This window comes from Brevibacillus borstelensis (assembly GCF_037834415.1).
Lineage (GTDB): Bacteria > Bacillota > Bacilli > Brevibacillales > Brevibacillaceae > Brevibacillus > Brevibacillus borstelensis_A.
This window is the reverse complement of sequence record NZ_JAUMSJ010000016.1, coordinates 1-57,671: the sequence shown is the minus strand read 5'-3', so window position 1 is coordinate 57,671 and position 57,671 is coordinate 1. Positions and strand designations below refer to the sequence as shown.

Here is a 57,671-nt window from a genome sequence, read left to right as displayed (position 1 = left end):
AAATCAAGGGCAACCAGATTGCGACGGGAGAAATCTTGCTCGATCATTATCTCGCCATGAGCCCCGGCTTTGACGATGATGCCGTTGTCGGGATCGAAACCGTTGAACCTGCGTTTGGTCTTCCCGCTTTGTGGGTAACAGAAGAAAATAAGGAGATTGCTGAGCTTTCCGGATACACGGTTGTGGATCCGCCGTCTGTTGTGGCGACTCACTTGACGGAGGTAATCAAACGTCACGCGCACGAATTGCTGGGCCGTCAAGAAACGCGTGCCCTGATTGACAATGTCAGAGAAGTGGCGCCCGTTCTGGTCGATGAGCTGATTCCAGGCTTTCTGTCGATCGGGGAAGTGCAGAAGGTATTGCAGAAGCTGCTGCGTGAAAAAGTCTCGATTCGCAACCTGACAGTCATTTTGGAAGCATTGGCCGATCATGCGATGTACACGAAAGACCCGGAAGTGCTGACCGAATACGTACGTCAAGCCATGTCTCGCCAGATTACCTTGCAATACACGGAGCCGGGGCAGCCGCTCCGCGTTATCACGGCCGGACCTGGACTTGAAAAGACGATTTCCGAACATGTCGAGCAGACTGAGCAGGGAAGCTACCTGGCTATCGATCCGGAAACATCACAGCTCATTTACCAGAATTTATCAACGGAGGTTAGCAGAATGGTAAATTCGGGACAGCAGCCCATCATTCTATCCTCGCCTGCCGTTCGCATGTACCTGCGCCAACTGATGGAGCGAATGATGCCGGATGTTCCCGTTCTGTCATACAGTGAGCTGGAGCCTCATGTTGAAGTGCAAAGCGTAGGGATGGTGAACATTTCGTGAGAGTAAAACGATACATAGTCGACTCCATGCCGGAAGCACTTGACAAAATTCGCATTGATCTAGGATCCGATGCCATCATTCTCAATTCCAAAGCAATCAAGACAGGGGGCTTTCTCGGATTTTTTGGCAAGCAGCAAATCGAAGTCGTTGCCGCTGTCGATGACAAGGACTCCGAAAAGCAAAAAGGCCCAGCTGCAACAAGGCAGCGCGCTGTCCCCGCCAAACCGGCAACAACAGGCGCATACACTGCGCAGAGAGCCTATCAATCTGCGGCAGCAAGCTCTTCCAATAAAAGCGTCAGCAGCGAGTCTCAGCCAATGCAGGATGAGACTTCCGCAGTGCCTTTTGAACTGCAGCTTACTCGTGAGCAGAGTCAGGAAGCGAAGCATCACCAGTCAGCCAATCTCCTGAAAGAAGAGCATCCAGAAGAAAAACGCCCTGAAGAAAAACCGGTTCAAACGGCTACATCTCGTTCCTCAACAACCGATGCGCTTCCGCCGCTCAAAGAGAAGGGCGATCAAATCGCCCTTGAGGTGCGGAGCATGCGCCAAATGTTCGAAAAGCTGTTGACCAACGATTTGAAACAGCAGCTGCCACAACCGGTTCAAGCGGTGAGCAGCAGGTTGCGGCAGCAAGAGGTGTCGGAGGAAGCGGCTGCGCAGATTATCCAGCAGGTCATCTTGGAGTGCGACTCGGACTGGGATGAAGCCAAGGCCATTTTGAAGGCGGAGGAATTCATCGCCCAATGTCTCGAAAAGGCTGTGAAACAGCCGACCAGTATCGAGAAAGACGTGCGGTACGCGTTCTTTTTTGGGCCGACCGGGGTAGGGAAGACGACCACCATCGCAAAATTGGCCGCAGCCTGCATGTTAAAGGAAAAGCGAAAGGTCGGCTTCATTACTGCAGACACCTATCGGATTGCGGCTGTCGAACAATTGAAAACGTACGCAAACATTTTGAATGTGCCGTTTGAGGTGGTTTTTTCTCCGAAAGAAATTCCCCAGGCGATGGAGCGATTAAGCGGATGCGATTTGGTCTTCGTCGATACTGCGGGAAGAAACTATCGCAATGACGAGTATGTGCAAGGGATTCGCGACCTGGTCGTGGCAGATCGAAACAGCCTTAACTTTTTGGTGCTCAGCCTCACATCCAAATACAGCGACATGAGAACGATCATCCGGAATTTTGACGATGTACCGGTTTCCCGGGTCATTTTTACAAAAGCAGACGAAACGGATGCTTATGGCGCCATGTTGAACGTAGCGTTTGAAACGGAGCTTTCGATCTCTTATGTGACGACTGGCCAAAATGTCCCGGACGATATTATCGTGGCGACCCCCAGGCTGATAGCTAAGATGATTATGGGAGAATGATTCGTATGCATGACCAAGCAAAGCGACTTCGTGAGCGAATGCAGCAGAATTCCCCCTCCCGTCAGACACGGTTGGTTACGGTGACAAGCGGCAAAGGGGGAGTCGGGAAATCGAATTTCAGTCTGAACTTCGCTCTCGGCTTGCGCGAGAAAGGGCACAAGGCCATTCTGTTTGATGTCGATTTGGGTCTGGCGAATCTGGATGTACTGATGGGGATAACGCCCAAACGTCACCTGCTGCATGTAATTGAGCAAGAGACATCCGTGTGGGACATCATGGAAACAGGGCCCGGTGATTTGGAGTTCATTGCCGGAGGCTCCGGTTTTACCCAAATCCTTCAATTGGACAACAGCAAGCTGGACATCCTGTTTCAAAAGCTGGAACCGCTGCAAGGCTACGCGGACACGATCATTTTTGATACGGGTGCGGGTATCTCTCAGGAGTCCTTGCGATTTATGCTGTCTTCGGATGAAGTCATTCTCGTCACGACGCCAGAGCCGCCAGCTATTACGGATGCGTATGCAGTAATTAAAATGATCCATTCCCGGAATCCACAGACAAAGGTTCGCCTTGTCATCAACCGGGCAACGTCTGAACGTGAAGGACAAGCTACAGCTGACAAGTTGAGCATGGTAGCCAAACGGTTTCTCGATATGGAGATAAGCAAGCTCGGTTATGTCATGGATGACGATCACGTCACAAGAGCGGTGAAGCAACAGCGTCCTTATTTTCTTGCCTTTCCTCAGTCTCAGGCTTCGAAGAGCATTCGAAACCTGGTGGCCGAATACCTGGGGAGCCCTGCGGCAGCCGCCCCCGGTTCACCAGGAGGATTTAAAGGGTTCTTCATGAAACTGAAAGGCTTCATGCCGTAATACAACTAGACTTCGGAAGGGAGCGATGGCGGATGAGTACTATTCGGGTTCTCGTCACAGATGATTCGGCATTCATGCGTAAGGTTATTTCAGACATCCTGCAAAGCGACCCTGAAATCGAAGTGATTGACCGAGCAAAAAACGGGCTTGAATGCGTGGAGAAAGCAAAGAAGCTGGAGCCTGATGTGATCACCCTTGATATCGAAATGCCGATCATGAATGGTTTGGAAGCGCTAGAACAGTTGATGAAGCAAAATCCTGTTCCTGTAGTGATGTTGAGCAGCTTGACCAAAGAGGGTGCTGAAGCGACCATACGTGCTCTGGAATTGGGAGCCATCGATTTTGTCGCCAAACCGTCCGGTCCGATTTCGCTCGATATTCACAAGGTTGGCGATCGTTTGATCGAGAGAGTAAAGGCTGCGGCTCAGGCTAAAAAAAGGACGAAAAAGTTTACGCTCCATCCGGAGAGCACCTCTTCCTCGCCTTTGATTCCAACCAAAGCGACGGATGAGAAGTCGGCTGGTCAGGCGAAGGCGGTGCCTGACTCACCTCTGAAAAGAGTCCCTTCGGGTGCGGCAAGGCTTGTGGTGCTCGGCACTTCAACCGGAGGACCAAAAGCGCTGCAGACGGTTCTGACCGCACTGCCTGCTCAGCTTCCCGCCCCGATCGCGATCGTACAGCATATGCCGGCCGGCTTTACAAAATCGCTGGCACAGCGTCTGGATTCTCTCTGTGCAATCCGTGTAACGGAGGTGACCGACGGAGAATGGCTTGAGCCTGGAACCGCTTATATCGCTCCGGGCGGATATCATTTTGAAATTCAACAAACGAATGGAAGACTTCAGGCCAAACTGCACCAAGAAGAGCCTCGAGGTGGTCACCGCCCTTCTGTCGACATTCTTTTTGAGTCTGTTAGCCGATTGACAAAAGTAGACAAATGGTCAATCATCATGACAGGCATGGGAAATGATGGGACGAAGGGCCTGATTAAAATGAAAGAGACAGGTCCTGTGACGAGTATTATCGAGGACGAATCGACATGTGTTGTGTTCGGAATGCCGCGTGCGGCCATCCAGGCGGGCCTCGCTGATCATGTCGTACCGTTACACAAAATTGCAGAAACACTCTGCAAGCTGCTGCACTGATTTTGGGAGGTGGATCACCCATGGACATGAATCAATATCTGGACATGTTTATCGAAGAGTCAAAGGAACACCTGCAAGCGATCAATGCCAACCTGCTCGTTTTGGAGAATGATCCGGAAAGTATTCAGATCGTCAATGAAATTTTTCGCTCTGCTCACACGTTAAAGGGTATGTCCGCGACAATGGGCTTTGAAGACATGGCGAGCCTGACCCACGAAGCGGAAAATGTGCTCGATTTAATCCGGAATGACAAGCTGAAAATCAACAGCGATATTATGGATGTGATATTCGAGAGCGTTGACCTGATTGAAGGCATGGTCATGAATATTATGGAAGGCGGCGACGGCTCCGCGGACGTATCCAAGCCGGTGGCCAAGCTGCGGGCAATCGTGTCGGGGGACTTTGCTTCCGCTGCAACCGAGGCAGCTGAAGAAGCCGTCGCGGCAGGCGAAGAGTCCGCAGCTTCCCATTCGGAAGAGGGCAGCCGCGAATATGCACTGGATGAGTTCTCCTTGACAGTGCTGAAGCAGTCAAAGGAAGCGGGCAACAACCTGTTCTGGATCAAAGTGACCCTGCAGGAGAACTGCCTGTTGAAAGCAGCCCGGGCTTATATGGTTTTTGATCAGCTCGAGTCGATGGGCGAAGTGATCAAGTCGACGCCTCCCGCAGAGGATTTGGAAAACGAACGGTTTGACCTTTCCTTCGAAGTAGTTTTTGTGACGATGGAGCCTTTGGAGAAAGTGAAAAAGGCGATTGAAAATATTTCGGAAATCGCGGAAGTACTGGTAGAACCGGTAGAAATGAAGGAAGCCGGAAAAGAAGCCAAGGAAGCGGAAAAACAAGCGGCTGCGACCGCCGCTCCTGCAGCTGCCAAGAAGGAAGCGGGACCTGCACAGAACAACGCGGCTGTGAAAAAAGTGGCGGCAGGCGGAAAAACCATTCGCGTCGACATCGAGAGACTGGATGTTCTGATGAATCTGTTCAGCGAGTTGGTCATCGACAGGGGCCGCTTGGAGCAGCTGGCCCGCGAGCTTGGCAAGAGCGAGCTGCAGGAAACCGTAGAACATATGAGCCGCATTAGCGGAGATTTGCAAAACATCATCCTGACGATGCGCATGGTCCCGGTAGAACAGGTGTTCAATCGCTTCCCCCGGATGATTCGCGACTTGGCAAAAGATCTGAATAAAAAAGTGAACCTGGAAATCTACGGGGCGGAAACCGAGCTTGATCGGACTGTCATCGATGAAATTGGCGATCCGCTCGTGCACCTGCTGCGAAATTCGCTTGACCACGGTATCGAATCTCCAGCGCAGCGAAAGCAGGCTGGCAAGCCGGAGGAAGGAACGATTCAGCTTCGCGCCTTCCACAGCGGAAACCATGTATTTATTGAAGTAAAGGATGACGGGGCAGGCATTAACAAAGACAAGGTTCTGAAAAAAGCACTTGAGCGCGGCGTCGTAAATCCGGCCAATGCAGATACTCTGACCGACAGGCAAATCTTTGAACTGCTGTTCTCGTCCGGCTTTAGCACGGCTGAGGTCATTTCTGACATTTCGGGACGGGGCGTCGGCCTAGACGTCGTAAAAACAAAGATCGAGTCGCTCGGCGGAAACGTAAGTGTCGACTCTGTCCGCGGACAAGGAACGACCTTCCTGATCCAGCTTCCGCTCACGCTTTCCATCATCTCGGCCATGCTCGTTCAGGTCCGGAATGAAAAATATGCCGTTCCGCTCAGTTCGATTATTGAAACAGCGGTATTCCGCAAAGAGCAAATCATGATGGCGCACCGCCAGAAGGTCATTGACTTCCGTGGAAAAGTCGTTCCTCTCGTCTCGTTGCAGGAAATTTTCCAAATTCCGGATAACGGAGCGGAGAAGGACGACGAAGTAGCCGTAGTAATCGTTCGCAAGGGAGAAAAAATGGCGGGACTTGTCGTCGATTCGTTTATCGGCCAGCAAGAAATCGTGCTGAAGTCACTGGGTAAATACCTGGTAAACGTGTTCGCCATCTCCGGGGCGACGATCCTGGGAGACGGACAAGTAGCTTTGATTATCGACTGCAACGCACTGATTAAGTAAGGGGAGGGCAGCCGTATGCTCGAGCAAAAGGAAATCATCGGAGAAGTAAAAGTCATCGTTTTCCGCCTGAAAGACGAAGAATACGGGGTTGACGTAAATCAGGTCAAATCGATTGAAAAATTGGAGCATATTACCCGCGTTCCGAGAACTCCCGCGTTTGTCAAAGGGGTAATCAATTTGCGCGGTGTGGTAACGCCGATTATCGATTTGCGCAATCGCTTCAGCCTGGAAGAAGCCGACTATACCGAGTCGACCCGGATTATCATTGTAGCGGTTGGAGAACTGGAAGTTGGTTTGATCGTAGATGCAGCAAACGACGTGATCGATATCCCGGTGAATGCGATCGAACCGCCGCCTGAGGTTGTCGGAGGCGTAGAGGCAGCATACCTGCGCGGAGTGGCCAAGCTGGAAAAACGCCTGCTGATTTTATTGAATCTGGATAAAGTTCTGAGCAACGAGGAAATCAAGCAACTCGACGCCTTTGAGGGATAAGGGATGGAATACTTTACAAAGTTTGGCGATTTTCAATTTGATGTCCTTCGGGAAGTAGGGAATATCGGAGCCGGTCATGCTGCGACAGCCTTGTCTAAACTGATACAAAAGGAAATCGACATGAAAGTGCCGCAGGTAAACATTATCCCCTTTGACCAAGTGGCAGACTGTGTCGGTGGCCCAGAGGCCATTGTCGTCACAGTCTTTCTCCGGGTAGAGGGAGATTGCCCGGGAAACATGTTTTTCATTCTCGATATGGATTCCGCACGTCACGTGCTGCAACAGATCATCGGTGACGTGAAGGATGTAGAGGAGTGGACAGAGTTCGAAGTTTCCGCTCTTCATGAGATCGGCAATATTCTCACCGGTTCCTACTTGTCCTCACTGGCCGACTTTACGAACTTGAATTTGCAGCCATCTGTCCCGGCGCTGGCGATCGATATGGCAGGAGCAATCCTCAGCTACGGACTCTTGGAGCTGGGACAAGCAGGCGATTATGCGCTCACCATCGATACCGCTTTCTTTGAAGGCAACGAGCTGGTCCAAGGTCACTTTTTTCTGATCCCTGATCCCGAATCCTTAAAGACATTATTTCGTTCATTAGGAGTACCGTTCGATGGAGATTATTAAAATTGGCATGGCTGACTTTGGAGTTGCAAAATCTCCTGACCGGTTACGAACCACGGGATTAGGTTCATGTGTCGGCGTCGTCATTTATGATTCCGTACATAAAGTTGCCGGAATGGCTCACGTCATGCTACCGGAATCCTCTCTCGGAAAAGGCGGGGAGATCGCCATCGGCAAATACGCCGATACGGCCATTCCCCGTCTCATCCAGGACATGAAGCTGGCTGGCGCGTCGACGCACAACATGGTCGCGAAGCTGGCCGGAGGGGCTCAGATGTTTGCTTTTCTAGGCAAGAGCGATACGATGAGGATCGGACCGCGAAATGTAGAAGCGTGCAAGATGGCGCTGCAGCAGGCGCAAATCAGAGTAGTAGCCGAAGATACAGGGGGCAATTGCGGGAGGACCATCGAGTTTGACTCGAGTACCGGTCTGTTGCAAATTCGAACCGTCAATCAAGGTGTGAAGGAAGTATAGGTATGTTGGGGACTATGTGGGTGAATACAGGATTCGGGGCACTTGCCTCTGTCATTACGCTGTTTACGGCTTTGTCCGGAAACGTCTGGTTGGTTTCCCTGGAACGTGCCGGTTTTGCATTTATCCTATTTTTTCTTGCAGCTTTTCCGATCCGCTGGCTTGTCGCCAAGATTATGGGGTCTTCCTTGAATCCCGAGACCATGGCTCCGGCTGAAGCTTCCGGGGGGGACATCCCCTCGGCTTCGGGCGAGCCGGATCATCCCGAGGAAGACAGCGAGTTTATGCCGCTGTCTGTGGAGAAGATCGGGAGCGCTCCGCTGGTGCATGATCCCACCACCGTTGCAGATGTTGTGAGGCGATTAACTGATAAATAAAGGTTGGTGACGAAATCGTGGCACGGCTAACCAATCAAGAAAAGGCGAGGCAGTTTGACAAATGGGTAATGTGGAAGGAGGAAGGCAGCCGGGACGCGGAGGTGGACCTGGTTACGCAGTACCTTCCGCTAGTAGACAAGGTAGCCAATCGACTTGCGATTAACCTTCCGAATAATGTAGACAAGGATGATTTGATCAGCTATGGCCGTTTCGGCTTGCTTGATGCGTTGGCGAAGTTTGATCATACCCGTGGGCTGCAGTTTGAAACGTACGCGATGTGGCGGATTCGCGGAGCGATGATCGATGGATTGAGGGAAAACGATTGGATTCCCAGAACGGTCAGGGACAAGGCCAAAAAAATTGAGGAGGCGTATACGCTGTTGGAGCAAAAGCAGTTGCGGACGCCGACCGATTCAGAGGTTTCTTCCTATCTGGGCATCACCGAGAAAGATCTGCAGCAAGTATTTTATGAAACCTCACTTGCCACGATGATTTCCATTGACGAGGCTGTAGGGGAAGAAGAGGAGCAGAAGACCGCAAGACATTCCTACATCGTCGATGAAGTGACCCCGCGTCCCGACCAGGTTGCCGAAATGTCAGGCCTAAAAGAAGTGTTGACCGCCGTTATTGACAAGCTGCCGGAGAAAGAGCGTCTCGTCGTTTCCCTGTTTTATTTTGAGGAGCTGACCTTGTCAGAGATTGCAGAAGTAATGAGCTTGTCGCCGTCGCGTATTTCACAGCTTCATTCCAAGGCGATTTTTCGCTTGCGATCCGCACTTGCCAGATGGAAGTCTCAGCTTGTTTAAAAGAAAGGCAATAAAAAAGCAGATATAGAAAATGGGAGAAGAGGGCCCATGGTTTGAGAGGGGTAGAAAGATGGAAGCGATAGGAAACTACAAGCTCGAAGTCAAAATCTCTCAGGACAAACTGGAAGCCGGAATCATGTTGGTGATTGCCGACCAGGAGCTAGGATCTCAGTTTCAAATTACAGAGACGGAAGTACGCGTAGCATTGCGCCAGAAAAAAATCACGCACGGCATTCTCGATCAGGTCGTGCAAGAGCTGTGCAGGCACCCGGAGAAATTTGCGAATGCATACGTCACCATCGCGAGCGGCATCGCTCCCGTTCCGGGGAAAGACGGGCAGATCGAGTACACGTTTTTGGATCAGCATCAAGACGAAAAACGGCCCAAAGAACTGGAAGACGGTCGAGTTGACTACTACAGCATCACAAGCATTCCGAATGTCGCCAAAGGACAGCTGCTGGCGCGGAAAACCCCTCCTTTGCCCGGAAAACCGGGTACTGCTGTTACCGGAGAGCCCATCGTTCCTAAAGCCGGCAAAGACGCTGTTTTGAAACCTGGAAAAAACGTCGTGCTGAATGCGGAGAGAACGATGCTGTATTCAGCAATTGACGGGCAGGTTTCCTTTACGGACAATGATAAAGTGAACGTATTCCCCGTGTTTGAAGTAAATGGGGATGTTGACTTTAGTGTCGGGAATATTGATTTTGTGGGAACGGTGGTCATTCGCGGTAACATTCCGACTGGATTTCGAGTCAAAGCATCCGGGGATATCCGCGTTCTTGGCAGTGTTGAGGGGGCGGAGCTGGAGGCCGGGGGATCGGTCGAGATCAAGAGCGGGATCGTCGCTCAAGACAAGGGACAAGTCATCGCCGGCAACAATGTGAAAACCTCATTCATCCAGAATGCAAATGTAACTGCGGGCAATCAAGTGGTGGTTTCGCAGAGCATCATGTTCTCCCAGGTGCGGGCGGGAAAGCAAATTATTTGTAACGGCCCGAAAGGAATCATCATTGGCGGCACGCTTCAGGCAGGGGAAAAAATAACGGCCCGTGTCATTGGGAATACGAGCGCTACGCCGACCGTTTTGGAGGTCGGGGTCAAGCCTGAGCTTCGACTGGAATTGGCGTCCATCAATAAGGAACTGCAAATAGTGTATGAAAATTTGCGCAAAACCGATCAAGGGCTTGGCGTGCTGAATCAGCTCATGCAAGTAAACGGTGACCTTTCGCCGGAAAAAAAGGCGATGCAAATCAAGCTGACCAATACGAGACTGATTCTGGAAAAGGAAGGAAAACAACTCGAAGCTCGAAAAAAGGAAGTAGAGATGGAGCTGGAGGGAGACTCGCCAGCAGCGATTGATGTGTATTACACCATGTACCCCGGAATCAAAATGGTATTTGGCAAGCTGGTTCGATTCATTAAACAGGAGTTTGCCCGTACACGTTTTCTCGTCGTGAACGGGGAGATTACTACTTCTACTCTCGTCTAAGCATAGCGATTCGGTCAAAAGGAGTTAGCCCTGATGAGTCTTAAAACGGTTGAGTTGCAGGTGGCCTTGCCGCGAACTGCAGAAGTCGGACGCATTCAGGAACAGTATCAGCATCGGCTAAACAACGAGCAGCATCTCCTGCAACAGGAACAAAAAGTGACAGACCAACAGAAAAGTCAACGGCCGGCCGATGTCAACGAAACGGAAAAAAACCAGCTGCGGGAAAAACAAAGACAAAACCAACAGGGCAAAGGGGAGTCGTTCCGGGCTTCCTCCGAGAAGGCAGCGGATTCCGCTGAAGAAGGCGGCTCCGCAGCAAGGGAAGTAGCCATGCGAGATCCTCTTCGCGGACGGTACATCGACATCTCCATGTGACGAAACATCATGAAGACAATAGGAAGCATAGGTGACTGAAATGAATTGGTCTTATTATATCTTGATGGGGGCAGGGGTGGCCGTAATGGTGCTGGCCCTGCTGTTTTCTTCCAGAAATGCGAAAAGGGACCGAAACCCGGCCGCGCCGCAGCTGACCATGAAGGAAGTAGAGGAGACGCTGCATCGCTTTGTCGTACAAATCAAGCAAGAGCAGAAAGCTGCGGACGAAGCGGCGCACAGATCGTTGGCGCAACTCAAAAAACAGCTGGCTGAAACGAAAGGACGTCTGGACATAGTGGAGCGGGAACTGGCGGAACTGCGCTCCCTTGGTCTTCAGACACAGCCGGCAACAAGCGAGGAACTGGAGCCCTCTCAAGAAGCAGCGGATGTGCTGTCCATGCGAGAGCGGTATCGTCGCGTATTCGAGCTGGCGCAAGAAGGGCTGGGCCCGGACGAGATTGCGAAAAGGCTGGGCGCCGGCAGAGGAGAGATCGATTTGATTTTGTCATTGGCCAAGCCGCAGAGAGGGGGAGCGGCCAATGAACAAGCGTGAGCTCTTGTTTGGATTCGGCGCTGGCTTGCTGATAGCGGCATCGATTCTCGGAATCACAGCGCAAAAGGAGACGACTGCTGCTGAATTATTAACGAAGGAGCAGCTGGAAAATGCTGCCGAGCAGCTTCAGTTGGTCGTACTGTCGAAGGCAGAGCTGGAGCAGCTCAAGCAGGACAAAAAGGTTGAGCTGCAGCCGTTGCCTACCCCTCCAAAGCAGCCTGCCGCACCGGTTAGCCCTTCTCCTGAGCAGCCAAAGACAAAACAGCCGGATGACCCGCAGCCGGCTCAAGCGCAACCGCCTGTGAAGACCGAGGGACCGAAGGATGCTGCAGCGGAGGTCCCGGTCAAGCCTTCTGCGGAAAGCTTGGATCCAAGCAAGCCGCTGCAGCCTGTTCCTGCAGATACTCCTCAAGTTTCAGCGCCGACTGAGCCGCTGGTCAAAGAGATGAAGACGATCCAAATCCCGTATAAAGCGACGGCGGAAAGTGTAGAGCGTTCGCTGGTGGACTCCGGGATACTCACCCCTGACAACACGTTTGTCGAAACGTTGAAAAAGCAGAATAAACTCAATCGGATACGAGTCGGCACCTACCAGATTCCCGTCGGAGCGAGTGAAGCTGACATCGTGACAATCATCGCGACGCCTCCGAAAAAGTGAGGCGATTTTTTTTGAGTCAAATGGGATTCGTTTGTTGCAATCGTATAGGGCATATGATATATTCATTAACGGTGTTGAATTCGCACGTCCACCAATTCCGGCAATGGTGCTGCCAGATTGGCAGTTTTGTCTGGAAAATGCGGTGAGGCGGAGGTAAGCACAAAAAACCATTTTTTAAGGAGGTGTGAAAATATGGCAGTGATTTCGATGAAACAGCTTCTCGAGGCTGGTGTTCACTTCGGTCACCAAACTCGTCGCTGGAACCCGAAAATGGCACGCTATATCTTCACCGAACGTAACGGCATCTACATTATTGACCTGCAAAAAACCGTGAAAAAAGTTGAGGAAGCGTACAACTTTGTACGTGAACTCGCTCAAAACGGCGGAAAAGTGCTCTTCGTAGGAACGAAGAAACAAGCACAAGAATCCGTGAAAGAAGAAGCAATCCGTACAGGCCACTACTACATCAACCAACGCTGGTTGGGTGGTACGCTGACTAACTTCTCTACGATTAAAAAACGTACGGCTCGCCTTGCTGAGCTGAACCGCATGGAAGAAGACGGTACTTTCGCCGTTCTGCCGAAGAAAGAAGTTATCGTTCTTCGCAAAGAGAAAGAGCGTTTGGAAAAATTCCTGGGCGGTATCGCACACATGGAAGAACTGCCTGACGCGCTGTTCGTAATCGATCCGCGCAAAGAGCGCATCGCGGTAGCAGAAGCTCGCAAATTGGGTATCCCGATCGTTGCGATTGTAGATACTAACTGCGATCCGGATGAAATCGACTACGTTATCCCTGGAAACGACGATGCCATCCGCGCTGTCAAGCTGCTGACTTCCAAAATGGCTGACGCTCTGACCGAAGGCAACCAAGGCGGAGAGCAAGCTACAACAACTGCGTAAGCAAGTGTATGAGGGTGGACTGAGGGTTTCAGAACCCCGTCCACCCTTTTTAACACCTATACTTAGATTCGACTTTATCAAGGAGGTTCTACGATATGGCAATCAGTGCACAAACGGTGAAAGAACTGCGTGAGCGTACAGGCGCAGGGATGATGGACTGCAAACGCGCTCTTGAAGAAACGAACGGTGATATGGAAAAAGCGATTGACCTTCTCCGTGAACGCGGAATCGCGAAAGCTGCGAAAAAAGCGGGCCGCATCGCAGCAGAAGGCTTGACTTCCTACGCTGTAGCAGGCAATGTTGCGGCGATCGTGGAAGTAAACTGTGAAACAGACTTCGTAGCGAAAAACCCTGAGTTCCAAGAACTGGTTAAGGACATCGCTGAGCACGTTGTATCCCAACGTCCTGCGAGTGTAGAAGCTGCTCTGGAACAGCCGTTCAAAGGCCAAGGCGAGACTCTCGCTCATGTGATCAACGAAAAAATCTCCACTATCGGAGAAAACATCTCTTTCCGCCGCTTTTCCGTAATGGAAAAGTCCGATAACGGCGTTTTCGGCAGCTACCTGCACATGGGCGGCCGCATCGGCGTTCTGGTTGTACTCGAAGGATCTTCGGACGAAGTACTGGCAAAAGACCTGGGTATGCACGCTGCTGCTTCCAACCCGCGCTTTGCCAACCGTGAAGAGGTATCTCAAGACGAGATCGAGCGCGAGCGTGAAGTGTTGAAAAACCAAGCTCTGGCTGAGGGCAAACCGGCAAACATCGTAGAAAAAATGGTAGAAGGCCGCCTCTCCAAATACTTCGAAGAGTACGTAATGGTTGAGCAGCCATTCGTTAAGGATCCGGACAAAAAAGTTGCTGCTCTGCTGAAAGAAAAAGGCGCTACGCTGAAAGGCTTTGTCCGTTACCAAGTGGGCGAAGGCATCGAGAAAAAACAAGAAGACTTTGCGGCAGAAGTAATGGCGCAAGTGAATAAACAGTAATCATCGGAAAAATAGGGAACACCTGCGTGTTCCCTATTTTACAAGAGCAGGCTAAGTCGCCTGTACAGTGTGAATTGCCGGCGAATGCAAAAGTCGCCAGGCAAGCTGGGAGGATTCCGGTAAAGCACAGAGAATGTTTCATGAATGGAGGCCGTTTCACATGCCACTTCCTGCCTATAAACGGGTTGTGTTAAAGTTGAGTGGGGAAGCTCTGGCGGGGGATATCGGGTACGGGATTGACCCGAAGGTTATTTTCTCCATCGCCAACCAGATTAAGGAAATTGTAGAATTGGGAGTACAAGTTGCAGTTGTTGTCGGTGGTGGAAATATCTGGCGCGGACTCTCAGGCAGCTCCAAAGGCATGGATCGGGCTACAGCCGATTACATGGGGATGCTGGCAACCATTATGAACTCGCTCGCTCTGCAGGATGGATTAGAAAAAGTGAACGTCCCGACTCGTGTACAAACGTCCATCGAAATGAGGCAAGTAGCTGAACCATACATACGCCGCAGGGCAATACGTCATCTGGAGAAACAACGCGTGGTCATATTTGCCGCAGGTACGGGGAATCCCTATTTTTCCACGGATACGACGGCTGCATTGCGGGCCGCCGAAATCGAAGCCGAAGTGATTCTGATGGCCAAGAACAAGGTAGACGGTGTCTATTCCGCTGATCCGAGCATTGACCCAACAGCAGTGAAGTACGACAAGCTGACGTTCCTCGAAGTGTTAAGCAAGGGTCTGGGCGTAATGGATTCCACGGCATCGAGCCTCTGCATGGATAATGACATTACACTGATTGTCTTTAATATTTCCGAAGAAGGCAACATTCGTCGCGCCGTTATGGGTGAAAAGATCGGAACATTGGTTAAGGGGGAATAATACATGCCGCAAACCGTATTGAAAGATATGGAAGAACGTATGAGCAAAGCTATCAGCACACTGAAAAAAGATCTTGCCAGTCTGCGTGCCGGTCGCGCAAACCCGGCTATTCTGGATAAGGTTGTCGTCGATTACTACGGAACGCCGACACCAATCAGCCAATTGGCCAACATCAGTGTGCCGGAGCCTCGCATGCTGACGATCCAGCCTTGGGACAAATCCGCGCTGAAGGAAATTGACCGGGCTATCCAGCAATCGGATCTCGGGCTGACTCCTTCCAACGACGGGGTAATCATTCGTATCGTGATTCCACCGCTTACGGAAGAGCGCCGGAAGGAACTGGTCAAAGTAGCGAACAAAAGCGGAGAAGACGCCAAGGTAGCGATTCGGAACATTCGCCGTGATGCCAACGATGACATCAAAAAGCTCGAAAAGGGTGGAACCATATCTGAAGATGAGTCCCGTCGCCATCAGGAGACGATTCAAAAAGCGACTGACAAATACATCGCTGAAGTCGATAAGATTGTCAAAGAAAAGGAAAAGGACATTCTGGAAGTGTAATGCTTGATCCCCCTCCGACAGAGGGGGATGAATGTCTATATCTCTCATTTTGGGGGAACACTTTATGTTAGAACATCTCGCGCGCAAGTTGACTCGAAAAGAAAAACAGGATTCATCAGCAGATTTTGACAGCACCGGTCCAATCCCGAACCACGTGGCCGTCATTATGGACGGAAACGGGCGTTGGGCCAAAAGGCGGAATCTTCCCAGGATTGCCGGACACAGGTCGGGAATGAAGACGGTCAAAGAAATTGTGAAAGCATCCGATGAAATTGGTGTGAAGTATTTGACCCTGTATGCATTCTCTACCGAGAACTGGAAACGGCCGAGGGAAGAAGTAGACTTTTTGATGAAACTGCCGCAGGAATTTTTGTCGACAGAATTGGAAGAATTGATTGAACGAAACGTTCGGATTCGAATGGTCGGCAGTAAAGAGGAGTTGCCTGCACATACGCTGAGCGCGCTGGAAACGGCGGAAAAGCGTACAAAGGAAAACACGGGCCTGCAATTGAATTTCGCTTTGAATTACGGGGGACGAAAGGAAATTGCCTTAGCTGTAAAAGATATAGGTACCCGTTTGCAAGCGGGAGAGATCGACCTGGAACAATTGGACGAAGAGATGATTTCCCGACATTTGTACACGAGTGACATCCCAGATCCTGACTTGTTGATACGCACCAGTGGAGAACTTCGTTTGAGCAACTTTATGTTGTGGCAGCTGGCCTACACGGAATTGTGGTTTACCGATGTGCTTTGGCCCGATTTTACCAGGGAACATTTATATCAAGCGATTGCGGAATACCAGGGCAGAGCTCGTCGCTACGGAGCGGTATAAGCCGAGAGGTGGAATCAGTTGAAGCAGCGAATCATTACAGGCCTCATTGGCGGGGCAGGCTTTTTGTTATTGGTTTATGCAGGGGACCTGTGGTTCTCGTTACTTGTATGTTTCTTGGCCGTTATAGGCCTTTTTGAATTTTTGCGGATGGCAAAAGTCCAACCGTTGAGTGTGGCAGGGGTACTGGCGTATCTGCTCATGATCAGCCTGTTGTGGCCGGCTCTTTCCTTTACGAAAGAGTCTGGCGTCATCATGCCTGATCTGGTACTGCCCGTAACCCTTCTTTTGCTTTTGTACGCGGTCTTTCGAAAAAATCAGTTTCACATCGAACACGCCGCCCTTGCGTTGGTGGGGGCGTTATACATAGGCTATGGCTTTGCCTATATGGCTGCTTTGCGCAATTTGCCGGATACAGGGCTGATGCTTACTGTACTGGTTATCCTGGGAATATGGGCGACAGATTCAGGCGCGTATTTCACGGGAAAAGCAATCGGCAAGCACAAGCTTTGGCCTGCGATCAGTCCGAACAAGACGGTTGAGGGGGCTCTCGGAGGTTTGCTTGCGGCCATTCTCATCGTGATGGCTGTAAACGAATGGATTGGCCATATTCCTTTTGACAAGGTGCTGATCATCGCCCTGGTCAGCGGGATTGCCGGGCAGCTGGGCGACCTCGTCGAATCCGCGATGAAGCGTCATTTCGGAGTGAAGGATTCAGGGCAAATCATCCCGGGACACGGCGGGATTCTCGACCGTTTTGACAGCATGATCCTTGTCTTTCCGGTTTTGCATTTGCTGGGCATTGTCTAGCGGGATAGGCCATATAGAAAGTATATAGAGGGTGAAGCGTTTGAAACGAATATCGCTCTTGGGCTCAACGGGCTCCATCGGGAAAAGTACACTCGACGTGGTGTCGCAACATCCGGAGGAGTTTCGCGTAGTCGCTTTGGCGGCAGGGTCCAACGTAGACCTGCTGGTTGAGCAGATCAAACAGTTTCGGCCGGAGCTGGTCTCTGTCGGAAACGCTCTTGCCGCAAAAGAATTGCGAGGGCGCCTTGGGGACGGCCGGGTCGAGATTTTGTACGGAGAGGAAGGATTGCAGCAGACGGCAACACATCCAGACGCCGATTTTGTCATGACGGCAGTAGTCGGCAGTGTCGGGGTTGCTCCTACGCTGGCTGCCATCGAAGCGGGAAAGACAATCGGTTTGGCCAATAAGGAAACCCTGGTCAGCGCAGGTCATATTGTGATGAAAGCAGCAAAGGACCGGGGCGTGCAAATCATTCCGGTCGACAGCGAACACTCGGCGATTTTTCAATGTCTACAAGGAGAGCGCCGGGAGGACGTAGCCCGGATTATTCTGACAGCTTCCGGAGGCTCCTTCCGACATTTGAGCAGGGAAGAGCTGGCGGGCGTCTCCGTAGAGCAGGCATTGAATCATCCGAACTGGAGTATGGGATCGAAAATCACGATAGACTCGGCGACGATGATGAACAAAGGCTTTGAGGTCATTGAGGCGCATTGGCTTTTCGGACTTCCTTATGAAAAGATTGATTGTGTCCTCCATTGCGAAAGCATTATTCACTCCATGGTGGAATACAAGGACCGGGCTGTCATGGCACAGTTGGGAACTCCGGATATGCGCGTGCCGATCCAGTATGCGCTGAGCTACCCGAATAGAATGTCGCTTGGTACGGAAGCGCTAGACCTGGTGAAGAGCGGAACGCTTCATTTTGCACCGATGGATTTTGACCGCTATCCTCTGTTACAATTAGCTTATGAGTGCGGAAGAGTAGGCGGGACTCACCCCACTGTATTAAACGCTGCAAATGAAGTAGCTGTAGACAGCTTCTTAAAAGGAAAAATCGCTTTTCTGGAGATCGAACAGATCGTCCGCCAAACGTGCGAAGCCCATCAGGGGACGAGTCATCCATCTCTGGAAGAGATTTTGGCAGCCGATCAGTGGGCACGTAAACAGGCTGCGGGCTGTCTGGGTGTTAACAAGCGTTAAAAACGGAATGAAAGGTGGCTGTTCTCTTGCCTTTTCCCAACTTGGATTCAGTGGAATCTATTCTCGCGATTGTCATCGTGTTCGGTGTACTTGTCTTTGTGCACGAGCTTGGCCATTTTCTGCTGGCGAAACGAGCCGGTATCTTATGCCGGGAGTTTGCGCTCGGAATGGGGCCTAAGATTTTCAGCGTAAAGCGGGGAGAAACAGAATACACGCTGCGGTTGCTGCCGATTGGCGGGATGGTACGCATGGCGGGTGAGGACCCAGAGCTGGACATTCTCAAGCCGCACATGGAAGTGACCTTGGAGCGAGATGCGGTGGGGAAGGTTACCCGCATCCTGCTGGATGGCCCAAATGGAGAAGGCAAAGGTGCGGTTAGAGGTACAATTGTCGATTTTGACCTGGAGAAAGCATTGTCAATCGTTCTGGAAACAGACGGGGCGCAACGTACGTTTTCGGTGCATCCGCAGGCTCAACTCGTAAAAGACGGTCGTGAGGTGCAAATTGCCCCGCTCGACCGCCAGTTTAAAGGCAAGACGGTCATGCAGCGTTTTTGGGCTATCTTTGCCGGACCCGCTGCCAACTTTTTGCTCGCTTTTGTGCTGTTTATCGTCATCGGGCTCGTCTATGGGGTTCCTGTAAACGAGCCGGTGCTGGGCGAGGTGATTCATGGAGGCCCGGCAGCGCAGGCTGGATTGCAATCAGGAGACAGGATTGTTGCGATCCAGGGGCAGCCTGTGGCGACATGGAGAGAGATGGTCGAGATCGTCAGCAAGTCGCCGGACAAGCAACTGGAAATCGTTGTTGACCGGAGCGGGCAGACGATCAACGCGGTCGTCCATGTCAAAAACGAGGAAAATGTCGGGAAGATCTTGGTGGGCAACGCCGTCACCTACGCTCCGGGGGAAGTGCTGCAGTACGGCGGAAAATCGACATACGAATTTACTGCCATGATTTTGAAGAGCATCGGCATGCTCTTTACAGGCTCGGTAGGACTGAACGATCTGAGCGGACCGGTCGGAATCTTTAAGATGACGGGCGAGTTTGCCCAGCAGGGATTGGCGATTCTCATGAAATGGGCGGCTGTACTGAGCATCAACCTGGGACTGATCAACCTGATTCCTTTGCCTGCACTGGACGGGGGCAGACTTGCTTTCCTGCTGATTGAAGCCCTGCGGGGGAGACCTGTTGATCCAAATAAGGAAGGGATGGTACACTTCCTTGGGTTTGCCTTTTTAATGTTGTTGATTTTAGTTGTGACGTGGAACGATTTACATCGGTTGTTTACAGAATAAAGCAGTGTTCACAGTCTGTTTGACAAACATATAAGGATGGTGCCCTATGTACAAGCGCGAGGAGACCAAACCGGTATTTGTGGGAGGCGTGCAAATCGGCGGACAAAAAAGCGTTGTCATCCAATCGATGACAACAGCTGATACAAGAGACGTGGAAGCCACGCTGGCACAGATCCAGCGGCTCTATGACGCCGGTTGCCAAATTGTCCGTCTGGCGGTAATCAACGAGGATGCGGCGCGTTCCATTAAAGCGATCAAAGAACGTTCTCCACTCCCGCTCGTGGCAGATATTCACTTTGACTATAAGCTGGCTCTGATTGCCCTGGAGAGCGGAATTGACAAAATCCGCATCAATCCAGGGAATATCGGTTCAAAAGAAAAGACAAAAGCGGTCGTGGAAGCATGCCGCGAGCGGAATGTTCCGATCCGCATCGGGGTAAACTCCGGCTCTGTGGAAAAACGACTTCTGGAAAAATATGGATACCCTTCTCCGGAAGCCATCGTGGACAGCGCCATGGATCATGTGCACATCCTGGAAGAGCTTCATTACGACAACATCGTCATTTCGCTGAAGTCCTCCGATGTTCCAACCATGATTCAGACGTATTCCCTGATGGCCCAGAAGCGCAATTACCCGCTTCACGTAGGGGTGACCGAAGCTGGGACACAGTTCTCCGGCAGCATCAAATCCGCCGTCGGGATCGGCACAGTCCTGTCAATGGGAATCGGTGATACCATCCGGGTTTCGCTCACCGCTGATCCTGTCGAGGAAATCAAGGTGGCCAAGCAAATCTTGCGCAGCCTGGAAATTGTGAACAACGATCCTGTGGTCATCGCCTGCCCGTCGTGCGGACGTTGTGCCATCGATCTGATCGGACTGGCTACCAAGGTCGAGGATGCCGTTTCTACCCTGAAAACGCCTTTGAAAATCGCCGTTATGGGATGCGCGGTAAACGGCCCGGGAGAGGCCCGAGAAGCAGACGTAGGAGTTGCCGGCGGGAACGGCGAGGGCCTAATCTTCCGCAACGGTGAAATTGTCCGGAAGGTAAAAGAAACGGAATTGTTCGAGGAACTGATGAAGGAAATCAACGAAATCGTGGAAGAGAAAAAGACCACCCAGGTCGGATAGACCCTTTGCAACGTGAAGGAGGACACGTGTGTGTTAAAGCAAAGTCAGATGTTGATTCCAACTCTGCGGGAAGTGCCGTCAGACGCGGAAATTGACAGTCATAAACTGCTGCTGCGCGCAGGGATGGCGCGCCAGCTCGCTTCCGGGATTTACACGTATTTGCCGCTGGCGCTCAGAACCCTGCAAAAAATTCAGACGATCGTTCGCGAAGAGATGAATCGGGCAGGCGCTCAGGAACTGCTGATGCCAGCCATGCAGCCGGCAGAGCTGTGGCACCAAACCGGCCGTTGGGATGTGTACGGGCCAGAGCTGGTCCGTTTGAAGGATCGTCACGACCGGCCTTTTGCTTTGGGTCCCACTCACGAAGAAGTGATCACGAGCCTGGTGAGAGACGAGATCAACTCTTACAAAAAACTGCCGATCAATCTGTATCAAATCCAGACGAAGTTCCGCGACGAGGTGCGTCCCCGCTTTGGTCTGATCCGCAGCCGGGAGTTTATCATGAAGGATGCCTATTCGTTTGATACGACGCCGGAAGGTCTGGACAAGAATTTCCAGGCCATGTACGATGCCTACACACGCATTTTCACAAGAGTAGGTCTAAATTTCCGGGCTGTGGAAGCTGACGCTGGAGCGATTGGCGGAAAAGGCACCTATGAGTTTATGGCCCTTTGCGACATTGGCGAAGATACGATCGCCTATTCGGAAAATGGCGACTATGCGGCCAATCTGGAAAAAGCGGAAGTGGTATACAAGCCTTCCGACAAGCAGAAGGGAGATGCGCCAGCGGTTGAAAAGGTGCATACACCCGGCGTAAAAACGATTGAACAGCTGACACAGGCGCTGGGCCTTGAAGCCAGCCGCATGATCAAAAGCCTCGTCTATCGGCTGGACGAGAAGCTGGTCATGGTCCTCGTCCGCGGGGATCACGAGATCAATGAGGTAAAATTGAAAAACCTGTACGATGCCACCCATGTAGGATTAGCTTCGGAGCAGGACATTCTGGCCGCGATTGGAGCGCCGGTCGGTTTTGTCGGTCCAGTCGGGGTTGATCAGGAAAAGCTGGAGATCATTGCCGATAACTTTGTGCAGGATGTCACAGAGGGGGTAGCAGGTGCCAACGAGAAGGATTGCCATCTCGTTCACGTGCAGCCTGGCCGTGACTTTACCGTCTCCCGTTATGCAGACCTCCGCAACGTCATGGAGGGGGATGAATGTCCGCGCGGTGGCGGCGTAATCAAGTTTGCACGCGGTGTGGAAGTCGGACACGTGTTCAAGCTTGGCACGAAATACTCCACTGCCATCGGCGCGACCTTTCTGGATGAAAACGGACGGAGTCAACCGATGATCATGGGATGCTACGGTATCGGCGTTTCCCGTACGCTGGCAGCTGCGATCGAGCAAAACAACGATGAGCACGGGATTATTTGGCCTGTATCGATCGCGCCTTTCCACGTCCACGTCATTCCGGTAAACGCCAAAGTCGAAGCGCAGCGGCAGCTGAGTGAAGAGATCACGGAGGCACTCCAGGCTGCTGGAGTAGAGGTACTCTACGATGATCGCCCGGAACGCGCCGGGGTCAAATTCAAGGATGCTGATCTGATCGGCCTTCCGCTCCGCATTACCGTCTCCGACAAAGCGTCAGAGGAAGGGCTCGTGGAAGTGCGGGTGCGCCGGACGGGGGAAACACATCAAGTGCCCCGGACAGAGCTGGTGTCGTTTGTCAAAACGCTTCTGGCCCGTGTGGACAGCACAGGTGCGGAACTATTTTAAGTCCTAAAATCAAGCAGGAACTTGCACGGATTTTGTCGAAATAGTCGGGGTACACCCCCTTTTCCTAGGGGGGTATCCCTTTTTTATTTCTTTTGTTCGTTCCTCGCGCAAAAGGAAGACATTTTCGGGTTAGATCGGGAGATTGAGGTGGAAGAGACCGTGAATCGGTTACAAGAACAAAAACATCGCTTCTCACTGTTGGTTAAGCAGATGGAACTGCCAACTGATTGGGTGGAGCGATTTTTTCTTGAAGCACAGATCGACAAATTGGAGCTGTATCGTCAAAATAAGGAATGGGTCTTTCATTTTACACTTCCGCGCCTGCTTCCTGCTGATGTTTTCAAGGCGTTTACGGAGCGGCTCAAGCAAACGTTTGCGCATTTGGCTGCAGTGGACGCCCGTTTTCGCTATCACGAGCAGCCAGCTGTTGATTTTGCCGTCCAGGAATATTGGGACGTACTGCTTGCGAATTTGGAGCAAAGCCTCAATTCACTGGCGGTCACTCTGCGTACAGCCCGTAAGCAAGTAGAGCAGCAGGAAGTGAAAATTTATTTGCCGACTGAAATGGCCGTAGAGATGGCCAAACGAAAACGGGCTGACAGCGAATTGGCGGCGTCGTTTGAAAAAGCCACAAGCTGTGTCCCCCGTTTTGCCTTTATCGCAGAAGAAAGCGACGAGGCGTACAAGGCCTTTGTGGAACAGCGCGAAGAAGAAGAGCGGGCGCTTGTCGAGGTGGTCATGAGCGCCGTCCAGCAAGAGAAGGACAGCAAGGGAAGCGAGCAGGCGGAAGCGGTTGCCACGCTGATGATCGGCTATGACATTAAGGATGCCCCGATCCCAATCTGCGAAATACAGGAAGAAGAGCGTCGCGTCGTCATCCAGGGTACGGTGTTCAATGTCGAGGTCAAGGAGCTGCGCAGCGGCAGACATCTGTTGACCTTTAACGTAACGGATTACACGGACTCGTTGACTGTCAAGATATTCTCGCGGGACAAAGAGGACGTCAAAATGCTGGAGGTTCTCAAGGACGGCATGTGGGTCAAAGTCCGCGGAAGCGTTCAGCACGATACATTCCTGCGCGAATTGGTCATGATGGCCAATGACGTCAATCAAATCGAGAAAGTCAGCCGGAAAGACACCGCTCCAGAGAAAAGGGTGGAGCTGCACTGCCATACTCCGATGAGTGCCCTCGATGCAGTCGCTTCGGTCAAATCTCTCATTTCTACTGCGGCAAAATGGGGACACAAGGCGATCGCCATTACGGATCACGGTGTCGTTCAGGCTTTCCCGGAGGCTTACGGGATTGCAAAAAAGAACAATATCAAATGCATCCTCGGCATGGAGGCGTACGTCGTTGAGGACGGCGTGGACATTGTCTACAACCTGACGCCTGATCGCGATTTGCCGATCGACGATAAAACGGAGTACGTCGTATTCGACACCGAGACGACCGGCTTAAACGCGGCGGAGCATATCATCATCGAAATCGCCGCGGTAAAAATGCGCGGTCTGGAAATTGTGGACAAATGGACCGAGCTGATCGATCCGCAGCTCGAAATTGGCCCCAAAACGACGGAGATTACGGGGATTACCAATGAGATGCTGCGAGGGAAGGAAACGTTGGAAGTCGTCCTGCCCCGCTTTAAGGAGTTCGCAGGCAATGCGGTGCTGGTTGCCCACAATGCCGAGTTTGACAAAAACTTTATCAATGCCTGCGCCAAGCGGATCGGCATGGAGCCGTGGAGCAATCCGTTTTTAGACACGCTGCCGCTTGCCCGTATGATGTATAAAGGAATGCGAAATTACCGCCTGGGCACGCTCGCCAAGCGCTTTAATGTTGAATTGATCAACGCTCACCGCGCTTTGGACGATACCGTCGCCTTGGCTCACGTGTTTCAGTACATGCTCAAGGATATACGGGAGGCAGGGATTTCGAGTCTCATGGCTCTTAACGAGAGAAGCAACGCCGAAGTGGATTACAAGAGCGGCAGGCCGTTTCACGCGACCATTTTGGTGAAAAACAAGGATGGACTGAAAAACCTGTACAAGCTGGTTAGCAAATCCCATGTGGAAACGTTTTATCGGGTCCCGCGCATCCAGCGAAGCCAGCTCCTGAAATTCCGCGAAGGCTTGCTGTTCGGTACCGCTTGCAAAGAAGGCGAGCTGATGCAGTCGATTTTGCGTGGGAAATCGAGGGAAGAATTGAAGGAAGTGGCCGCTTTTTACGATTTCCTGGAGCTCCAGCCTATTGCCCATTACGCGCCGCTGCTCAGAAATGAGGAAATTCCCTCGCTGGAGACGATGAAAGGCTACCACAAGATGATCGTGGACATCGGCAAAGAGCTGGGGAAACCGGTAGTGGCGACAGGGGACGTTCATTTTCTCAACCCGCAGGATGACATTTTCCGCGACGTGTTCCTGCTCTCACAGGGCTCGCACGATGCCGGCAACCAGCCGCCGCTGTACTTGATGACGACCGACGAGATGCTGGAGGCGTTCGAATATCTCGGAGAAGACATCGCCCGCGAGGTGGTGGTCACGGCCCCCAATGAAGTCACGGAAAGCATCGAAGAGGTCTCGCCGATCCCGGACTCGCTGTATACGCCGATTATCGAAGGAGCCGATGATGAGCTCCGTCAAATGTGTTACGACAAGGCGAAGAGATTGTACGGAGATCCGCTGCCGGAGATCGTCGAAAAGCGTCTGGAAAAAGAGCTGACGAGCATTATCAAGCACGGCTTCGGGGTCATTTATCTCATCTCGCAGCGGCTTGTGACCAAGTCGCTCTCCGACGGCTATCTGGTCGGATCGAGGGGATCGGTAGGATCATCTTTTGTGGCGACGATGTCAGATATTACCGAGGTAAATCCGCTGCCCCCGCACTATCGCTGTCCCGAGTGCAAGCACAGCGAGTTTATCACCGACGGTTCGATTGCCTCCGGCTTTGACCTTCCCGACAAGGAATGCCCTTCCTGCGGGCATCAGCTCGACAAAGACGGACAGGATATTCCGTTCGAAACGTTCCTCGGCTTTAAAGGAGACAAGGTCCCCGATATTGACTTGAACTTTTCGGGCGAATACCAGCCTCGGGCGCACAAATACACGCAGGAGCTGTTCGGCGTTGACTATGTGTATCGCGCCGGAACGATCGGCACGGTAGCCGAAAAAACGGCGTATGGCTATGTCCGAAAATACGCCGATGAGCGGGGAATGACACTGCGGAATGCGGAAATTGCGCGTTTGGTAAACGGATGCACAGGGGTAAAACGGACCACCGGCCAGCACCCGGGGGGAATTATCGTTGTGCCGTCCTACATGGAGATCGAGGATTTCTGCCCGATCCAATATCCTGCAGATGACAATGAGTCCGAGTGGAGAACGACGCACTTTGATTTCCACTCCATCCACGACAACCTGCTGAAGCTCGACATTCTGGGGCACGACGATCCGACTGTTATTCGGATGCTCCAGGATTTGACCGGACTCGATCCAAAGACGATTCCGCTTGACGACAAAGCGACGATGTCAATTTTCAGCTCGACGGAAGCGCTGAATGTAACGCCAGAACAAATCCGCACCAACATGGGAACGCTTGGCATTCCGGAATTTGGTACCAAGTTTGTGCGGCAGATGCTCGAGGATACGAAGCCGACGACCTTTGCCGAGCTCGTGCAGATTTCCGGACTTTCGCACGGAACCGACGTCTGGCTGAACAACGCCCAGGATCTGATCCGCAGTGGAACGTGCAGGCTGCCCGAGGTAATCGGTTGCCGCGACGATATCATGGTTTATTTGATCTACAAGGGCCTTGAGCCGTCCCGCGCCTTTAAAATCATGGAGTCCGTACGTAAAGGGAAAGGGGTTCCCGAGGAAGATCAGGAAGAGATGCGCAAGAACAAAGTCCCTGAGTGGTATATCCAATCGTGCCAAAAGATCAAGTACATGTTCCCGAAAGCGCACGCAACGGCTTATGTCATGATGGCTGTTCGCATTGCCTACTTCAAGGTGCATTATCCACTCGAATTTTACGCGACGTACTTTACGGTGCGCGCCGACGACTTTGACATTCCGCTGATGGTAAAGGGATCTTCGGCGATTCGGCAAAAAATCGAGGAGATCGAGGGCAAGGGGCATGACGCGCAGCCGAAGGAAAAGGCGCTTTTGACTGTTTTGGAAATGGCTCTGGAGATGGTAGAGCGCGGTTTCCAGTTTGCCAATGTAGATTTATACCGCTCGGATGCCACCAAGTTCCTCATCGACGGCAACAAGCTGATCGCGCCTTTTAACGCCTTGCCGGGCCTCGGAACGAACGCCGCGATCGGAATCGTAAAGGCGAGAGGAGAAGGGGAGTTTTTATCAAAGGAGGACCTGCTCGCCCGCTCCCGCATTTCCAAAACCATTCTGGAATATTTGGAAGAACAGGGAGCGCTTCAAGGGCTGCCTGAATCCAACCAGCTCTCTCTGTTCTAAAACACGGGCCGTGTGCTCTGGCTTCCTGGTCAGACCAGTTCGGACAGGTTTCATCCCCGCGGTTGTCAACAGACGGCTGTTATGCTATAATTTTTTTGGAAATACTGGTTATTACGAACGCAGATCGAGAGTGGGGAAACCCACTCTTTCTTTCTGGTTGAACTTAACGCTTCAATTGACAAGGAGGTACTTGCTTGAGCAAGGTAACAGACATCGTCACCGACCTGGTTACTCCCATTCTCGACGAGCTGGGTCTGGAACTGGTTGAGATTGAGTACAAAAAAGAAGGCAGCAACTGGTTTCTGCGCGTGTTCATCGACAATGAAACAGGAAGCATCGACATCGATGACTGCGGCCTTGTCAGCGAGCGGCTAAGCCAGCGGCTGGACGAAGTGGACCCGATCCCGACCGCATACTTCCTGGAAGTATCTTCACCGGGAGCAGAGCGTCCTCTGCGAAAAGAAAGCGATTTTCGCAAAGCTGTTGGCAGGCACGTACATATCACGACGAAGGAGCCCATCGAAGGCGAAAGCACTTTCGAAGGGGAACTGATTTCCTTTGAAGATGGTAAGCTGACAGTGAAAGAACAGAAGAAAACGCAAGTCATCACACTGGAGCAAATTGACACAGCCCGAATGGCGATTGTCTTTTAATACTGTGGTCTGTGGGTAAAGGAGGAGGCAACGAAAATCATGAACGCCGATTTTATCGAGGCATTGGAAGCCATTGAGAGAGAAAAGGGAATCTCCAAAGATATACTGATCGAGGCGATTGAAGCAGCGCTCATTTCGGGATACAAACGGAATTTTAATTCTGCCCAAAACGTACGTGTCGACGTCAATCGTCACACCGGGCAGGTTCGGGTTTTTGCGCGCAAAACCGTTGTGGAGGAAGTGCTCGACCCGCGCTTGGAGATTTCCCTGGAAGCATCGCAGGAAATCGACCCCAATTTCCGCCTGGATGACATCGTCGAGATCGAGGTAACCCCGCGCGATTTTGGACGCATCGCGGCTCAAACGGCGAAGCAAGTGGTTACCCAGCGCATTCGCGAAGCGGAGCGCGGCTTGATTTACAGCGAGTTTATCGAACGCGAAGACGACATTGTGACTGGCGTTGTGCAGCGCATGGACCAACGCAATTACTACATTGACCTGGGGAAAGCGGAAGCGGTCATGCCGATTACGGAAAAAATGCCGACTGACGATTTTAAGTCCCAGGACCGGGTGAAAGCATACATTATCAAAGTCGAAAAAACGACAAAGGGTCCGCAAATCGTCGTGTCCCGCACGCATCCAGGCTTGCTCAAGCGACTGTTCGAGCTGGAAGTGCCGGAAATCTACGACGGTGTGGTAGAGATCAAGTCTGTTGCCCGTGAGGCGGGAGACCGCTCCAAAATCGCCGTACATTCCATTAATCCCGACGTCGATCCGGTCGGAGCTTGTGTCGGCCCGAAAGGACTGCGCGTTCAGACGATCGTCAACGAATTGAAGGGCGAAAAAATCGATATCGTTCGCTGGTCGGAGGACCCCGCTGAATACGTGGCCAACTCGCTTAGCCCGGCCAAGGTACTCCATGTAGAAGTCAATGCGCCTGAAAAAGTAACGCGGGTAATCGTTCCTGACTACCAGCTTTCACTGGCGATCGGAAAGCGTGGACAGAACGCGCGTCTCGCAGCCAAACTGACCGGCTGGAAAATCGACATCAAGAGCGAATCGCAGGCAGAGCAAGAAGGCATCGTCTATCCGAAATCTGAGGAAGGCGATGAGGGGGCGGATTGGGTATAACCATGAAGCAAAAAAAAATCCCTTTGCGAAAGTGCATCGTTTGTCAGGAAATGTTTCCTAAAAAAGAACTGGTACGTGTCGTACGAACGCCTCAGGAAGAGATCATGGTTGATCTGACTGGCAAGGCGGCCGGACGCGGGGCTTATGTGTGCCGTCAGGAAAGCTGCCTGAAGCCGGATACGTTTGCCGCAGGCAAATGGAAGAAAGTGTTGGAACGAGCCCTCAACATGTCTGTCACCCAGGAACAGTACGATGCGTTTCGTGAAAAATGGCTGGAGATGATGGGACAATGATCCCCAAGGCAGCGCAAATGTTGGGATTGGCAATGCGGGCCCGCAAGGTCATAACCGGTGAAGGACTGGTCGTTGAGGCCGTTCGAAACGGAAAAGCCAAGCTGGTGCTTCTCGCTGCCGATGCCTCTGCCAATACATCAAAAAAAGTGCAGGACAAGTGCGCCTATTATGGTGTGCCGTGTGTTTCCGCAACTGACCGCTATGAGCTTGGCCGAGCCATCGGCAAGGAAGAGCGGGTAACGATTGCCGTAACAGACGGGAAACTGGCGGAAAGCATACAGCGTCTGCTCACCTAATTCAGAAGGGGTGATCTCATGAAGACACGAGTGTATGAGTATGCGAAGCAGCACAACATGAGTAGCAAAGAAATCCTCAATTTGCTAAAGAGATTAAATATAGAAGTTGCAAATCATATGAGTATCATGGACGAACCGATGGTCAAAAAGATCGAGGATCATTTGGCCAAATTGCGTTCGGGAAGCGGAAAACAACAAGAGCAGCAGCGCTCTTCTGAAAAGAAGGGAGCAAAGCCTGTGAAGACGGAAGAGAAAAAACGGGACGATGCAAAGGGACAAAGTTCGCGAACCGGGCAATCCAATCAACAGCAGCATCGTCGCAATGACCGTCCGGGAAATCAGGCTGCCAGCAGACCAGGTGGTCAGCGGCCGGATCAAACACGGCCACAGCACGGAAAAAATCAGGGGAAGAATCAGGAGAGAAAACCAAACGATATGAGAAGTCAACCAGGGAAACCGCTTGATCGCAAACCAGTCAACCAGCAAGAGCCAACGGTGAATGAAAAAGACAATGTACGTACGGGCGAGGATTTCGAAGAAAAGGTAAACATCCCGAACAAGGTAAGCTTGGAAAAGCGGGAAAAAATCAAAAAAGCTCCAGGACCAAAGAAAAGCTTTGAAGAGAACAAGAAAAACCAGCCGTTCAAAGGCGGAAATAAACGTCAGGACAACCGCAGGCACGGCGGCAACCGCGAACAGCAGCAACAGCGCCCCGTACTGGAGCCACCTAGCAAAATTACGTTTACGGAATCTTTGACTGTAGGGGAACTGGCGAAAAAGCTTCGCAAGGAACCGGCGGAAATCATTAAAAAGTTGTTTAATTTGGGCATCATGGCGACGATTAACCAAGATCTCGACAGGGATGCGATCGAACTCATCTGTTCGGAATACAATGTGGAAGTCGAAGAAAAAATCGTCATCGACGAGACCAACTTCGAAACGATCGAAGAAGTGGACAATCCGGCAGATATGGTGGAGCGTCCGCCTGTCGTCACGATCATGGGCCACGTAGACCACGGGAAAACGACACTGCTCGATGCCATCCGCTCGACAAACGTAGTAGCAGGAGAAGCTGGCGGCATCACGCAACACATCGGTGCCTACCAAGTGGAAATCAAAGGGAAGAAGATCACTTTCCTCGATACACCTGGCCACGCGGCCTTTACGACGATGCGTGCGCGCGGAGCTCAAATTACAGACATTACGATTCTGGTGGTTGCCGCGGACGACGGCGTAAAGCCGCAAACCGTCGAAGCGATCAGCCATGCCAAGGCAGCCAAGGTTCCGATTATCGTCGCCGTAAACAAAGTGGATAAACCGGAAGCCAACATCGACCGGATCAAGCAAGAGCTGACAGAGTACGAACTGGTAGCGGAAGAGTGGGGCGGAGATACAATCTTTTCTCCGATTTCCGCAAAGCAGCGCCAAGGTATCGAAGAGCTGCTTGAATACATTCTGCTTGTTTCCGAAGTCCAGGAATTAAAGGCAAATCCAAACAAGCGTGCCCGCGGTACTGTCGTGGAAGCCGAGCTGGATAAAGGACGCGGACCTGTAGCGACTGTTCTCGTGCAGCATGGTACGCTGAAAGTGGGCGACCCGATTGTCGTCGGTTCCGCCTTTGGACGCGTTCGTGCCATGGTGAATGACAAAGGGCGCCGCATGAAGGAAGCCGGACCAAGTACGCCTGTAGAAATTACCGGTCTGAACGATGTGCCGCAAGCCGGCGATCAGTTCATGGTCTTCGAGGATGAGAAAAAAGCGCGTGCCATCGGGGAAGCCCGGGCTTCCAAGCAGCGTGAATCCGAGCGCCGTGCAAACACACGCGTTTCTCTGGATGATCTGTTCCAGCACATTCAAGAGGGTGACATCAAGGAGCTCAACCTGATCGTCAAGGCTGACGTTCAAGGTTCTGTGGAGGCTCTCCGCGGCTCCCTGGAAAAAATCGATGTCAACGGAACGCGTGTAAAAATCATTCACACAGGCGTAGGTGCGATTACGGAATCCGATATTACCCTGGCAAATGCCTCCAATGCGATTGTGATCGGCTTTAACGTACGTCCGGAACCAAACGCGCGGAGCATGGCTGAGCAGGAGAGCATCGATATTCGACTGCATCGGGTTATTTACACCGTGATTGAAGAAATTGAACAAGCACTGAAAGGCATGCTGGACCCTGTCTATAAAGAGGCCATCATCGGCCAGGCAGAAATTCGCGAGGTATTTAAGGTGTCCAAAGTGGGCAACATCGCAGGCTGCTATGTTACAGAGGGCAAACTGACCCGCGATGCCGGTGCTCGTCTGATCCGTGAGGGCGTCGTGATCTACGAAGGAAAGCTGGATACGCTGAAACGCTTCAAGGATGATGCCAAAGAAGTAGCCGCGGGCTACGAGTGCGGTCTTACGCTGGAGCGCTACCATGACATCAAGGTTGGCGACGTGATCGAAGCCTTCGTCATGGAAGAAGTAAAACAATAATGATTGCGGGGGCGCGGATTCAATTGTTTCTGCCTGCCTGCCAAAATCTGAAAGAGAAAAGGGCCATCGTCAAAAGCGTTCTGGGAAAACTGCGGAGTCGGTTCCATGTCTCCGCAGCAGAGCTGGCCTATCAGGAGCAGTGGCAGCGTACCGAGATTGGTATCGCTGCCGTTGCCAATGAAATGTCCTTTTTGGCAAATCAGATGCAAGCAATCGTACGGCTGGTGGAAAACCACCCCGGTGTGGAGTTGATCCACGCCGATACGGAATACTACGAGTAAGAAGCCAGCGGAGGTGATAACTATGAACAAGACACGGATGAGCCGGGTTGGCGAAGAGATTAAAAAAGAGCTGAGCATCGTTTTGCAGCGCGGTTTGAAGGATCCACGCATCGGATTTGTGACGGTTACGGATGTAGAGGTGACAAGCGACCTGCAGCTTGCGAAGGTATACGTCAGTATTTTTGGCAGCGAAGAACAACGGAGAGACTCTCTGGCAGGGCTGCAAAAAGCGAAGGGCTACCTGCGGACAGAGATCGGAAGACGGGTAAAGCTGCGTCATATACCGGATTTTGTCTTTAAATTGGATGAATCGATTGATTACGGTAGTAAAATTGAGACCATCCTGCGTGAAATCTCCACGGATGGAGAAAAAGGGGACAAACAGGATGAGTAATTACAGCCGTTCCTTGGAGGAAGCGGTCAGCTTCATGAAGAAGCATGACCGTTTTCTGGTTCTTTCTCATGTCAATCCGGACGGGGACGCCACCGGATCCGCATTAGCCGTCGCGCAAATTCTACGCGATCTTGGGAAAACCTACGTGGTCATCAATGAAGGTGAAACGCCGTCCAGGTTTTCGTTTTTGCCCGGATTCGAACAGATTCTCAATGTATCGGAATCTCCGCTGGAAGAGACTTTCTCAGCGGTGATTGCTGTCGATTGCGCAGATCGCTCCCGGATGGGCAAGGTAGAGCATTTGTTTGCTCCGGATGCGCTGCTGTTAAATATCGATCATCACCCGACGAACGATGGATTCGGCACCTTCAATGTGATCCGGACAGATGCTGCAGCGACCGCGGAAATCCTATACGACCTGGCTGTTGCCGGGAACTTGCCATTTCAAGCGGATTTGGCCTTGTGCCTGTATACCGGCCTGTTGACCGATACAGGCGGATTCCGCTACTCCAACACCACGCCGCATGTGATGGAGAGCGCTGCCAGTCTGCTTAAGTACGGAGTGAACCCCGGGGACGTCGCTGAGCGTTGCCTCGAAGTGATTACGCTGGGGCATGTCAACATTTTGAGGAGGGCGTTAGCCAGCCTGAAAATGTCGTTCCAGAATCAGGTTGCTTCTGTGTGCGTCAGCAGACAGGATTTGGCCGAGGCCAATGCCGACCGGGAAGACGCAGGCGGTCTGGTTAACTACTGCCGAAACATCGAGGGTGTCGAGGTCGGCCTCTCCTTCGTAGAAGCAGAGCCGAACGTAGTCAAAGTAAGCTTGCGTGCTCGCAGTTACGTTAATGTGGCGGAAGTTGCCAAACAGCTTGGCGGAGGCGGCCATGCCAAAGCAGCGGGATGTACGCTTCACGGATCGCTGGACGAGGTGCGCTCCCGCGTGTTGGCTCTGCTCGGGGAAGTCATGGGAGTGAAGGATCATGAGTAAGGTTCACGGTGTCGTCGTCCTTGATAAACCTGCCGGACTTACTTCCCATGATTGCGTGGCTCGCATACGCCGGATGTTTGGCACCAAGAAGGTGGGGCATACGGGTACTCTCGATCCGGATGTTACGGGCGTGTTGCCGATTTGTATCGGCAATGCGACGCGGCTGGTCGAGTATTTGCAAGATCTTCCGAAAAAGTATGACGTCGTCATGCGGCTCGGCTCCTCGACGACGACCGAGGATGCATCCGGGGAGGTTGTCGAGCAGAAGCATGTCGCCTCCGGTGAAATGACGCAGGAGAAAATCAAGGAAGCCTTCAGCCGGTTTTTGGGCGAAATCGAGCAGACTCCGCCCATGTACTCGGCTGTCAAAGTAAACGGGAAGCGTCTATACGACCTTGCACGCGAAGGAATCGTCATCGAACGGGATGCAAGGAAGGTTACGATTTACGAATTGGACTTTCATCACGTGAAAACGGACGGCGAGTTTGTCGACATTGCCTTTTCCTGCACATGCTCCAAAGGAACGTACGTCCGCACTTTATGTGTTGACCTTGGACGAACTCTGGGGTATCCTGCCCATATGAAGCAGTTGCGGCGAGTCAAAAGCGGTCCGTTTTTGGAAAAGGAAGCGATCCCGTTGGAGCGGCTGGAAGCATCAGCCCAGGCCGGTGAGGATGTAACGAAGCACGTGATTCCGATTGCGCAGGCGCTGTCGTTTCTACCGCGTTACCAGATCGCTCCTGAACGAAAAAAAGCGGTTTTGAACGGACTTGCGACCGCTCTCCCGGGTTTTGCGGCGGAAGAAGGTACACTGATCTGTCTATTTTCGGGAGAACAGCTTCTGGGCATCCATCGAGTCTGCCTTGGACCCAAAGGCCTTTTTGCAAAGGCTGAAAAAGTCTTTCCTCCTGAGGTGTAACCGTGAAAACGATATCCTTGACGTATCCTTTGCCAAAAGATTTGCCGCCTGTCCCCTGCGCAGTCGCATTGGGTTATTTTGACGGTGTACATATAGGCCACAGGCGCGTGATCCAGAAAGCGATTGACACAGCCAAGGCGAATGGCTGGAAAAGCGCCGTGATGACTTTTGATCCACACCCGAGAGAAGTGCTTGGGCAAACCGGGTATAGTCAGTATCTTACCCCTCTTCCGGAAAAGCTGGAACAGTTGGAGAGAATGGGGGTCGACCTCGTTTACGTCGTTCGCTTTGACATTTCCTTTGCGGCCGTCTATCCCGAGGACTTCATCGAAGAGTGTCTGCTGCCCCTGGGTTGTCGTCATGTCGTGGTCGGGTTCGACTACACATTCGGATACAGGGGGATGGGAACGGCCCAGACGTTGCAGGAGCTTGCCCGGGGCAGATACGGCGTAGATATTGTCGGCCCGGTCAATCGCCTCGGTGAAAAAGTGAGCAGCACGGTCATCCGCGAGTACCTGCACCACGGAGATGTGGAGCAGACCCGGCACCTGCTGGGGCGCCCGTATAAAATCAGAGGAGAAGTGGTGCATGGGGACAAGCGTGGCCGCACCATCGGTTTTCCGACGGCAAACGTTCGCGTCTCAAGTCCTTATCTCATCGGAAAAAACGGAGTGTACGGCGTCCGGTTTACCGTTGGCGAAAAGGTATACCAAGGTGTGATGAATGTCGGGATCAAGCCGACATTTGAGCTGGAGAAGAAAGAAAAGTCGTTGGAAGTCCACATTTTTGACTTTGAGCGCGAAATTTACGGGGAAGAAGTGGAAGTCGAATTCATGTTCTTTATTCGGGATGAACAAAAATTCTCTGGAGTTGAAGCCCTCATTGCCCAAATCCAACAGGATGTACGGGTCGCGAAACAAAAATTCGCCGAGGGAAATGCATGATTCTTCTTTGCTTTTACCCAGTCTGTATGCTATAATTCATAACGTTGCAGAGAAACCGCAGCTTGGTTGTCCGATTCTCACCGACGGCAAACTCGGCTGACGGGGATACATTATAGGAGGTGAGTCAAGATGGCATTGTCTCAAGAACGTAAAGCACAGCTGATCCAAGAGTTCCGCACTCATGAAAATGACACCGGTTCTCCGGAAGTTCAGATCGCTATCCTGACAGAAAACATTAACAATCTGAACGAGCATTTGCGTACGCACAAGAAAGATCACCACAGCCGTCGTGGTCTTTTGAAAATGGTAGGTCAACGCCGCAACCTGTTGGGCTACCTGCGCGAGCTGGATGTTCCACGTTATCGCGAACTGATCAATCGTCTTGGTCTGCGTCGCTAGTTCGTATCAGGAGAAAAAAGCGGGTTCATCCCGCTTTTTCTATTATCCAAAACTCCTGCCAATGCTGCCCATTTAATTTTGATGGCGGCAGGAAATAATACATACAGGTAGAAAATGATTGTGTATCGTGCACAATGAAGTAAAGGAGGACTGCTAGCAACATGGAGCAACAATTCCGTACATACGAGTTTGAACTGGCAGGCCGCAAACTGACGCTGGAATTTGGCAAAATGGCTAAGCAGGCGCAAGGTTCGGTCTTGGTTCGATACGGCGATACGGCTATTCTTTCTGCCGTTACGGTTTCCAAAGAGCCGAAGCCAATTGACTTCTTTCCATTGACGGTCAACTATGAAGAGCGTCTCTACGCTGTCGGGAAGATTCCGGGAGGATTTATCAAACGAGAAGGACGTCCGAGCGAAAAGGCCATTTTGGCCAGCCGTTTGATTGACCGTCCGATCCGTCCGCTGTTCCCCGAAGGGTTTCGCAACGATGTCCAAGTGGTAAACACGGTGCTGTCGGTCGATCAGGATTGCTCTCCCGAGATCGCTGCCATGATTGGAACCTCGGCTGCTCTCTGCGTTTCCGAGATTCCCTTTGACGGACCGATTGCCGGCGTAATTGTTGGACGTGTAGACGGAAAGCTCGTCGTCAATCCGACGGTTGAGCAGATGGAGAAAAGTGACATCCACCTGGTGGTTGCAGGAACGCACGACGCGATCAACATGGTGGAAGCGGGGGCAAACCAGGTTCCTGAATCAGTCATGCTGGAAGCGATCATGACCGGTCACGATATGATCCGGCAGCTGGTAGAGTTCCAGAACAAGATCGTAGCCGAAATCGGCAAGGAAAAAATGGCCGTCGTGCTTCATGAAGTGGATACCCAGGTCAACCAGGCTGTTCGGGAATACGCCGAAGCGCGCCTGAAAGAAGCGATTCGCATTGAAGAGAAACAGGCCCGGTACGACGCCATCGATGCGATCAAAGCGGAGACCAGGCAGCATTTCGCTGAAGCCGATCCAGAGACCTATGCAGAGCAAGAGCGGGCCATTGACGAGGTGCTCTACAACATCGTCAAAGAAGAAGTACGCCGCTTGATCACGGATGAAAAAATTCGCCCGGATGGACGAGCTCTTAACGAAATCCGTCCGCTGTCCAGCGAGACGAACATCTTGCCGCGTACCCACGGTTCCGGACTGTTTACGCGCGGTCAAACCCAGGCTCTCAGCGTGTGCACCCTCGGTGCGTTGGGCGATGTGCAAATTTTGGACGGTCTTGGACTGGAAGAGTCCAAACGCTTTATGCACCACTACAATTTCCCGCCGTACAGCGTAGGGGAAGCAAGGCCGCTTCGTCCTCCGGGTCGTCGCGAGATCGGTCACGGTGCGTTGGGTGAACGCGCAATCGAACCGATCATCCCGTCCGAAAGCGAATTTCCTTATACCATTCGCCTGGTCTCCGAAGTAATCGAATCGAACGGTTCGACTTCGCAAGCCTCAATCTGCGCCAGTGTACTGGCTCTGATGGACGCCGGCGTGCCGATCAAGGCTCCTGTGGCAGGGATCGCCATGGGTCTGATCATGGGTGATGATGGCAAGACCTTCTCCATTCTGACTGATATCCAAGGGATGGAAGACCACCTGGGCGATATGGACTTCAAGGTAGCGGGTACCGAAACAGGCGTTACGGCGATCCAGATGGACATCAAAATTGCAGGGATCAACCGCGAAATTTTGGAGCAGGCGCTCGAGCAGGCGAGAGAAGGCCGTTTGACGATCCTGAGGCATATGCTCGGTACGATCTCCGAGCCGCGCAAGAGCTTGTCTCCATACGCGCCGAAAATCCTTACGATGCAAATCAATCCGGACAAGATCCGTGATGTTATCGGTCCTCAAGGCCGCATCATCAACAAGATCATCGATGAGACCGGTGTCAAAATCGATATCGAACAGGATGGCCGAATCTTTATTGCATCGGTGGACCACGAGGCAAACCTGCGGGCGAAACAGATCATCGAAGATCTGGTGCGCGAGGTAGCGCTTGGCCAAACGTATCTGGGAACTGTAAAACGCGTGGAAAAATACGGGGCATTCATCGAGCTGTTCGCTGGAAAAGAAGGGCTTTGCCATATTTCCCAGCTGGCTGAAGAACGTGTTGCGAAGACGGAGGATGTCGTGTCTGTCGGCGATAAGGTCATGGTAAAGGTTACCGAAATCGACGACCAAGGACGGATCAACCTGTCCCGCAAAGCTGTTCTGAAGGAACAGGCAGACCAACAAAACGCACCCGTGCAGGCAGAATAACGGCTGTACCCGGAAAAACAACCAGATGTTTTTCAACAGACAAAGGCTTCGTCACTCGAAGGACTCTTCGCGTACGGAAGCTTTTTCTTTTGCCTTCTATCTTCCCTGTTTCGCTCATACATTGGACAAAGAAGGAACTTGTACGTGCGAATGCAGGGAGGGGCATGTAAATGAACAAAGCGGTGACACTTAGAATTCTGTTTACGGTAAGTTGTGCCGTACTGCTCACTCTCACCCTGAACTACAGACCGATCGATCAATACATAGAAGCGGTAAAAATTCAATCCGTCACAGCTGACAAGCCAATCGCGGGTGAGCGGGATGAGGAACTGCGAAGGAAGATCGACGAGTGGAAGCAGGGGAAGGAGGAAGCTCCCATTGATGCGAGGATCGATCGGGTGTGGCGTGCCATTCCGGGGTATAACGGACTGGCCGTGAACGTTGAAGCTTCCTTGGAAAAACTGAAGAGCTCCGGGACAATAGGACCCGAAGCGCTCGTATTCGAGGAAATTCCTCCTGCGATCACGCTGGAGAAGCTGGGGGCGCACCCGATTTACCGGGGAAATCCACAAAAACCTGCTATTTCTTTTATGATTAACGTTGCATGGGGCAACGAATATTTGGATGCCATTTTAGATACGCTGGACAAACACCATGTAAAGACGACGTTTTTTTTGGATGGTTCCTGGGTGAAACGGTACCCGGAGCTGGCGAAAAAAATTGCCGAGCGCGGTCACGAAATCGGAAACCACGCCTATTCTCACCCGGATATGGCGAACATCGGCTTGGAGCGAATGAGGCAAGAAATCGCGAAAACCCAGGATGTCATTCAAAAGACGCTGGGGATCAAACCGGTTTTGTTTGCACCGCCTTCCGGCTCTTTTAATCAAACGGTCGTCAACATCGCCCATAACGAGTATCAAATGAAAACCATATTGTGGACGGCGGATACGGTTGACTGGAGAAAGCCTCCGGTTGACGAGATGGTTAGGCGGATTGGGGAAAAGATGGACAACGGTGTGCTTATCCTGATGCATCCTACTGAACCGACAGCCGCCGGGTTGGATCGAATGATCCAGGACGCAAAGAAAAAAGGCTTGCTCCCGCTGCCGGTTTCAGAGGTCATTTCCAGTAAGCGGCTGAGATGACACCCCCTTTATTGTGAGAATAGGCGAATTTTGTTATAGTAAAACTTGTTTGCAAGTACTTGAGCATGCAACGGATGGAAAAGCAACCGAGGAGGGTTTACGTGATACAACGATATACATGTGAGAACGGGCTCCGGATCATTACGGAGAAAATCCCGTCTGTGCGCTCAGTGGCATTGGGCGTATGGGTCGGAACCGGATCCAAGTTTGAGACCGAACGGGATAACGGAATCTCGCATTTTCTCGAACATATGTTCTTTAAAGGGACGACGAACCGATCGGCAAAGGAAATTGCAGAAACGTTCGATGAAATTGGAGGGAATGTAAACGCCTTCACCTCCAAGGAGTACACATGCTACTACGCGCGCATCCTCGATCAGCATGCTCCGATCGCCTTGGATGTACTCGCGGACATGTATTTTAACTCTGTGTTTGATGCAGAAGAGCTGGAGAAGGAAAAGAATGTCGTCATCGAGGAAATCAGCATGTACGAAGATACGCCGGACGACCTGGTCCATGACTTGATCGCCCGTGCATGCTACGGCGACCATTCGCTCGGATACTCGATCCTTGGCACGGAGGAGGTTCTGCGCTCTCTGAAAAGGGAGGATTTGCTGACCTACATTGACGGTCACTACCTCCCATCCAACACCGTCGTTACGGTAGCCGGAAACTTTGACGAAGCGCTAATAGAGGAGATCAAGCGCAGATTTTCTTCTCTGAAGCGAAGCTCTACCATGCCTGAGATTGGTGCTCCGGAATTCCAGGGACGTTCGATCGCCCATCACAAAACGACGGAACAGGCGCATCTGTGCATTTCCTTGCCGGGCTTTCAGGTAGGCCATGAGGACACGTATTCGCTGATCCTGCTGAATAATGTGCTTGGCGGCAGCATGAGCTCCAGGCTTTTCCAGGAAATCCGCGAGGAACGCGGGTTGGCGTACTCTGTATACTCGTACCACTCTTCCTTTAAAGAAGCGGGTACATTCGCCATCTACACGGGAACAGCGCCGGAGCAGGTTGGGCAAGTCTTTGATATCGTTGCCAATGTGCTTCGGGATGTCACTGAGCACGGCATCACCGACAAAGAACTGAACAAGGGAAAGGAGCAGTTGAAGGGCAGCCTGATGCTCAGCCTGGAAAGCACAAACAGCCGGATGAGCCGTCTTGGCAAAAACGAATTGCTGCTGGGTCGTCATCTCAGTCTGGATGAGATTGTCGCGAAAATCGATCGCGTTTCGCATGAATCTGTCCACTCCGTCGCAAGACAGCTGTTCCGCTCCAAGCTGGCCATGGCGATGGTCAGTCCGTTGGAAGGCTTCCCTGACAATGTTAGAAGCGATATTCTCCTGTAAAAAAATCCGGCATAGACCGGGTTTTTTTTCGTATAAAAGTAGAAACGAACAACGCTGACGAGCCCGTAGCTGGTGTGTAAAAGCAGGCGATCGTTTGCAAGAAATGGCAGCGAGGCTGTTTCAAGAAGGGGGATTGAGCGCATGCGTTTGAGCGAGATGAGCGGAAAGGAAATCATTGGGCTGGACAATGGGGAACGGTTGGGTGTCATTGGCGACTCTGATCTGGAGATCAATACCGAGACAGGAAACATTCATGCCATTATCGTTCCAGGCGGAAGCTTCTTTGGCTTTGGCAAGAAGCGCGAAGACATGGTCATTCCGTGGGACGCGATCGTAAAAATCGGACCGGATATGGTAATTATTCATGTGAATAAAAATCAGTCACAAGCTTTGGAAAAATAGGCGCTTTAGTCACCGAACCGGATATGACCGAATAGGATGGGGTAGACGTAACACTTTCCGTTATCTTTTTCACACGGAAAAACCTTTGCGTTTCGATCGTTTAATGCAGTAAAATGTGTGGAAAGGGGAACGCAGCATGCTAACGGGCAAACACGTTGCCTTTATCGGCGGCGACGCACGCCAGTTGGAAGTGATCAAGCGTTGCATTCAACTGGATGCCAGTGTCACGCTGATTGGCTTTGACAACCTGGAAAGCATTTTTACAGGGGCAACCAAAAAACCATTAACATGCGATGTGTTGAAAGACGTTAACGCCTTGATTCTTCCCATCGTTGGGTCGGATGACAATGGCTTCGTAGAAAGCATATTTTGCTCCAAGCCGCTGCAGCTTTTGGAGGAGCACGTAGCGAGTCTTCAAAAGCACTGCATTGTCTACACGGGTATGGCAAAATCGTATTTGAAGCAGCTGCTTGCCGCTCAGCAAATCGGGCTGGTGGAGCTTCTGGATCGCGATGATGTAGCCATATACAACTCCATCCCGACGGTAGAGGGAGCCTTGATGATGGCTATCCAGCATACAGACATCACGATACACGGCTCACAGTCCATCGTGCTTGGTCTGGGACGGACAGGCATGTCCATGGCCCGCGCGCTTCATTCGCTGGGAGCCAGAGTTCGTGTAGGGGCAAGACGTCAGGAACACATAGCACGCATTTTTGAAATGGGGCTTGTGCCCTTCCATATGAGCGAATTAAAACAGCAGGTAAGCAATGCCGATTTTATTTTCAATACCGTCCCGAAGCTTGTTCTCACCGCGGAAATCATCGCCCAGATGCCCCAGACGGCATTCATTCTTGACCTCGCCTCCAAGCCGGGCGGGACTGATTTTCGCTATGCCGAAAGACGGGGGATCAAGGCTTTGCTTGCACCCGGATTACCCGGTATCGTCGCACCCAAAACAGCCGGACAGATTTTAGCTCAAACCTTGTCGCGTCTTATCGGGGAGCAAACGATCACCAGGGGGAATCGGCATGAGTAAACTTCAGGGAACAACGATCGGTTTTGGACTGTCCGGCTCACACTGCACGTTCGAGGAAACAATGCCGCAGATCAAACGGCTTGTTGACGCGGGAGCGCGCGTCATTCCCATCGTCACGGCGACGCTGCTGACGACTGACACCCGTTTCGGCACCTCCGAGAGCTGGCAAAAGCAGCTGGTCGACATTACCGGGGAAAAATTGATCACAACCATTCCGGAAGCGGAGCCGCTCGGGCCATCCAAGCTGCTCGATGTCATGGTAATTGCTCCGTGCACAGGGAACACGACCAGCCGTTTGGCAAATGCCATTACCGACAGTCCCGTGCTGATGGCGGCCAAAGCGACGATGCGAAACTTGCGACCGGTTGTGGTGGCGATCTCGACAAATGACGGTCTGGGGTTGAACGCAGCCAATATTGCAAAGCTTCTGGCGGCAAAAAACATCTATTTCGTGCCGTTTGGACAGGATGCGCCTGACAAGAAACCGACCTCGCTGGTCGCTCGTATGGAACTGATCTTGGAAACGTGTGAGGCTGCGTTAGAAGGCCGGCAATTGCAACCCTTGCTAATAGAAAGATTTCAATACTAAAACCAGTACTGTTTGAGCGCGATTAGGAGGAGAGTAGAAGATGGCGAACCAACTGACCTACAACGTTGCTGTGGTCGGTGCAACCGGCGCAGTCGGGCAGCAGATGATCAAGATTTTAGAAGAGCGGAATTTCCCCATTAAGGAACTGAAGCTGCTTGCTTCCAGCCGTTCGGCAGGAAAGACGGTCACGTTCAAGGGCAAAGAGGTCGTTCTGGAGGAAGCCACACCGGAAAGCTTTGCCGGGATTGATTACGCCCTGTTTAGCGCAGGGGGAGCAATCAGCAAGGAGCTGGCTCCTCACGCTGTACGGCACGGGGCGGTCGTGATCGACAACACCAGCGCATTCCGGATGGACCCCGAGGTTCCCCTGGTTGTTCCGGAAGTGAACATGGATGCCGCTCTTGCCCATAAGGGAATCATTGCTAACCCGAATTGCTCAACAATTCAAATGGTAGCCGCTTTGAAACCCCTGTATGATCGCTATGGAATAGATAGAATCATCGTCTCTACGTATCAGGCCGTCTCCGGAGCGGGCGCTTCCGCCATTCATGAATTATTGACACAGTCCCGCGACGTTTTGGATGGCAAACAGCCCGAGTGCAAAGTCCTTCCGGTCGGAAAATTGCCGGTGCATCATCAAATCGCGTTCAACGCCATCCCGCAAATCGACGTATTCACGGAAAACGGCTTTACGTACGAAGAGATGAAAATGGTGAACGAGACAAAGAAAATATTCGGAGACGAGAGTGTGCTCGTATCGGCCACTTGCGTTCGCATCCCGGTAGTATATGGACACAGCGAAGCGGTCTATGTGGAACTGAAAGAGGATTACGATCTGGAAGAAGTAAAAGCGTTGCTGGAAAAAGCGCCGGGCGTCGTTTTGACTGATGTTCCGGAAGAGCAACGCTATCCTTTGGCCGCCGAAGCGACAGGCAAGCTGGATGTGTTTGTGGGACGCGTGCGCCGCGACCTGCATCACCCGAGAGGTCTGCACATGTGGATCGTTTCCGACAACCTGCTCAAGGGTGCTGCTTGGAATACAGTACAAATCGCCGAAGAACTCATCAAAGCACGAGCATAGGGGAGAGGTTTGTGAAAATTCTCGTCCAGAAATTCGGAGGATCTTCACTGACGACAGAAGATTGCCGGATCAGGGCTATTACGCATATAAAAAGAGCGATCGACGAAGGCTATGCCCTCGTCGTTGTCGTGTCAGCGATGGGGCGCAAGGGCGACCCCTATGCGACCGACACGTTGCTGCAGCTCATTCGCAACAACGGAAACGGCTTGCCGAAGCGGGAGACGGATCTGTTGATGCATACAGGAGAAATTATCTCGGCAACGGTCATGTGCAGCATGCTGAATGCAGAAGGAATCGAGGCTACTATTCTGACTGGCGGGCAGGCAAATATCGTCACCAGCGATGACTTTACCAATGCACAGATTGAAACGATCGAACCCAAGCGGATCGTAAAGGAGCTGGAAGCGGGCAAAGTGGTCATTGTTCCCGGTTTTCAGGGACGGACATCCGATTGGGAAATTACGACACTTGGGCGGGGAGGGAGCGACACGACAGCAACAGCTCTCGGTGTCGCTCTCCATGCCGAAATGGTCGATATCTTCACGGATGTGAACGGCATCATGACGGCTGATCCACGCATTGTGGAAGAAGCGCAGCCGCTTTCGACGGTTACGTATTCTGAAATCTGCAACATGGCTCATCTGGGGGCGAAGGTCATACATCCACGGGCGGTCGAGATTGCCATGCAGGCGAATGTGCCGATTCGGGTGCGGTCCACTTTCTCGGATGATCCGGGAACACTGGTTACCAACCTGCTTGAGATCGGTCGAATGGGGTACACTGTACATGATCGGCTGGTCATGGGGATTGCGCATGTTCCCAATATTACGCAAATCAAAGTCGCGAGCAAAGACGGCCGTTACGATACGCAATTGCAAGTATTCAAGGCAATGGCGAACAACGACATCAGCGTTGACTTTATCAATGTCAATCCGTTGGGCGTCGCGTATACGGTCCATGATGAAATGGGAGATAAGGCTTCCCGTATCTTGACGGATATGGGGTATGAGCCTCAGCTGCTGCCGCATTGTGCAAAAGTCTCCGTGATCGGTGCGGGGATGACGGGTGTTCCAGGTGTCATGGCTCAGATCGTGGAAGCTTTGACACAGGAGGACATTCCCATACTGCAATCTGCCGACTCCCATACGACCATTTGGGTTTTGGTTCATGAAGAGGATATGGTTCGCGCGGTCCGGGCTCTGCATCAGCAATTTCAATTGCATACCGGACACTTGTAAATGGCAGCGGCATTATACTTGTGAGAATAGGCAGAGGAGCTGGGGGCAGTGGCACGTTTTGGCCGATTGGTTACCGCAATGGTAACTCCTTTCAATCAGCAACTAGAAATCGATTACGAACAAACCGAACGTCTCATTGATCACTTGCTGGCTACCGGTACGGAAGGCATTGTGGTCAGCGGCACAACGGGGGAGTCTCCGACGCTGTCCGTCGGGGAAAAACTTGATTTGTTCAAGCACGTCGTTTCCTATGCAAAAGGAAAATGCCATATTATTGCCGGAACAGGCAGCAACAATACGGCGGCAAGCATCGAATTTACTAAAGAAGTTGAAAAGATAGGCGTCGACGGCGTCATGTTGGTTACACCGTATTACAGCCGCCCGTCCCAGGAGGGAATATACCATCATTTCAAGGCACTGGCAGAATCTACGAAACTCCCGGTCATGCTGTACAATGTACCGGGTCGTACGAGTGTAAACATGACCGCGGAGACGACACTCCGGCTCGCGAAGCTGCCCAACGTCGTCTGCGTGAAAGAAGCTTCGGGCAATCTGTCGCAAATGGCGTCGATTATCGAGCATGCACCGGAAGGGTTTGAGCTTTACAGCGGAGATGACGGGTTGACGCTGCCGGTGCTTTCCATCGGGGGCGTAGGAATTGTCAGCGTAGCCAGCCACGTGGTGGGTGCCCAGATGTCTGAGATGATTTCTGCTTTTTTCCGAGGAGAGCATGCACAGGCTGCGGCAATCCATCGCAAGCTTCTGCCTGTATTTGAGGGCTTGTTTGCGTATCCAAGTCCGGGGCCTACCAAAGCTGCCTTGGAGAAGCTGGGAATTCAGACGGGAGGCGTTCGTTTGCCGCTCGTCGCTCTGACCGAAGAAGAAAAAGCATTTGTCTATAACTTGCTGGGATAATGGCAAAATCTAAGCGGGAGCCGAATTTATGAGAAGGCTCCCGTTTTGATTTTCCTCAATCTCTCCCGATCAGGTGTGAATAAACGAATGGATTAACCATTGCAGGAGAAGGATCAGCACTCCTAGACCAATGTTGAGCCAGCCGAGAATTTTGGCCGCTCGTCGTTCTCTCGGCATGATCGCCGATTCATAGTTCGCTACGTCAATACGGAGGACGGCTATGCCAGCTGCTATCGACAGAAAAACCACATAGTAGATGTATCCCAGATGTAAGGGGACGCTCAAAAGATTACCTCCTATCCCAGCCTCATTCCTACACGGCGGATCGTGGTCGTGAAGTGGATGTCAACTTCCAATTTCTTGAATTGCTCCCGCCAGTTTTCTTTCGTTTTGATGTGAGTATTCCAGTAATCGGGGAGCTTGGCCCGAATGTACTCCCCAAATCCGAATATATCTGATTCATCCTTTTGTGTTTTGGCAATTATGTTTTCAATCGTGTTTTTGGCATGCCTCGAGGTTTCGGCAGAGATTTCTTTCAAGATGCCGGGCCGATTCAAGGAGCCGGTGTTTTTTGTCTTTTCAACGATGTCAACTTCTACGTGAATGTCAAGCTTAATTTTTGGCCGTCCGTGCTCCATCACAGCGCTTATTTGCGTGCTGCGAGAACGCGATCGCACCAACACGCTCGCTTTTTGGCCGGGTACAGGTGTAAAAGCGGCATAGCCTCCCTTTGTGATTCCCTTGACTGCCATGAAGAAGCCGATTTCCAAAGGCTTCAGGACCCCGACCATCCGATCTCCGTGAAAATAGGCCAGTCCCGAGATCTCGGTGTTTTCGTACCGTTTCACTTCTACCACAGGAAGGAAGGGCTCTTGGCCCAACTTTGATGAGGCGCTCCAAAACAGGCCGAGAAAGTCACTGGGAAACTTGCCCAGTAAAACGGCGTTTTCCATCATTGCCGAGAGATAAAGTGTGGGAATTCGTTCCAATTGCGGGGAACTCTCCATCACTTTTGAAGCTTTCCCATTGGAAATGATCATCCAGGCTGTCCGGCGCACTTCCGGATTTCGTCGCAAATAGTCGTTTAATTCTCCGACACCCTGTTTTGCCACCTTGTCGCTGACGATAATAACCCGCAAATGTCCGAAAAAAAGTCGATCAGCTATCTCTTGCTGGAGGTTCAGGATAGCGTCATCGAGCGTGTGGCCGACGGTGCTCAGTACCCAAACCGGCTTTTGCGATCCGCTGCTGCCGCTTTCCGGACCCAAGGGAATTCTTCCCGGTACGGCAATTTGCGCCGTGATTTGAATCAGCGCCTTTTTGGGCTTAGGGAAGGTATGATCCAAATGACTGAGCTTGGATTCATATTGTTCCTCGTTGTCTTCTACAACATCAATGGCGATTCCGAGAATGTTTGCCCTCGATTCGATTTCTGTTCTGTCCCAGCATCCCGTAAGGATAGGCAGGAGTAGAGCGAGTATGAAAACGATATTAAGGTGACTCCTGTGCGTGTTCCCGATCAAGTTGATCCTCCCTTTTCTTTCGCAAAATGGCGATAATCAACAGGACAGCCGGGTAAGCGATCGTGATAATGAGACCATACAAACCGATTGTGAGTATAAAACGGTATGTATCAAGCACATTTTGCGGGAGCATGGCCAGTACAAAGATGAACGGCAAGAGAAAGAACGAAAACATCTTGTGATCCCTGAGCCGCAACAGATTGCTCAGCGAATGGATGGTGAAATAATAGGTGGAAAACAGTGTCGTGAAGACAGCTGTCACCCAAACGGCGAGAAACAAAATATCCAACCGCTCCAGGACATTGGCCGGGAGCGACGTCATTCTGGCCAGCTCAAGAGTGGGCCAAATGAGAAGCTTTGTCTCTTCGGCTCCAAAAATCGTTACGGTGGCAATGACGATCAACAAGTAGAGACCGCCGGAGACGATAATTGCCAGCAAACAGGCCTGTAATGTTTTTGCCGGACGGGGCATGGACGGAATGATCATCGTAACGATAAATGAACCTTGAAAAAGAGCGGCAATGGTCAAGCTTCCGTAAAGCCATTCACCGTTCGCGACCCGAGCGATAGGCAGCAAGTTAATCATATCGGCGTTTTGCAAGGACAATGCGACGATCAAAAGACCCGGAGCTAAAATAAACGGCAGGTAGAACAAATGGATGTAAGAAAATGTATTCATATCGTTTCGGCAAGAGACAGCCGTGAGAACGAGCATGACAATAACCGTTACCTCCAATGGAGTGTTTCTGAGTACGGAAGTGACGACTACTTCGCCAAATTCTCGTGCCGTTAGCGCAGACAGCAAAGCAAAAAACAATACAATAGCGACACTCCCGATCCTGGCGATCCAGGAGCCGAGAATATCTTCGCTATAATGAATGATCGATTTGCGAGGAAAGCGTTTCCCTAAAGCCGCTAGAATGCTTAAGGATAGGAGTGCGATCATTGCTCCGAGAAAGGTCAGAAGCGGGGCTCCGCTGTCCGCTGCTTTCACAGCGATCACGGGCAGGGAAAGAACTCCTACCCCGATGATGGTGCTGATTAAAACCGCGGTAGCTTGCAAAAAGGTAATTTCACGTGGAGTCTCCATCCGAATCCTCCCATCTTCTATTTCCGACAGAAACCGGATCTAGCGTATTGTGAGGTGGCTGCTCGATTGACTGGCTCTCGGTCCCAACTCGGACGGAATTACGAGGGTGCAAAAGCTCAGGGCGCTTGGGAGAAAGCCAAAAGGGGCCCCGTACCATTGTGTCCTTCATCCCTTGCCATTGACCAGGTACCAGAGGACTCATGAATGGTATGCCAAAAGAACGCAGAGAAAGCATGTGGTTCACGATCAGGATCAGGCCAACCATGACGCCATATAGTCCAAAAATGCCTCCCAGGATAATCAGAGGAAAGCGAAGCAGCCTCAATGCAAGAGCCATGTCGTATGCGGGAGTTGCAAACGAACCGATGGTGGTAAGAGCGATCACAACGACCGTGATCGGGCTTGCAAATCCAGCAGATACGGCAGCTTGTCCGATTACCAGCACACCGACAATGGACAGTGCGCCGCCGACTTGCTGCGGCAGCCTGATCGTCGCTTCCCGCAATACTTCCATGGAAACCTCCATGATCAGCACTTCCAAAAGGGCAGGAAAAGGGACTCCGGCACGGCCGCCGGCAACGGCTACGGCAAACTCGGTCGGTATCAGTTCGGGATTGAAAGAGATTACAGATACATATAGAGAAGGGAAAATTAGTGAAAATAAGAGAGCGACCAGACGGGATAGCCTGACAAAGCTGGAGAGCAAAAAACGCTCGGAATAGTCATCGACAGATTGATAAAATTGGCTAAAGACCGCTGGAGCGATCAGAGCAAAAGGGCAGCCGTCGACCAAAATAATCACCCTGCCTTCCAACAAGTTGGCGACGCACTTGTCGGGGCGTTCCGAATTCTGTATTTGCGGAAAGGGAGACAAATGATTGTCTTCGATGAACTGTTCCAAATAGCCGGAATCGATTACACCGTCGATATCGATTTTCTGAAGTCTATCAATGATTTCTTTGGAAAGTGCAGGATTGCACACGTCTCGCAAATAGCAGACAGCTACTTTCGTCCTTGTCTTCCGGCCGATCTGGATTGTTTTGACGAGCAAATCCACGGAAGGGAGTCTGTTCCGCAAAAGCGCGAGATTCACTCCGAGATTTTCAATAAAGCCTTCCCGGGAACCGCGAATCACCTGTTCCGTTTCTGGTTGACTGATGGCGCGATGTTCCACTTTGCCCGAACCCGAAATAATCGCTCTGTCAAGGCCATCGATAATAATGGCAACCTGGCCGTCCAAGATACGATCGACCAACGTGCGGTACTTGTTTCCAGTAGATACATTCCCGCCAAACAGGATGTCATTGGTGATCAGTTCCGGCAGCTCGCTTCTATCCACGCTCCCGCTCTCAACGTGGGCAGCATTTTTTTGAAGCAGGGGTCGCAGGATGTCCTCCTTCATCTCCCGTTGATTCGTGAGGTGTTCCAGGTAAATCAGAGCTGCCGGATAGCGGCCAAACACTTCAAACCGACGAGTCTTGAAGTCGTCGGTGCCACCAAATGTCTCCTTCATGCAAGCGAGCGTTTCTTCAAGTTTGGCAGGTAACCGCTGATTTTCAGAGAAGGAAGAGCCGATCAAGGCCTTGGCAGAAGAGAGCTTTCTAGTCTCCTTCCTGTACTTGAACCGTTGCCACATAGACATGCGGCCACCTCCTTTTCGGCGAGTTACTTATAGTCTGTCAATTTCCATCCAATTCATTCTTAATATTGCCGATTTTTTATTCTTAAAATGACTTTTCCGGGTGGCTGTTTTTTCTTGTGTTCCTCTTTTCTATTCGGGTATAATGAGTGTAAGTGATTTGGGGCGGTTAATTTGAGTGTGAATGACAACTAAATATAGGAGGTTACACGTTTGGCAAAATCGAATCACTCTGTTCTCATTTTCGCCCTGGGCGGAGTAGGCGAAATTGGGAAGAACATGTACGTAGTCCAATGCGATGATGAAATTGTCGTCATCGACGCCGGATTAAAGTTCCCGGAAGAGGAAATGCTGGGAATTGATATGGTCATCCCGGACATTACGTACTTGGAGGAAAATCGCGACAAGGTTCGCGGTATTGTTGTTACGCACGGACACGAAGATCACATCGGCGGACTCAGCTATGTGCTCAAACGTTTGAAGGTACCGGTATATGCGACAAAATTGACGCTGGGTCTGATTGAAGCAAAATTAAAAGAAGCGGGTATTCTAAACGATACGAAGCGCATTTTAATTAACAGCGACTCGGAAGTTGATTTCGGGAACATGAAGGCCACGTTTTTCCGCGTCAACCACAGTATTCCAGACAGCGTTGGCGTTTGCCTGGAAACCCCTGAAGGATACGTGGTGCATACGGGAGACTTCAAGTTTGATCAGACACCGGTAAACAATCAACAGGCAGATCTGGCCAAGATGGCTATGATCGGCGACCGTGGCGTATTATGTCTGCTTTCGGACAGCACCAACGCTGAGCGGCCTGGTTTTACCGGCTCGGAGCGTTCAGTCGGTGTTGCAATCAAGGACGTGTTTAGCAAGGCGACAGGACGGATTATCGTTTCCACCTTTGCCTCCAACGTTCACCGGATTCAGCATGTAGTCGATGCTGCGGCGGAGTACGGCCGCAAGATCGCGGTCGTGGGCAGAAGCATGCAAAACGTCATCAATATCAGCAAGGATCTGGGCTACCTCCATGTACCTGAAGGTCTGCTGATCGATACGGATGAAGTGAACAAGCTTCCTGCCGAGCAGGTCGTTATTTTATCCACTGGAAGTCAAGGGGAGCCGATGTCCGCGCTTACCCGTATGGCCCGATCCGCCCATCGGAAAGTAGATATCCTTCCAGGGGACACAGTAGTAATCGCAGCTACACCTATTCCTGGCAATGAAAAGTACGTGGCGCGCACCATTGACCAATTGTCTCGGATTGGCGCTGAGGTGATTTACGGCGGGCACGGCCCGAATGGAGCGGTACACGTATCCGGTCACGGCAGCCAGGAGGAGCTTCGTTTGATGCTGAACCTCATGAAGCCGAAGTACTTCATCCCGATTCACGGCGAGTTCCGCATGCTGAGAACGCACGCCTTGCTTGCCGAACAAGTGGGAATCCCGAGTGAAAACATTTTCTTGTTGGACAATGGCGACACAGTGGAGATTTCCGGGGGAAAAGCTCGCTTTGGTCCAAAGGTTAACGCTGGCAATGTATTGATTGACGGCCTTGGCGTCGGCGATGTTGGAAATATCGTTCTCAGGGACCGCAAATTACTGTCACAAGACGGAATTCTGGTAGTTGTCGTTACACTCAGCAAGCAAAATGGTACGATTTTGTCCGGTCCAGACATCATCTCCCGCGGCTTTGTCTATGTACGGGAATCGGAAGAGCTGTTGGACGAGGCAAATCGCATCGTCACCCAAACACTTGTCAAATGCATGGAAGAAAATGTGAATGAATGGTCTTCGTTGAAAAACAATGTCAAGGAAGCACTGGGCCGATTCTTGTACGATCAAACCCGCCGTCGTCCAATGATCTTGCCTATCATTATGGAAGTGTAATTTAACATTTCAAAATAACATTCGCGGAACCCTTGATACATCAGGGGTTCCTGATGTTTTCGGGGGTTGAAAACGAGGGTTCTGACAACCGATTGACAACCTTTAGTTCGTTAAAGCTTAGACTTTGGCCCGCTTTATGGCCTGATCGAAATTTTTGGCGAGGTCCCGCTGCATTGAAGGGAGAACGTGGGCGTAGGTGTTCAGTGTGATAGTGACATCTGAGTGGCCTAATCGTTCACTCACGATTTTGGGGTTTTCACCCAACTGCAAGAGGATAGTGGCGTGGGTATGTCGGAGATCATGAAACCTGATAATAGGTATACCAGCAAACTTACAAGCGATCTTGAAATCATGATTCACGTCGCCAGGAAGTACCGGTGTGCCTGTCCAGTTCGCCACCACCAAGTCATTATCTTCATAACCCTGACCTAATTGGAGTTTGATTTCTTTCTGTTTGATATAATGGCTTTTCAGTTCCTGCAAAGCAAATTCTGGTACATCAATAGTGCGGATAGCTCCTCTCGTCTTAGGTTCTTGCATGACCGCTTTTCCGCCGACATTAACAAGGGTCTGTTGGACTCGAATAAGCCCATTTTCTAAATCGCAGTCCGACCAACGAAGGCCGAGAATCTCACCTCTTCGCATCCCGCAAAATATAGCCAATACATACACAATATAAAACTTCTTGTTGCCGGTTTTCCTCTTCTTGATTGTTTAAGAATTGGTTTATTTCTTCCAATGTCCACGTCTGTACCTGCTTTTTCTCGATCCGTGGTGGAGTAACGAGGGAGGTGACATTTTCCTTAATCAATCCCCATTCTTTTGCTTTTCGGAGTGACTTACTTATGACTGCATGAATGTTTCGGATGTAGCTGGCTGCCAGACCAACATCTACCTTTTTTGGCGTAGAGTCTTTGAAGGTGACGCGGACTGAGGTCTTACACGTTCCGAGCGTCAGGGCCGGGAAGTAGACGTGGGATTGAGCGGAGAGCATCATACCAAAAAGAAAAACTAATGGACCCGATCCGTATGCAAGCGTTTGTTGCAAGAAGTACAGCTGGCAGCCCATCGAATTTGTCAGAGTGGCAAAGGCAACAGATCGAAGACGCCCTTTGTGTATTGAGTGAAAGGGAGCGGGATTGCTATTTAATGGCATATGGGGAGTGTTTCTCCCACTCAAAGATTTCGAACTTTCTTGGTATCTCAAAGAGCAGTGTGAATACACACATTCAACGAGCACAGAAAAAAATTTCAGAACGTCTCCCAAATAGCTTGTTCCTTATCTGAGGGCAGGCTTTTTACGTGGACAAGAACCTACCATAATAAAAGTAAAACCGATTTCTTGTCATGTTATACACAGTACAGTGTTCCTACATTTTGTGTTTAAGATCAGATACCAATTGAAATGGTTATAAAGGTTGCGTATAATGTAATTGATTCTTAGTATTGGAGGTATTTGGAAAATGAATTTGAAAAAAAAAGTTTTCCGACTTATTATTTCGTTGATCTTTTCTGTATATATAGTTGGTAGCGCAATGCTTGAAGGGTTTCTTTATTTTGTTATTGTTGACGATGTGAACCAAGGTTTCATACCGTGGGAAGATTTTTGGGGTGTTTCAAAACTGACTGTAATTCGATTCCTTGTAATGGCACTGGTTATATTCATCATGTACCGACTTCGAAGCAGAAAGTTGTTTATATTGCTTTTTGGCATTGCTCTTTTCGAATTTATAGTATTTCTTGGGGCAAATCACTTTATATTTTATCCGCCTTTAATATCCAATCTCTTAATATCTATTATTTGTGGTCTAATTTTAAAAAAGTATATAGGTTTTTTCGTGCCAAGGGGAGGGTCAAACTAAAAGGTGTAGTTCTGAAATAACACAATCCTAGCTGCGAACAAAGACATCCCGTCTCACTTTTCAAAAGGTGAAGACGGGATGTTTACATTTATATATGTGAATCAATTTTTGTCTATAACATCAAAAAAGTCGAATATATGCAATACTCTAGCTATATTATCAAAAATAACTCTTTCTTTGTCATCTTCTCCAATATTAATTACGCGAGTACGCTCTTGGAGCTGGTCCATAAGGTCTCTCACGTCATCTCGTATTCTTCTTGGCAAAAGATGTATATTATCCTCAACGAATTTGGCCATATCGTCAGGATAAACATGAGCAGCTATCTCAAAAACCATTGAAGTAGTTGATACATCAAATGATTCCCCAATATGACGCTTATAAATTTCTTTCATTCTACTTGCCAAATCGGCTATATCTTTTGATGACGAATCGGATATTAAATTCCTGAATTCACGATCATTTTCGATGTTAATGTTGCCACGACGAACTTCAAATGTAATATCGTATCCGTTAAAGCGTATCGTGGTTTCATAAGATTTTACAGCCATAGGAGTTAATTGGTTGGTTTTGGACTCATTGTATAATTTTTTTGCTTCTTCACTAATTTCTAAGGAGTCATTCTGAACGTTGGAGGAATGTGTGTTTAATTCGTTTTGTGTTGAATCAGTGTCTGGCTTACTTACGTATTGTGCTTGATGATTTGTAATGCTTTGATTGGAAATTTTCATCCAAAAACCTCCTAAAAAATTAATTTACTTACATTATTGTAATCGGTTCTTATTATTGGGTATTTTATACATTTTCTTCTTGTTCACAAAATGTTCACTTTTTCTCTGGATTTTATTGAAGTCTTGGTAGCAACTTATAAGGCTAGTCTTTTTTGTCGTGCAAAAGCCACCTATATGTGAAAGGTGCTTATCTTTCGGGAACCCCTTCTCTACCGCCTGGGAAACTGGGCGGGTTTTTTGCGTAAAGCAGGAATATACTATTAAACGTCAAATAATACTAAGGTCAATAATCCAAGGAACGGGATGTAAGGATGGAAAAGTTAAAGGACGCAGATGTACGCGAGGTCCTTCTCGGAAAGTTACAATTGAAACATGGTGAAGAACCAGACACACTAATAATTAATGAGATGGGAGTCTGCCTTGGGCAGTCACGAGTAGATATTGCGGTGGTTAATGGAGTTATTCACGGGTACGAAATCAAGAGTGAGAGTGATACGCTGAGTAGACTGCCAAGTCAGATGGATGATTACAACAAGGTTTTTGATAAGGTCACAATCGTTACTGCAAATGAATATCTGGACAAGGTAAATGAGATGGTTCCTGATTGGTGGGGTATCATCGTTGTTACAAACATTAAAGGGCAGGCAAGAATGAAGTATGCGAAAAGGGGAAGAAAAAATCCTTCCCAAGATCCTTATTCTCTTGTCCAATTACTCTGGAAAGAAGAGGCATTGGCTTTACTAAAAGAAAAAGGCTTGCACAAAGGGGTTTTGAGCAAGCCAAAAAATGTGTTATATGAGAGACTGGTAGCGAATATCCCTATGGGCGAATTGAAGCAACTGGTGTACCAGGCGTTGAAGAGCCGTGCAGGTTGGCGAGTTCATTGATCACTAAGGTTAGATGATGGTTAACCCCAGCACGCCTCCACGTTTCATGACTACCAGTAGAAACACCGTTTAATTGGTGTGCGCAATCGTAGATGTAACCATCGCCGTATGAGTATGAGCGACCGTAATAATCGGGGTGCTTTACGACATCTTGAGCAAGAGAAATGTACTGTTGAAACCCGCCATTAGCAGTACCTTTAGTTGACGCACCACGAAAGATGAGGAATTTATCTGCTGTAGTGTATCGAATGGTAGCCGCGACTTGCATCATTGAAGGATCGAAATTGGTGTAAGTGTTGTTATTGATTGTGTAGTCTCCGAAAGATGGTAATCTTCCCAATCCACCTCGGATACTCACCAATTGCTTATAAACATCAAATTCGTTTCTTGGCAGATTACCAAGGGTATTCGCTTTCATACGGAGACTACTTGGCATTGAAGTTCCCATTAAACTAAAACTTCTCCATTGAGTTAAGTAGGGGAATTGGACAATCCCCATTAGGGCATTTGTGAAAAGTACTGAAGGTGTATCGTCTCCAATATATTCAAAATCAAGCACTAAATCAATGTTTTCCGGTGTTAGATGTAAATTATTTATTACCAAGTCAATATCATTTTTCAGATTACCTAGATTGTTTAATTGTCCACGTTTGACTCTAAGACAAAGACCTCGACCATACTGGCGAAGGACGTTTTCTAGTGAACTCCAAAAAGGTTGATAATGAGCCGTGTTTACGACGGGGATAGCTGGGGTGCCATGAGCCTCGATGTCTTCTATTACATATTCCAAAAAGTGTTTACCCGTACTCATGAATAGTTGATCATCAACTTCTAGCTGGATTGTATCAACGAAAACTGGTGTATCATTGTTCCAGCAACGTCTTACATCTTGACCTATATTAACTAATTCTTTGTCAAGCTTTTGAGAGCGGGATTTTTCGTCTTCCTCTTCTTCGAAGAAGATCGGAGTTATCTCCAGTAAAGGAGTCATATGATTTTTAAGTGGATGATCTAAATATTCTAGAGCTCTTTGTTCACCTCTTTTCCATTTTATTACGGGTACATAATGTGAGTGATCAAACATTTACATTTTTCCCTCCTTTTTACGGAATAGAGGATTATTTCTCCAATTTAATCCATATATCCTATCATATGTCGATATTTGTAGGTCGAAAGTTGTGGGACAATGGAACCACTTGGCGGCGATGGGATAAAGCTGCAACAGAATTGGATAGTGGGTTGGATGTGTACTGGTTTCATGCGGGAGATTGTCGAAATCTTTTCGGCAAGGGTAGGATTAAGTATTGCTCTTATGCCTGTTGAAAAAGCTTACGATAGGTAGGGACTGACCCCATAAGGTAAGACAAATCAAAACACCTTCCAGAGAATGCGACCATGTCGTAAGATATGGGGACAACTTGGAGGTGTTTTTTCTGTGACAACAAGAGTCAGTTATCCTGCGGAAATTAAGTTAAAGGCTGTTGAAATGAGGCTGGCGGGTGTATCAGTGAGAGAAGTAATGGAGCAACTCTGTATCAAGAACAAAACGCAGGTAAAAACATGGTTACGGTGGCATAGAAACGGCGAAACTCACCGCTTTGAACAACCGGTAAGTAAACAGTATACGTATGGGAAAGGACCAGAGGTTACATCTGAAGTTGAAAGATTGAAACAGGAGAATCGCTTCTTAAAGCAACAATTGGATGTCTTAAAAAAGTACAAGGAGTGGGAAAGGAGGTGTCACCAGAAGCACCAGTCCAGTGGATGGATTCCATAAAGGGAGAGGTCTCTATACAACAAGCGTGTTAATGGCTGGGCATTGCTCGTTCCACCTACTATCGGTGGAAAAATCAAAGGAATACACAACAGATTTCGAAACCAATCGTCACACGTATTCGTGAGTTGTGCCTAGCACATAAATTTCGCTATGGATACCGAAAAATCACAGCACTTTTACGCCGAGAGATGCAAGTGAATCATAAACGAGTGCAACGGATTATGAGAGAAGAAGGCTTGCAATGTCGAGTGAAAATAAAAAAGCGAAAGGGAACCGGACAACCGTTCCAGGTCGCTGATCATCTTTTGAAACGTGATTTTCTTGCGGAACAACCATTGCAAAAGCTAGTTACGGATATTACTTACCTGCCTTTCGGCAGTAAAATGTTGTATTTATCTAGCATCATGGACTTGTACAACGGAGAGATCATCGCATACAGTATTGG

General features: G+C 50.5%; 58 protein-coding genes and 2 pseudogenes (1 of these 60 running past the window's edge). 52 read left to right on the top strand and 8 right to left on the bottom strand.

Going from position 1 to position 57,671, the window contains the following annotated elements; all coding sequences use genetic code 11:
- The 45 genes from flhA to dapA form a co-directional block, all read left to right on the top strand.
- Positions 1 to 833 carry the end of a flagellar biosynthesis protein FlhA gene (gene flhA / locus Q3F21_RS14415; protein WP_340254008.1) on the top strand. It extends 1,210 nt beyond the left edge of the window, so 833 of the gene's 2,043 nt are visible here — the last part of the coding sequence; its start codon lies off the left edge, out of view; the stop codon is at positions 831 to 833.
- Positions 830 to 2,206 (top strand): flagellar biosynthesis protein FlhF, encoded by a 1,377-nt coding sequence (gene flhF / locus Q3F21_RS14410; protein ID WP_340254005.1) that lies wholly within the window; start codon positions 830 to 832, stop codon positions 2,204 to 2,206. The genes flhA and flhF overlap by 4 nt, the downstream gene beginning before the upstream one ends.
- Positions 2,207 to 2,211: 5 nt before the next feature.
- Entirely contained in the window at positions 2,212 to 3,078 is an 867-nt protein-coding gene (locus Q3F21_RS14405) for a MinD/ParA family protein (RefSeq protein ID WP_340254002.1), read from the top strand.
- A 32-nt stretch (positions 3,079 to 3,110) separates the two neighbouring features.
- Entirely contained in the window at positions 3,111 to 4,223 is a 1,113-nt protein-coding gene (locus tag Q3F21_RS14400) for a chemotaxis-specific protein-glutamate methyltransferase CheB (RefSeq protein ID WP_340253999.1), read from the top strand.
- A 20-nt stretch (positions 4,224 to 4,243) separates the two neighbouring features.
- Entirely contained in the window at positions 4,244 to 6,301 is a 2,058-nt protein-coding gene (locus tag Q3F21_RS14395) for a chemotaxis protein CheA (RefSeq protein WP_340253996.1), read from the top strand.
- A 15-nt stretch (positions 6,302 to 6,316) separates the two neighbouring features.
- Positions 6,317 to 6,793: a chemotaxis protein CheW gene (locus tag Q3F21_RS14390; RefSeq protein ID WP_340253993.1), complete on the top strand. Its 477-nt coding sequence runs from the start codon at positions 6,317 to 6,319 to the stop codon at positions 6,791 to 6,793.
- Positions 6,794 to 6,796: 3 nt separating this feature from the next.
- A complete protein-coding gene (locus tag Q3F21_RS14385; protein WP_340253990.1) occupies positions 6,797 to 7,423 on the top strand; it encodes a chemotaxis protein CheC in 627 nt (208 codons plus the stop codon).
- Positions 7,410 to 7,895 (top strand): chemotaxis protein CheD, encoded by a 486-nt coding sequence (locus Q3F21_RS14380; RefSeq protein ID WP_340253987.1) that lies wholly within the window; start codon positions 7,410 to 7,412, stop codon positions 7,893 to 7,895. Before Q3F21_RS14385 ends, Q3F21_RS14380 begins: the two co-directional genes overlap by 14 nt.
- A 14-nt stretch (positions 7,896 to 7,909) precedes the next feature.
- Positions 7,910 to 8,269, top strand: a complete 360-nt coding sequence (locus tag Q3F21_RS14375) for a hypothetical protein (protein WP_340254159.1) — start codon at positions 7,910 to 7,912, stop codon at positions 8,267 to 8,269.
- A 17-nt stretch (positions 8,270 to 8,286) separates the two neighbouring features.
- Positions 8,287 to 9,075 (top strand): FliA/WhiG family RNA polymerase sigma factor, encoded by a 789-nt coding sequence (locus Q3F21_RS14370; RefSeq protein ID WP_340253984.1) that lies wholly within the window; start codon positions 8,287 to 8,289, stop codon positions 9,073 to 9,075.
- 70 nt (positions 9,076 to 9,145) lie between these two features.
- A complete protein-coding gene (locus Q3F21_RS14365) occupies positions 9,146 to 10,564 on the top strand; it encodes a DUF342 domain-containing protein (protein WP_340253981.1) in 1,419 nt (472 codons plus the stop codon).
- Positions 10,565 to 10,597: 33 nt separating this feature from the next.
- Complete coding sequence (locus Q3F21_RS14360) at positions 10,598 to 10,939, top strand: hypothetical protein (RefSeq protein WP_340253978.1); 342 nt, start codon at positions 10,598 to 10,600, stop codon at positions 10,937 to 10,939.
- A 40-nt stretch (positions 10,940 to 10,979) separates the two neighbouring features.
- Positions 10,980 to 11,492: a DUF6115 domain-containing protein gene (locus tag Q3F21_RS14355; protein ID WP_425341259.1), complete on the top strand. Its 513-nt coding sequence runs from the start codon at positions 10,980 to 10,982 to the stop codon at positions 11,490 to 11,492.
- Positions 11,479 to 12,150, top strand: coding sequence for a DNA polymerase III subunit gamma/tau (locus tag Q3F21_RS14350; protein ID WP_340253972.1), 672 nt, complete (start codon positions 11,479 to 11,481; stop codon positions 12,148 to 12,150). Before Q3F21_RS14355 ends, Q3F21_RS14350 begins: the two co-directional genes overlap by 14 nt.
- Before the next feature lie 192 nt (positions 12,151 to 12,342).
- Positions 12,343 to 13,050, top strand: coding sequence for a 30S ribosomal protein S2 (rpsB, locus tag Q3F21_RS14345; protein ID WP_340253969.1), 708 nt, complete (start codon positions 12,343 to 12,345; stop codon positions 13,048 to 13,050).
- A gap of 95 nt (positions 13,051 to 13,145) precedes the next feature.
- Positions 13,146 to 14,033: a translation elongation factor Ts gene (tsf, locus tag Q3F21_RS14340; protein ID WP_340253966.1), complete on the top strand. Its 888-nt coding sequence runs from the start codon at positions 13,146 to 13,148 to the stop codon at positions 14,031 to 14,033.
- A 160-nt stretch (positions 14,034 to 14,193) separates the two neighbouring features.
- Positions 14,194 to 14,916, top strand: a complete 723-nt coding sequence (gene pyrH / locus Q3F21_RS14335) for a UMP kinase (RefSeq protein WP_003385857.1) — start codon at positions 14,194 to 14,196, stop codon at positions 14,914 to 14,916.
- Between the two features lie 3 nt (positions 14,917 to 14,919).
- Positions 14,920 to 15,477, top strand: coding sequence for a ribosome recycling factor (gene frr / locus Q3F21_RS14330; protein WP_340253963.1), 558 nt, complete (start codon positions 14,920 to 14,922; stop codon positions 15,475 to 15,477).
- 64 nt (positions 15,478 to 15,541) lie between these two features.
- The gene (locus Q3F21_RS14325; RefSeq protein ID WP_340253960.1) at positions 15,542 to 16,312 is read left to right on the top strand and encodes an isoprenyl transferase; all 771 of its coding nucleotides are present in this window, start codon (positions 15,542 to 15,544) and stop codon (positions 16,310 to 16,312) included.
- A gap of 18 nt (positions 16,313 to 16,330) precedes the next feature.
- The gene (locus tag Q3F21_RS14320; RefSeq protein WP_340253957.1) at positions 16,331 to 17,119 is read left to right on the top strand and encodes a phosphatidate cytidylyltransferase; all 789 of its coding nucleotides are present in this window, start codon (positions 16,331 to 16,333) and stop codon (positions 17,117 to 17,119) included.
- A 40-nt stretch (positions 17,120 to 17,159) separates the two neighbouring features.
- A complete protein-coding gene (locus Q3F21_RS14315) occupies positions 17,160 to 18,320 on the top strand; it encodes a 1-deoxy-D-xylulose-5-phosphate reductoisomerase (RefSeq protein ID WP_340253954.1) in 1,161 nt (386 codons plus the stop codon).
- 26 nt (positions 18,321 to 18,346) lie between these two features.
- The gene (gene rseP / locus Q3F21_RS14310; RefSeq protein ID WP_340253950.1) at positions 18,347 to 19,615 is read left to right on the top strand and encodes an RIP metalloprotease RseP; all 1,269 of its coding nucleotides are present in this window, start codon (positions 18,347 to 18,349) and stop codon (positions 19,613 to 19,615) included.
- A gap of 46 nt (positions 19,616 to 19,661) precedes the next feature.
- Positions 19,662 to 20,744 (top strand): flavodoxin-dependent (E)-4-hydroxy-3-methylbut-2-enyl-diphosphate synthase, encoded by a 1,083-nt coding sequence (gene ispG / locus Q3F21_RS14305; RefSeq protein ID WP_340253947.1) that lies wholly within the window; start codon positions 19,662 to 19,664, stop codon positions 20,742 to 20,744.
- Between the two features lie 30 nt (positions 20,745 to 20,774).
- Entirely contained in the window at positions 20,775 to 22,517 is a 1,743-nt protein-coding gene (locus Q3F21_RS14300; protein ID WP_340253944.1) for a proline--tRNA ligase, read from the top strand.
- A 159-nt stretch (positions 22,518 to 22,676) separates the two neighbouring features.
- Complete coding sequence (locus Q3F21_RS14295; protein ID WP_340253941.1) at positions 22,677 to 26,987, top strand: PolC-type DNA polymerase III; 4,311 nt, start codon at positions 22,677 to 22,679, stop codon at positions 26,985 to 26,987.
- 194 nt (positions 26,988 to 27,181) lie between these two features.
- Positions 27,182 to 27,640, top strand: coding sequence for a ribosome maturation factor RimP (gene rimP, locus Q3F21_RS14290; protein WP_340253938.1), 459 nt, complete (start codon positions 27,182 to 27,184; stop codon positions 27,638 to 27,640).
- A 39-nt stretch (positions 27,641 to 27,679) separates the two neighbouring features.
- On the top strand, positions 27,680 to 28,771 hold the full coding sequence (nusA, locus tag Q3F21_RS14285) for a transcription termination factor NusA (RefSeq protein WP_340253935.1): 1,092 nt from the start codon (positions 27,680 to 27,682) through the stop codon (positions 28,769 to 28,771).
- 2 nt (positions 28,772 to 28,773) lie between these two features.
- Positions 28,774 to 29,064, top strand: coding sequence for an RNase P modulator RnpM (gene rnpM / locus Q3F21_RS14280; protein WP_340254156.1), 291 nt, complete (start codon positions 28,774 to 28,776; stop codon positions 29,062 to 29,064).
- Positions 29,061 to 29,360 (top strand): YlxQ family RNA-binding protein, encoded by a 300-nt coding sequence (locus Q3F21_RS14275; protein ID WP_340253932.1) that lies wholly within the window; start codon positions 29,061 to 29,063, stop codon positions 29,358 to 29,360. Before rnpM ends, Q3F21_RS14275 begins: the two co-directional genes overlap by 4 nt.
- A gap of 18 nt (positions 29,361 to 29,378) precedes the next feature.
- A complete protein-coding gene (infB, locus tag Q3F21_RS14270; protein WP_340253929.1) occupies positions 29,379 to 31,835 on the top strand; it encodes a translation initiation factor IF-2 in 2,457 nt (818 codons plus the stop codon).
- A complete protein-coding gene (locus Q3F21_RS14265; RefSeq protein ID WP_340253926.1) occupies positions 31,835 to 32,116 on the top strand; it encodes a DUF503 domain-containing protein in 282 nt (93 codons plus the stop codon). Before infB ends, Q3F21_RS14265 begins: the two co-directional genes overlap by 1 nt.
- Before the next feature lie 22 nt (positions 32,117 to 32,138).
- Positions 32,139 to 32,510: a 30S ribosome-binding factor RbfA gene (gene rbfA / locus Q3F21_RS14260; RefSeq protein ID WP_003385841.1), complete on the top strand. Its 372-nt coding sequence runs from the start codon at positions 32,139 to 32,141 to the stop codon at positions 32,508 to 32,510.
- On the top strand, positions 32,503 to 33,498 hold the full coding sequence (locus Q3F21_RS14255; protein WP_340253923.1) for a DHH family phosphoesterase: 996 nt from the start codon (positions 32,503 to 32,505) through the stop codon (positions 33,496 to 33,498). The genes rbfA and Q3F21_RS14255 overlap by 8 nt, the downstream gene beginning before the upstream one ends.
- Positions 33,491 to 34,417: a tRNA pseudouridine(55) synthase TruB gene (gene truB, locus Q3F21_RS14250; protein ID WP_340253920.1), complete on the top strand. Its 927-nt coding sequence runs from the start codon at positions 33,491 to 33,493 to the stop codon at positions 34,415 to 34,417. The genes Q3F21_RS14255 and truB overlap by 8 nt, the downstream gene beginning before the upstream one ends.
- A gap of 2 nt (positions 34,418 to 34,419) precedes the next feature.
- Positions 34,420 to 35,361, top strand: coding sequence for a bifunctional riboflavin kinase/FAD synthetase (locus tag Q3F21_RS14245; RefSeq protein ID WP_340253917.1), 942 nt, complete (start codon positions 34,420 to 34,422; stop codon positions 35,359 to 35,361).
- 129 nt (positions 35,362 to 35,490) lie between these two features.
- Positions 35,491 to 35,760: a 30S ribosomal protein S15 gene (rpsO, locus tag Q3F21_RS14240; RefSeq protein WP_340253914.1), complete on the top strand. Its 270-nt coding sequence runs from the start codon at positions 35,491 to 35,493 to the stop codon at positions 35,758 to 35,760.
- A gap of 161 nt (positions 35,761 to 35,921) precedes the next feature.
- Positions 35,922 to 38,060 carry a polyribonucleotide nucleotidyltransferase gene (pnp, locus tag Q3F21_RS14235; RefSeq protein ID WP_340253911.1) on the top strand — a complete coding sequence of 713 codons (2,139 nt, stop codon included), beginning with the start codon at positions 35,922 to 35,924 and terminating at the stop codon, positions 38,058 to 38,060.
- A gap of 170 nt (positions 38,061 to 38,230) precedes the next feature.
- Positions 38,231 to 39,208, top strand: coding sequence for a polysaccharide deacetylase family protein (locus Q3F21_RS14230; protein WP_340253908.1), 978 nt, complete (start codon positions 38,231 to 38,233; stop codon positions 39,206 to 39,208).
- A 101-nt stretch (positions 39,209 to 39,309) separates the two neighbouring features.
- Positions 39,310 to 40,563, top strand: coding sequence for a M16 family metallopeptidase (locus Q3F21_RS14225; RefSeq protein WP_340253905.1), 1,254 nt, complete (start codon positions 39,310 to 39,312; stop codon positions 40,561 to 40,563).
- 141 nt (positions 40,564 to 40,704) lie between these two features.
- Complete coding sequence (locus Q3F21_RS14220) at positions 40,705 to 40,965, top strand: YlmC/YmxH family sporulation protein (protein WP_340253902.1); 261 nt, start codon at positions 40,705 to 40,707, stop codon at positions 40,963 to 40,965.
- Between the two features lie 136 nt (positions 40,966 to 41,101).
- Positions 41,102 to 42,004, top strand: coding sequence for a dipicolinate synthase subunit DpsA (gene dpsA / locus Q3F21_RS14215; RefSeq protein ID WP_340253899.1), 903 nt, complete (start codon positions 41,102 to 41,104; stop codon positions 42,002 to 42,004).
- On the top strand, positions 41,997 to 42,593 hold the full coding sequence (locus tag Q3F21_RS14210; protein ID WP_340253896.1) for a dipicolinate synthase subunit B: 597 nt from the start codon (positions 41,997 to 41,999) through the stop codon (positions 42,591 to 42,593). The genes dpsA and Q3F21_RS14210 overlap by 8 nt, the downstream gene beginning before the upstream one ends.
- Positions 42,594 to 42,633: 40 nt before the next feature.
- On the top strand, positions 42,634 to 43,674 hold the full coding sequence (locus Q3F21_RS14205) for an aspartate-semialdehyde dehydrogenase (protein WP_340253892.1): 1,041 nt from the start codon (positions 42,634 to 42,636) through the stop codon (positions 43,672 to 43,674).
- Positions 43,675 to 43,685: 11 nt separating this feature from the next.
- The gene (gene dapG, locus Q3F21_RS14200) at positions 43,686 to 44,912 is read left to right on the top strand and encodes an aspartate kinase (protein WP_340253889.1); all 1,227 of its coding nucleotides are present in this window, start codon (positions 43,686 to 43,688) and stop codon (positions 44,910 to 44,912) included.
- A 48-nt stretch (positions 44,913 to 44,960) separates the two neighbouring features.
- On the top strand, positions 44,961 to 45,827 hold the full coding sequence (gene dapA / locus Q3F21_RS14195; protein WP_340253886.1) for a 4-hydroxy-tetrahydrodipicolinate synthase: 867 nt from the start codon (positions 44,961 to 44,963) through the stop codon (positions 45,825 to 45,827).
- A gap of 69 nt (positions 45,828 to 45,896) precedes the next feature.
- Here the strand turns inward: dapA and Q3F21_RS14190 are convergent, their stop codons facing one another.
- The 4 genes from Q3F21_RS14190 to Q3F21_RS14175 are packed head-to-tail and all read right to left on the bottom strand — an operon-like array spanning position 45,897 to position 50,082.
- Positions 45,897 to 46,112, bottom strand: a complete 216-nt coding sequence (locus tag Q3F21_RS14190) for a CLC_0170 family protein (protein WP_340253883.1) — start codon at positions 46,110 to 46,112, stop codon at positions 45,897 to 45,899.
- 11 nt (positions 46,113 to 46,123) lie between these two features.
- Complete coding sequence (locus Q3F21_RS14185) at positions 46,124 to 47,350, bottom strand: Ger(x)C family spore germination protein (protein WP_340253880.1); 1,227 nt, start codon at positions 47,348 to 47,350, stop codon at positions 46,124 to 46,126.
- Positions 47,319 to 48,440: an endospore germination permease gene (locus Q3F21_RS14180; protein ID WP_340253877.1), complete on the bottom strand. Its 1,122-nt coding sequence runs from the start codon at positions 48,438 to 48,440 to the stop codon at positions 47,319 to 47,321. The genes Q3F21_RS14185 and Q3F21_RS14180 overlap by 32 nt, the downstream gene beginning before the upstream one ends.
- A complete protein-coding gene (locus Q3F21_RS14175; RefSeq protein WP_340253874.1) occupies positions 48,424 to 50,082 on the bottom strand; it encodes a spore germination protein in 1,659 nt (552 codons plus the stop codon). The genes Q3F21_RS14180 and Q3F21_RS14175 overlap by 17 nt, the downstream gene beginning before the upstream one ends.
- A 210-nt stretch (positions 50,083 to 50,292) precedes the next feature.
- Between Q3F21_RS14175 and Q3F21_RS14170 the strand changes: the two genes are divergently transcribed.
- Positions 50,293 to 51,969: an RNase J family beta-CASP ribonuclease gene (locus tag Q3F21_RS14170; RefSeq protein ID WP_340253871.1), complete on the top strand. Its 1,677-nt coding sequence runs from the start codon at positions 50,293 to 50,295 to the stop codon at positions 51,967 to 51,969.
- 117 nt (positions 51,970 to 52,086) lie between these two features.
- Here the strand turns inward: Q3F21_RS14170 and Q3F21_RS14165 are convergent, their stop codons facing one another.
- Together Q3F21_RS14165 and Q3F21_RS14160 are read right to left on the bottom strand one after the other, a co-directional pair.
- Entirely contained in the window at positions 52,087 to 52,641 is a 555-nt protein-coding gene (locus tag Q3F21_RS14165; protein WP_340253868.1) for a site-specific integrase, read from the bottom strand.
- Positions 52,601 to 53,125 carry a hypothetical protein gene (locus Q3F21_RS14160; protein WP_340254165.1) on the bottom strand — a complete coding sequence of 175 codons (525 nt, stop codon included), beginning with the start codon at positions 53,123 to 53,125 and terminating at the stop codon, positions 52,601 to 52,603. The genes Q3F21_RS14165 and Q3F21_RS14160 overlap by 41 nt, the downstream gene beginning before the upstream one ends.
- On the opposite strand from Q3F21_RS14160, the gene Q3F21_RS14155 reads away from it, so the two are divergent.
- Together Q3F21_RS14155 and Q3F21_RS14150 are read left to right on the top strand one after the other, a co-directional pair.
- Positions 53,119 to 53,256 carry a sigma factor-like helix-turn-helix DNA-binding protein gene (locus Q3F21_RS14155; RefSeq protein ID WP_340254153.1) on the top strand — a complete coding sequence of 46 codons (138 nt, stop codon included), beginning with the start codon at positions 53,119 to 53,121 and terminating at the stop codon, positions 53,254 to 53,256. The two genes, Q3F21_RS14160 and Q3F21_RS14155, sit on opposite strands and share 7 nt — an antisense overlap.
- A 176-nt stretch (positions 53,257 to 53,432) precedes the next feature.
- Positions 53,433 to 53,831, top strand: coding sequence for a hypothetical protein (locus tag Q3F21_RS14150; RefSeq protein WP_340253865.1), 399 nt, complete (start codon positions 53,433 to 53,435; stop codon positions 53,829 to 53,831).
- Between the two features lie 101 nt (positions 53,832 to 53,932).
- Here the strand turns inward: Q3F21_RS14150 and Q3F21_RS14145 are convergent, their stop codons facing one another.
- Positions 53,933 to 54,562 carry a hypothetical protein gene (locus tag Q3F21_RS14145; RefSeq protein WP_340253862.1) on the bottom strand — a complete coding sequence of 210 codons (630 nt, stop codon included), beginning with the start codon at positions 54,560 to 54,562 and terminating at the stop codon, positions 53,933 to 53,935.
- 311 nt (positions 54,563 to 54,873) lie between these two features.
- Between Q3F21_RS14145 and Q3F21_RS14140 the strand changes: the two genes are divergently transcribed.
- A complete protein-coding gene (locus tag Q3F21_RS14140) occupies positions 54,874 to 55,449 on the top strand; it encodes a sce7726 family protein (protein ID WP_340253859.1) in 576 nt (191 codons plus the stop codon).
- Here Q3F21_RS14140 and Q3F21_RS14135 read toward each other — a convergent pair.
- Positions 55,382 to 56,533 carry a beta family protein gene (locus Q3F21_RS14135; protein ID WP_340253856.1) on the bottom strand — a complete coding sequence of 384 codons (1,152 nt, stop codon included), beginning with the start codon at positions 56,531 to 56,533 and terminating at the stop codon, positions 55,382 to 55,384. The genes Q3F21_RS14140 and Q3F21_RS14135 overlap by 68 nt on opposite strands.
- Positions 56,534 to 56,884: 351 nt before the next feature.
- Here Q3F21_RS14135 and Q3F21_RS14130 point away from each other — a divergent pair, with 351 nt between their 5' ends.
- The 3 genes and pseudogenes from Q3F21_RS14130 to Q3F21_RS14125 all read left to right on the top strand — a co-directional run.
- Positions 56,885 to 57,226: a hypothetical protein gene (locus tag Q3F21_RS14130; RefSeq protein ID WP_340253853.1), complete on the top strand. Its 342-nt coding sequence runs from the start codon at positions 56,885 to 56,887 to the stop codon at positions 57,224 to 57,226.
- Positions 57,227 to 57,351: 125 nt separating this feature from the next.
- Positions 57,352 to 57,426 (top strand): annotated as a pseudogene (locus Q3F21_RS27455) (hypothetical protein); the annotation flags it as partial.
- Positions 57,427 to 57,447: 21 nt separating this feature from the next.
- Positions 57,448 to 57,671: pseudogene (locus Q3F21_RS14125) on the top strand (IS3 family transposase); the annotation flags it as partial.

Coding starts and splice junctions, on each gene's coding strand:
- Q3F21_RS14390 (WP_340253993.1), top strand. CDS start 6,317: ATGCTCGAGCAAAAGGAAATCATCGGAGAAGTAAAAGTCATCGTTTTC.
- Q3F21_RS14210 (WP_340253896.1), top strand. CDS start 41,997: ATGAGTAAACTTCAGGGAACAACGATCGGTTTTGGACTGTCCGGCTCA.
- Q3F21_RS14175 (WP_340253874.1), bottom strand. CDS start 50,082: ATGTCTATGTGGCAACGGTTCAAGTACAGGAAGGAGACTAGAAAGCTC.
- Q3F21_RS14145 (WP_340253862.1), bottom strand. CDS start 54,562: ATGAAAATTTCCAATCAAAGCATTACAAATCATCAAGCACAATACGTA.
- Q3F21_RS14230 (WP_340253908.1), top strand. CDS start 38,231: ATGAACAAAGCGGTGACACTTAGAATTCTGTTTACGGTAAGTTGTGCC.
- Q3F21_RS14365 (WP_340253981.1), top strand. CDS start 9,146: ATGGAAGCGATAGGAAACTACAAGCTCGAAGTCAAAATCTCTCAGGAC.
- Q3F21_RS14350 (WP_340253972.1), top strand. CDS start 11,479: ATGAACAAGCGTGAGCTCTTGTTTGGATTCGGCGCTGGCTTGCTGATA.
- frr (WP_340253963.1), top strand. CDS start 14,920: ATGCCGCAAACCGTATTGAAAGATATGGAAGAACGTATGAGCAAAGCT.
- pnp (WP_340253911.1), top strand. CDS start 35,922: ATGGAGCAACAATTCCGTACATACGAGTTTGAACTGGCAGGCCGCAAA.
- rnpM (WP_340254156.1), top strand. CDS start 28,774: ATGAAGCAAAAAAAAATCCCTTTGCGAAAGTGCATCGTTTGTCAGGAA.
- pyrH (WP_003385857.1), top strand. CDS start 14,194: ATGCCACTTCCTGCCTATAAACGGGTTGTGTTAAAGTTGAGTGGGGAA.
- Q3F21_RS14375 (WP_340254159.1), top strand. CDS start 7,910: ATGTGGGTGAATACAGGATTCGGGGCACTTGCCTCTGTCATTACGCTG.
- rpsO (WP_340253914.1), top strand. CDS start 35,491: ATGGCATTGTCTCAAGAACGTAAAGCACAGCTGATCCAAGAGTTCCGC.
- rpsB (WP_340253969.1), top strand. CDS start 12,343: ATGGCAGTGATTTCGATGAAACAGCTTCTCGAGGCTGGTGTTCACTTC.
- Q3F21_RS14255 (WP_340253923.1), top strand. CDS start 32,503: ATGAGTAATTACAGCCGTTCCTTGGAGGAAGCGGTCAGCTTCATGAAG.
- Q3F21_RS14220 (WP_340253902.1), top strand. CDS start 40,705: ATGCGTTTGAGCGAGATGAGCGGAAAGGAAATCATTGGGCTGGACAAT.
- Q3F21_RS14380 (WP_340253987.1), top strand. CDS start 7,410: ATGGAGATTATTAAAATTGGCATGGCTGACTTTGGAGTTGCAAAATCT.
- Q3F21_RS14400 (WP_340253999.1), top strand. CDS start 3,111: ATGAGTACTATTCGGGTTCTCGTCACAGATGATTCGGCATTCATGCGT.
- Q3F21_RS14135 (WP_340253856.1), bottom strand. CDS start 56,533: ATGTTTGATCACTCACATTATGTACCCGTAATAAAATGGAAAAGAGGT.
- Q3F21_RS14395 (WP_340253996.1), top strand. CDS start 4,244: ATGGACATGAATCAATATCTGGACATGTTTATCGAAGAGTCAAAGGAA.
- Q3F21_RS14150 (WP_340253865.1), top strand. CDS start 53,433: ATGAATTTGAAAAAAAAAGTTTTCCGACTTATTATTTCGTTGATCTTT.
- rbfA (WP_003385841.1), top strand. CDS start 32,139: ATGAACAAGACACGGATGAGCCGGGTTGGCGAAGAGATTAAAAAAGAG.
- Q3F21_RS14155 (WP_340254153.1), top strand. CDS start 53,119: ATGGCATATGGGGAGTGTTTCTCCCACTCAAAGATTTCGAACTTTCTT.
- dpsA (WP_340253899.1), top strand. CDS start 41,102: ATGCTAACGGGCAAACACGTTGCCTTTATCGGCGGCGACGCACGCCAG.
- Q3F21_RS14180 (WP_340253877.1), bottom strand. CDS start 48,440: ATGGAGACTCCACGTGAAATTACCTTTTTGCAAGCTACCGCGGTTTTA.
- nusA (WP_340253935.1), top strand. CDS start 27,680: ATGAACGCCGATTTTATCGAGGCATTGGAAGCCATTGAGAGAGAAAAG.
- Q3F21_RS14325 (WP_340253960.1), top strand. CDS start 15,542: ATGTTAGAACATCTCGCGCGCAAGTTGACTCGAAAAGAAAAACAGGAT.
- infB (WP_340253929.1), top strand. CDS start 29,379: ATGAAGACACGAGTGTATGAGTATGCGAAGCAGCACAACATGAGTAGC.
- Q3F21_RS14205 (WP_340253892.1), top strand. CDS start 42,634: ATGGCGAACCAACTGACCTACAACGTTGCTGTGGTCGGTGCAACCGGC.
- truB (WP_340253920.1), top strand. CDS start 33,491: ATGAGTAAGGTTCACGGTGTCGTCGTCCTTGATAAACCTGCCGGACTT.
- Q3F21_RS14160 (WP_340254165.1), bottom strand. CDS start 53,125: ATGCCATTAAATAGCAATCCCGCTCCCTTTCACTCAATACACAAAGGG.
- Q3F21_RS14140 (WP_340253859.1), top strand. CDS start 54,874: ATGGAAAAGTTAAAGGACGCAGATGTACGCGAGGTCCTTCTCGGAAAG.
- tsf (WP_340253966.1), top strand. CDS start 13,146: ATGGCAATCAGTGCACAAACGGTGAAAGAACTGCGTGAGCGTACAGGC.
- Q3F21_RS14385 (WP_340253990.1), top strand. CDS start 6,797: ATGGAATACTTTACAAAGTTTGGCGATTTTCAATTTGATGTCCTTCGG.
- Q3F21_RS14355 (WP_425341259.1), top strand. CDS start 10,980: ATGAATTGGTCTTATTATATCTTGATGGGGGCAGGGGTGGCCGTAATG.
- Q3F21_RS14360 (WP_340253978.1), top strand. CDS start 10,598: ATGAGTCTTAAAACGGTTGAGTTGCAGGTGGCCTTGCCGCGAACTGCA.
- ispG (WP_340253947.1), top strand. CDS start 19,662: ATGTACAAGCGCGAGGAGACCAAACCGGTATTTGTGGGAGGCGTGCAA.
- Q3F21_RS14265 (WP_340253926.1), top strand. CDS start 31,835: ATGATTGCGGGGGCGCGGATTCAATTGTTTCTGCCTGCCTGCCAAAAT.
- Q3F21_RS14405 (WP_340254002.1), top strand. CDS start 2,212: ATGCATGACCAAGCAAAGCGACTTCGTGAGCGAATGCAGCAGAATTCC.
- Q3F21_RS14275 (WP_340253932.1), top strand. CDS start 29,061: ATGATCCCCAAGGCAGCGCAAATGTTGGGATTGGCAATGCGGGCCCGC.